Source organism: Azospirillum sp. TSH20 (assembly GCF_003115935.1).
Lineage (GTDB): Bacteria > Pseudomonadota > Alphaproteobacteria > Azospirillales > Azospirillaceae > Azospirillum.
Genome location: NZ_LGQU01000001.1, coordinates 1 through 56,857, shown reverse-complemented (window position 1 = coordinate 56,857; position 56,857 = coordinate 1). Strand labels below are relative to the sequence as shown.

General features: G+C 66.9%; 48 protein-coding genes and 5 pseudogenes (1 of these 53 cut by a window edge). 24 read left to right on the top strand and 29 right to left on the bottom strand.

What is annotated here, in order from left to right; translation table 11 throughout:
• The 7 genes from TSH20_RS00275 to TSH20_RS00245 all read right to left on the bottom strand — a co-directional run.
• Positions 1-96: the start of a hypothetical protein gene (locus TSH20_RS00275; protein ID WP_109072831.1), read on the bottom strand. 465 nt of this gene lie to the left of the window's left edge; only the first 96 of its 561 coding nucleotides appear in the window; it begins with the start codon at positions 94-96; the stop codon falls past the left edge of the window.
• Positions 97-133: 37 nt separating this feature from the next.
• A complete protein-coding gene (locus TSH20_RS00270) occupies positions 134-940 on the bottom strand; it encodes a sugar phosphate isomerase/epimerase (protein ID WP_158281924.1) in 807 nt (268 codons plus the stop codon).
• Positions 937-1,755 carry an SDR family oxidoreductase gene (locus TSH20_RS00265; RefSeq protein WP_109072937.1) on the bottom strand — a complete coding sequence of 273 codons (819 nt, stop codon included), beginning with the start codon at positions 1,753-1,755 and terminating at the stop codon, positions 937-939. Before TSH20_RS00265 ends, TSH20_RS00270 begins: the two co-directional genes overlap by 4 nt.
• A gap of 14 nt (positions 1,756-1,769) precedes the next feature.
• Entirely contained in the window at positions 1,770-2,750 is a 981-nt protein-coding gene (locus TSH20_RS00260) for an ABC transporter substrate-binding protein (RefSeq protein WP_109072829.1), read from the bottom strand.
• Positions 2,747-3,769 carry an amidohydrolase family protein gene (locus TSH20_RS00255; protein ID WP_109072828.1) on the bottom strand — a complete coding sequence of 341 codons (1,023 nt, stop codon included), beginning with the start codon at positions 3,767-3,769 and terminating at the stop codon, positions 2,747-2,749. The genes TSH20_RS00260 and TSH20_RS00255 overlap by 4 nt, the downstream gene beginning before the upstream one ends.
• Positions 3,770-3,849: 80 nt before the next feature.
• On the bottom strand, positions 3,850-5,367 hold the full coding sequence (locus TSH20_RS35505; protein ID WP_247871331.1) for an ABC transporter permease subunit: 1,518 nt from the start codon (positions 5,365-5,367) through the stop codon (positions 3,850-3,852).
• Complete coding sequence (locus TSH20_RS00245) at positions 5,364-6,137, bottom strand: ABC transporter ATP-binding protein (RefSeq protein WP_169054887.1); 774 nt, start codon at positions 6,135-6,137, stop codon at positions 5,364-5,366. Before TSH20_RS00245 ends, TSH20_RS35505 begins: the two co-directional genes overlap by 4 nt.
• 377 nt (positions 6,138-6,514) lie before the next feature.
• Between TSH20_RS00245 and TSH20_RS00240 the strand changes: the two genes are divergently transcribed.
• Entirely contained in the window at positions 6,515-7,447 is a 933-nt protein-coding gene (locus TSH20_RS00240) for a LysR family transcriptional regulator (RefSeq protein ID WP_109072826.1), read from the top strand.
• A 171-nt stretch (positions 7,448-7,618) separates the two neighbouring features.
• Here the strand turns inward: TSH20_RS00240 and TSH20_RS00235 are convergent.
• Positions 7,619-8,332: pseudogene (locus TSH20_RS00235) on the bottom strand (IS6 family transposase).
• A gap of 797 nt (positions 8,333-9,129) precedes the next feature.
• Here TSH20_RS00235 and TSH20_RS00225 point away from each other — a divergent pair.
• Positions 9,130-10,443, top strand: coding sequence for an MFS transporter (locus TSH20_RS00225; protein ID WP_247874411.1), 1,314 nt, complete (start codon positions 9,130-9,132; stop codon positions 10,441-10,443).
• A gap of 55 nt (positions 10,444-10,498) precedes the next feature.
• Here TSH20_RS00225 and hydA read toward each other — a convergent pair whose 3' ends face one another.
• From hydA to TSH20_RS00195, 6 genes are all read right to left on the bottom strand, one after another.
• Entirely contained in the window at positions 10,499-11,935 is a 1,437-nt protein-coding gene (gene hydA, locus TSH20_RS00220) for a dihydropyrimidinase (RefSeq protein WP_109072824.1), read from the bottom strand.
• A 56-nt stretch (positions 11,936-11,991) separates the two neighbouring features.
• On the bottom strand, positions 11,992-13,245 hold the full coding sequence (locus tag TSH20_RS00215) for a cysteine desulfurase-like protein (protein WP_199231972.1): 1,254 nt from the start codon (positions 13,243-13,245) through the stop codon (positions 11,992-11,994).
• A 17-nt stretch (positions 13,246-13,262) separates the two neighbouring features.
• Positions 13,263-13,790, bottom strand: a complete 528-nt coding sequence (locus TSH20_RS00210; RefSeq protein ID WP_109072823.1) for an ureidoglycolate lyase — start codon at positions 13,788-13,790, stop codon at positions 13,263-13,265.
• A complete protein-coding gene (locus tag TSH20_RS00205) occupies positions 13,787-14,485 on the bottom strand; it encodes an amino acid ABC transporter ATP-binding protein (protein WP_199231979.1) in 699 nt (232 codons plus the stop codon). The genes TSH20_RS00210 and TSH20_RS00205 overlap by 4 nt, the downstream gene beginning before the upstream one ends.
• Before the next feature lie 97 nt (positions 14,486-14,582).
• On the bottom strand, positions 14,583-15,254 hold the full coding sequence (locus TSH20_RS00200) for an amino acid ABC transporter permease (RefSeq protein WP_109072822.1): 672 nt from the start codon (positions 15,252-15,254) through the stop codon (positions 14,583-14,585).
• A 129-nt stretch (positions 15,255-15,383) separates the two neighbouring features.
• Positions 15,384-16,184, bottom strand: coding sequence for an ABC transporter substrate-binding protein (locus TSH20_RS00195; RefSeq protein ID WP_109072821.1), 801 nt, complete (start codon positions 16,182-16,184; stop codon positions 15,384-15,386).
• 190 nt (positions 16,185-16,374) lie between these two features.
• Here TSH20_RS00195 and TSH20_RS00190 point away from each other — a divergent pair, with 190 nt between their 5' ends.
• The 6 genes and pseudogenes from TSH20_RS00190 to TSH20_RS00160 form a co-directional block, all read left to right on the top strand.
• On the top strand, positions 16,375-17,118 hold the full coding sequence (locus TSH20_RS00190; RefSeq protein ID WP_109072820.1) for an FCD domain-containing protein: 744 nt from the start codon (positions 16,375-16,377) through the stop codon (positions 17,116-17,118).
• Between the two features lie 250 nt (positions 17,119-17,368).
• A pseudogene (locus TSH20_RS00185) lies at positions 17,369-17,842 on the top strand (transposase); the annotation flags it as partial.
• A gap of 115 nt (positions 17,843-17,957) precedes the next feature.
• Complete coding sequence (gene istA, locus TSH20_RS00180; RefSeq protein ID WP_109072819.1) at positions 17,958-19,460, top strand: IS21 family transposase; 1,503 nt, start codon at positions 17,958-17,960, stop codon at positions 19,458-19,460.
• An 11-nt stretch (positions 19,461-19,471) separates the two neighbouring features.
• Positions 19,472-20,263, top strand: a complete 792-nt coding sequence (gene istB / locus TSH20_RS00175; protein WP_109072818.1) for an IS21-like element helper ATPase IstB — start codon at positions 19,472-19,474, stop codon at positions 20,261-20,263.
• A 218-nt stretch (positions 20,264-20,481) separates the two neighbouring features.
• Positions 20,482-20,967: pseudogene (locus TSH20_RS00170) on the top strand (transposase); the annotation flags it as partial.
• Between the two features lie 729 nt (positions 20,968-21,696).
• A pseudogene (locus TSH20_RS00160) lies at positions 21,697-22,315 on the top strand (IS5 family transposase); the annotation flags it as partial.
• Between the two features lie 324 nt (positions 22,316-22,639).
• Here the strand turns inward: TSH20_RS00160 and TSH20_RS00155 are convergent.
• The 4 genes from TSH20_RS00155 to TSH20_RS00140 form a co-directional block, all read right to left on the bottom strand.
• Positions 22,640-23,092: a PIN domain-containing protein gene (locus TSH20_RS00155; protein ID WP_109072815.1), complete on the bottom strand. Its 453-nt coding sequence runs from the start codon at positions 23,090-23,092 to the stop codon at positions 22,640-22,642.
• 5 nt (positions 23,093-23,097) lie between these two features.
• Positions 23,098-23,343, bottom strand: a complete 246-nt coding sequence (locus tag TSH20_RS00150) for a type II toxin-antitoxin system prevent-host-death family antitoxin (protein WP_109072814.1) — start codon at positions 23,341-23,343, stop codon at positions 23,098-23,100.
• Between the two features lie 446 nt (positions 23,344-23,789).
• The gene (locus TSH20_RS00145; protein WP_109072813.1) at positions 23,790-24,206 is read right to left on the bottom strand and encodes a type II toxin-antitoxin system VapC family toxin; all 417 of its coding nucleotides are present in this window, start codon (positions 24,204-24,206) and stop codon (positions 23,790-23,792) included.
• Positions 24,206-24,454 (bottom strand): type II toxin-antitoxin system Phd/YefM family antitoxin, encoded by a 249-nt coding sequence (locus TSH20_RS00140; RefSeq protein ID WP_247871330.1) that lies wholly within the window; start codon positions 24,452-24,454, stop codon positions 24,206-24,208. Before TSH20_RS00140 ends, TSH20_RS00145 begins: the two co-directional genes overlap by 1 nt.
• A 172-nt stretch (positions 24,455-24,626) precedes the next feature.
• Here TSH20_RS00140 and TSH20_RS00135 point away from each other — a divergent pair, with 172 nt between their 5' ends.
• Both TSH20_RS00135 and TSH20_RS00130 read left to right on the top strand, forming a co-directional pair.
• Complete coding sequence (locus tag TSH20_RS00135) at positions 24,627-25,184, top strand: dihydrofolate reductase family protein (protein ID WP_109072811.1); 558 nt, start codon at positions 24,627-24,629, stop codon at positions 25,182-25,184.
• Positions 25,185-25,306: 122 nt separating this feature from the next.
• Positions 25,307-26,261: pseudogene (locus tag TSH20_RS00130) on the top strand (IS5 family transposase).
• 122 nt (positions 26,262-26,383) lie between these two features.
• Here TSH20_RS00130 and TSH20_RS00125 read toward each other — a convergent pair.
• Positions 26,384-27,622 (bottom strand): MFS transporter, encoded by a 1,239-nt coding sequence (locus TSH20_RS00125; RefSeq protein ID WP_109072810.1) that lies wholly within the window; start codon positions 27,620-27,622, stop codon positions 26,384-26,386.
• 3 nt (positions 27,623-27,625) lie between these two features.
• The gene (gene wrbA / locus TSH20_RS00120; protein WP_109072809.1) at positions 27,626-28,261 is read right to left on the bottom strand and encodes an NAD(P)H:quinone oxidoreductase; all 636 of its coding nucleotides are present in this window, start codon (positions 28,259-28,261) and stop codon (positions 27,626-27,628) included.
• A gap of 111 nt (positions 28,262-28,372) precedes the next feature.
• Here wrbA and TSH20_RS00115 point away from each other — a divergent pair, with 111 nt between their 5' ends.
• Positions 28,373-29,293 (top strand): LysR family transcriptional regulator, encoded by a 921-nt coding sequence (locus TSH20_RS00115; RefSeq protein ID WP_109072808.1) that lies wholly within the window; start codon positions 28,373-28,375, stop codon positions 29,291-29,293.
• Positions 29,294-29,406: 113 nt separating this feature from the next.
• On the top strand, positions 29,407-30,120 hold the full coding sequence (locus TSH20_RS00110) for an IS6 family transposase (protein WP_109072807.1): 714 nt from the start codon (positions 29,407-29,409) through the stop codon (positions 30,118-30,120).
• Between the two features lie 174 nt (positions 30,121-30,294).
• Here TSH20_RS00110 and TSH20_RS35435 read toward each other — a convergent pair whose 3' ends face one another.
• Entirely contained in the window at positions 30,295-32,334 is a 2,040-nt protein-coding gene (locus TSH20_RS35435) for an FAD-dependent oxidoreductase (RefSeq protein WP_109072806.1), read from the bottom strand.
• Positions 32,335-32,452: 118 nt separating this feature from the next.
• On the opposite strand from TSH20_RS35435, the gene TSH20_RS00100 reads away from it, so the two are divergent.
• Complete coding sequence (locus tag TSH20_RS00100) at positions 32,453-33,373, top strand: LysR substrate-binding domain-containing protein (protein WP_109072805.1); 921 nt, start codon at positions 32,453-32,455, stop codon at positions 33,371-33,373.
• A 182-nt stretch (positions 33,374-33,555) separates the two neighbouring features.
• On the opposite strand, the gene TSH20_RS00095 is transcribed toward TSH20_RS00100, so the two are convergent.
• The 4 genes from TSH20_RS00095 to TSH20_RS00080 are packed head-to-tail and all read right to left on the bottom strand — an operon-like array spanning position 33,556 to position 39,273.
• Positions 33,556-34,917 (bottom strand): FAD/NAD(P)-binding oxidoreductase, encoded by a 1,362-nt coding sequence (locus TSH20_RS00095; RefSeq protein ID WP_109072804.1) that lies wholly within the window; start codon positions 34,915-34,917, stop codon positions 33,556-33,558.
• Positions 34,914-35,222, bottom strand: coding sequence for a (2Fe-2S)-binding protein (locus TSH20_RS00090; RefSeq protein WP_109072803.1), 309 nt, complete (start codon positions 35,220-35,222; stop codon positions 34,914-34,916). Before TSH20_RS00090 ends, TSH20_RS00095 begins: the two co-directional genes overlap by 4 nt.
• Positions 35,219-37,207, bottom strand: coding sequence for a hydantoinase B/oxoprolinase family protein (locus TSH20_RS00085; protein WP_109072802.1), 1,989 nt, complete (start codon positions 37,205-37,207; stop codon positions 35,219-35,221). The genes TSH20_RS00090 and TSH20_RS00085 overlap by 4 nt, the downstream gene beginning before the upstream one ends.
• 5 nt (positions 37,208-37,212) lie before the next feature.
• The gene (locus TSH20_RS00080) at positions 37,213-39,273 is read right to left on the bottom strand and encodes a hydantoinase/oxoprolinase family protein (protein ID WP_247871329.1); all 2,061 of its coding nucleotides are present in this window, start codon (positions 39,271-39,273) and stop codon (positions 37,213-37,215) included.
• Positions 39,274-39,513: 240 nt separating this feature from the next.
• Between TSH20_RS00080 and TSH20_RS00075 the strand changes: the two genes are divergently transcribed.
• Positions 39,514-40,659, top strand: a complete 1,146-nt coding sequence (locus TSH20_RS00075) for an FAD-binding oxidoreductase (RefSeq protein WP_109072800.1) — start codon at positions 39,514-39,516, stop codon at positions 40,657-40,659.
• 22 nt (positions 40,660-40,681) lie between these two features.
• Here the strand turns inward: TSH20_RS00075 and TSH20_RS00070 are convergent, their stop codons facing one another.
• Together TSH20_RS00070 and TSH20_RS00065 are read right to left on the bottom strand one after the other, a co-directional pair.
• Positions 40,682-41,563, bottom strand: a complete 882-nt coding sequence (locus TSH20_RS00070) for a DMT family transporter (RefSeq protein ID WP_247871328.1) — start codon at positions 41,561-41,563, stop codon at positions 40,682-40,684.
• Between the two features lie 143 nt (positions 41,564-41,706).
• Positions 41,707-42,630, bottom strand: a complete 924-nt coding sequence (locus TSH20_RS00065; protein WP_199231970.1) for a GNAT family N-acetyltransferase — start codon at positions 42,628-42,630, stop codon at positions 41,707-41,709.
• 305 nt (positions 42,631-42,935) lie between these two features.
• Here TSH20_RS00065 and argE point away from each other — a divergent pair, with 305 nt between their 5' ends.
• The 6 genes from argE to TSH20_RS00035 are packed head-to-tail and all read left to right on the top strand — an operon-like array spanning position 42,936 to position 49,495.
• Complete coding sequence (argE, locus tag TSH20_RS00060) at positions 42,936-44,060, top strand: acetylornithine deacetylase (protein ID WP_109072798.1); 1,125 nt, start codon at positions 42,936-42,938, stop codon at positions 44,058-44,060.
• 40 nt (positions 44,061-44,100) lie between these two features.
• Complete coding sequence (locus tag TSH20_RS00055; protein WP_109072797.1) at positions 44,101-45,024, top strand: glyoxylate/hydroxypyruvate reductase A; 924 nt, start codon at positions 44,101-44,103, stop codon at positions 45,022-45,024.
• A gap of 56 nt (positions 45,025-45,080) precedes the next feature.
• Positions 45,081-45,434 carry a cupin domain-containing protein gene (locus TSH20_RS00050; RefSeq protein WP_109072796.1) on the top strand — a complete coding sequence of 118 codons (354 nt, stop codon included), beginning with the start codon at positions 45,081-45,083 and terminating at the stop codon, positions 45,432-45,434.
• 9 nt (positions 45,435-45,443) lie between these two features.
• Positions 45,444-46,919: an aldehyde dehydrogenase family protein gene (locus tag TSH20_RS00045; protein WP_109072795.1), complete on the top strand. Its 1,476-nt coding sequence runs from the start codon at positions 45,444-45,446 to the stop codon at positions 46,917-46,919.
• A gap of 28 nt (positions 46,920-46,947) precedes the next feature.
• On the top strand, positions 46,948-47,991 hold the full coding sequence (locus TSH20_RS00040) for a tartrate dehydrogenase (protein ID WP_109072794.1): 1,044 nt from the start codon (positions 46,948-46,950) through the stop codon (positions 47,989-47,991).
• A 43-nt stretch (positions 47,992-48,034) separates the two neighbouring features.
• Complete coding sequence (locus TSH20_RS00035) at positions 48,035-49,495, top strand: NAD-dependent succinate-semialdehyde dehydrogenase (RefSeq protein ID WP_109072793.1); 1,461 nt, start codon at positions 48,035-48,037, stop codon at positions 49,493-49,495.
• Positions 49,496-49,562: 67 nt separating this feature from the next.
• Here the strand turns inward: TSH20_RS00035 and TSH20_RS00030 are convergent, their stop codons facing one another.
• Both TSH20_RS00030 and TSH20_RS00025 read right to left on the bottom strand, forming a co-directional pair.
• Positions 49,563-50,846 carry an FAD-binding oxidoreductase gene (locus tag TSH20_RS00030; RefSeq protein WP_109072792.1) on the bottom strand — a complete coding sequence of 428 codons (1,284 nt, stop codon included), beginning with the start codon at positions 50,844-50,846 and terminating at the stop codon, positions 49,563-49,565.
• 45 nt (positions 50,847-50,891) lie between these two features.
• Entirely contained in the window at positions 50,892-51,560 is a 669-nt protein-coding gene (locus tag TSH20_RS00025; RefSeq protein WP_109072791.1) for a haloacid dehalogenase type II, read from the bottom strand.
• A 338-nt stretch (positions 51,561-51,898) separates the two neighbouring features.
• Here TSH20_RS00025 and TSH20_RS00020 point away from each other — a divergent pair, with 338 nt between their 5' ends.
• The 4 genes from TSH20_RS00020 (at position 51,899) to TSH20_RS00005 (ending at position 56,826) form a co-directional block, all read left to right on the top strand.
• Positions 51,899-52,780 carry a GNAT family N-acetyltransferase gene (locus tag TSH20_RS00020; protein ID WP_109072790.1) on the top strand — a complete coding sequence of 294 codons (882 nt, stop codon included), beginning with the start codon at positions 51,899-51,901 and terminating at the stop codon, positions 52,778-52,780.
• A gap of 13 nt (positions 52,781-52,793) precedes the next feature.
• Entirely contained in the window at positions 52,794-54,170 is a 1,377-nt protein-coding gene (locus TSH20_RS00015; protein WP_109072789.1) for an aspartate aminotransferase family protein, read from the top strand.
• 251 nt (positions 54,171-54,421) lie between these two features.
• Positions 54,422-55,153, top strand: a complete 732-nt coding sequence (locus TSH20_RS00010; RefSeq protein ID WP_109072788.1) for an HAD-IA family hydrolase — start codon at positions 54,422-54,424, stop codon at positions 55,151-55,153.
• A gap of 65 nt (positions 55,154-55,218) precedes the next feature.
• Complete coding sequence (locus tag TSH20_RS00005; protein ID WP_109072787.1) at positions 55,219-56,826, top strand: ABC transporter substrate-binding protein; 1,608 nt, start codon at positions 55,219-55,221, stop codon at positions 56,824-56,826.
• Positions 56,827-56,857 lie beyond the last annotated feature (31 nt).

The window sequence follows — 56,857 nt, the reverse complement described above, 5'->3', positions numbered from 1 at the left end:
CAGGTGGGCGGTGTCGTGTCCGTGCGTTTCGATCGACCGGATCACCGCCTGGGCGCAGGCGCGGATGGCAGTGCCGGTCTCGGGGCTGGCGGCCATGGTGGTTCCTCCTGAAAGGCCTCTTGAGAGGCGGTGCTCAGAGCGCCGCCAGCAGGCGGCGGGTCGCGGCAACGGCGCGCGCCACGCGGGCCGGCGCGTCCATCGTCCGCGCCAGGGTGGCGGTCGGAATTTCGAGGGCAAGCGGCAGCCCGGGCGGAAGCGCGCGCAGCAGCCCGGTCAGGTCGATGCCGCCGTCGCCGGGGAAGAGCCGCTCCTTCACCGCCGTGTGCAGCAGGGAGTCGCGGTCGGTCCCATGGTCGCGCGGGGCGTCGCAGAGATGCATGTAGGCGAACAGGCCGGGCGGGATCGCCGCCACTTCGGCCGGCGTGCCGCCGGAGCGATCGTAATGCAGCGCGTCGAGCGCGATGCCGATATTCGGGCGCCCCACCCGGCCGATCAGCCGGGCGGCGGCGGCGGCGCTCGGCACGCTCATCCAGGACACGAACTCGAACTGCACGGTCAAGCCGAAGCCGGCGGCATCGTCACACAGCCGTCCGAGCCTTGCCGCCAGCCGCCCCCCGTCGGGGTCGTCGCCGGTCGCCAGCACATGGCGGGCACCCAGCTCGGCCGCGGCCTCCAGGAAGGGGCGGAAGGCGTCGAGGTCGGTGTGGGGCAGGACGCGGGCGGTGTTGGCGTCGAGTGCCGTGACGCCGCGGTCGGCCATGCACCGCTTCATCTCGCGCCGCAGGGCGGGGTCGGCCAGCAGCGGCATCGGATCGCCGTCGGGCTGGCCGCCCAGCAGGCGCAGGCCGACATGGGCGCAGCCCTGGTCCGCCGCCACCGTCACCATGTCGGGCGGCGACAGTTCCGGCACCGTGTAGTAGGAGAGCGACAGCGGATTCATGCCGCGCCTCCCGCCGCCTCGAGGGGAGACGGAGCCGGACGGACGCCGCCATATTGTGCCCAGGTGCCGGCGACGTGCCATCCGGCATCCACCACCAGATTGACGCCGGTGATCGCCGACGCCCGGTCGGAAGCAAGGAACTCGATGCTCTCCGCCACCTCGCGCGGCTGCACGATCCGGCCGAGCGCCGTGAATTCGGCCGGATCGGCGGCATAGCGGCCCGACCGGATCCGTTCAACCACCCGCGGCACCAGCGTCGAGCCGGGCGAGACGCAGTTGACCCGGACCCCGGCGCGCCCCCACTCACCGGCGAGGTTGAGCGTCAGGCTGACCACCCCCGCCTTGCTCGACGCATAGGCATGGACCGGCACCGAACCGATGGCGGCAATCGACGCGATGTTGACGATGCTGCCCCGCGCCTGCCGCGCCATACGAGTGCCGAAGGCGCGGTTGGCGTAATAGGTGCCGGTCAGGTTGACGTGGACCGTGCGCTCCCACACCTCCAGCGGCAGCTCGGCCGGCGGCAGCACCGGCTGAAAGACGGCGGCGGCGACCACCAGCGCACCGACCGGACCATGCGCCACCTCGATGGCGGCGGCCGCCCGCTCCACCGCATCGGCGTCGGCGATGTCAAGCGCCAGCGAGACACCGCCGAGTTCACCGGCCACCCGCTCCGCCGCCGCCGGGTCGAGGTCGGCGACGGCCAGCCGCCAGCCGCGCGACGCCATCAGCCGGGCGGTCTCTTCGCCGATGCCGTTGCCGCCGCCGATGACGACGGCCAGCGCGCCACCCGTGGTCGATATCTGCGGTTTCATGGCGGAATACCCCGTCATTTGCGCAGATCGGCAGCGAGGAAGGAGTCGTCCAGCACCTTCGACCAATCCACCGGGCCGGACCACTCGCCCATGCGCTCCATGCCCTTGACCCAGATGTTCAGGGCATCCATGTCAAAGTCGCCCTGGCTCCAGTACTTGATCGCCGCCATGCGCTTCATTGAGGTGGTTGCGACCTCAATCGGCAGCGTGTCGCCATAGCGCTTGGCGACCATCTTCGCCGCCTCTTCCGGGTTCTCGTAGATGAAGTTCACCGCCGAGCGCCAGGCGGCGAGCAGCCCGCGCAACTGGTCCGGGCTCTTGCGCATGAAGTCGCCGGTGGCGACGCCCACGGTCGGCGTCATCGACGGCAGGTTCTCCAGCGAGAAGGCGACCTTGTAGCGGTCCTTCCGGGCGCTGTAGAGCGGCTCCAGGATCAGCGCCGCATCCACCCCGCCCTGCTCCAGCGCCGACAGGCCCGAGCCGACCGATCCCAGCGCCACCATGTCGGCCTTGCCGGGATAGCCGGCCGCCTCGAAGGCCATGACGACCATCAGCTCGCTCGACGATTTCGGCGCGGTGATGCCGACCTTGCGGCCGACCAGATCCTTGACCGAGGAAACGCCGCTGTCCAGCCGCGTCACCCACAGCAGGTCGTCCACTCGGCGGATCGCGGTGTGGACGATGCGGATGTCCATGCCCTGCCTGATGCCGGCCAGAGCGGTGGAGGTGCTGACGATGCCGTAGCCTAGCCCGCCGCCCACCATGTTGCGGATGCCGGTGCCGCCGCCAACCGAACTCATCACGTCGGTGACGTCGACGCCGTTCTTCTTGTATTCGCCCCGCTCCAGCGCCACGGCGATCGGGGCGGTGTTCAGCAGAGCGCCGTAATGGGACGCCATGATCTCCAGCGCATGGGCCTGCGGCGCCGAGGCCAGAAGGCCGCCGATCAGCGGCACCGCCGCCAGCGCGCGGGTCAGGAAATGGGTGATGGTCATGGCGTCCCTCCGTTATGGGTTTTGTCTTTTCTCAGCAGGCGGCGGGCGTTGCCGGCCAGCGCCGGCGACACGGCGCCGTGGTGTCCGTCCTCCGGCTGGTCCCAGCCGGCGAAATTGGTGCCGAAGACCAGCCGGTCCGGCCCAACCACCTGCGTCAGCAGCGCCAGCGCCCGGTCGTCGTTCAGGTGCGTGTCGAACCACAGGCGCGACAGCATCTCCTCGAAGGCCCCGTCCTTCTTCATCGACTGGCTGGCCCAGGGCCGCTTCATGCCGGCCTGCGCCAGCCGCCCGGCGGTGAAGGCGGCCGCACCACCGCCATGGCTGATCCAGACATCCAGCCGGGGATGGCGCTCCAGCACGCCGCCGAAGATCAGGGTGGCGACGGCGATGGTCTCCTGCGCGGCGAACCCGATGATGACGTCGAGGTCGAAGCGCTTCAGCGCCGGATCGCCGGGCGGACCGTCGATGCCGGCCGGGGCCGGATGCAGGAACAGCGGCACGTCCAGCCGGACGAACGCCTCGTAGAGCCTGTCGAACGCCGGGCTGTGCAGCGGCTCGCCCGCGAATTCGGTGCCGGTCGCCGCCCCCCACAGCCCCAGTTCGCCGACGGAGCGCTCCAGCTCCTCCGTCGCCGCACGCGGATCCTGCATCGGCAGGGCGGCCAGCCCGCCCAGCCTGTCGGGATAGCGCGCGACCAGTTCCGCCAGCGCGTCGTTGTGCCGGCGGCAGAAGGAGACGGCCGAGGGCACGTCGATGTGGTGGAAATAGTTCAGCGGACTGGCCGACAGCACCTGGAAGTCGATACCGGCCTCATCCATGCGGCGCAGCCGCAGCTCCGGATCGGTGAAGGGGCTGTTCAAATGGCGGACGCCGCTCAGCCGGTAGTTGCCGACGCGGTACCAGGGCTGGCCGTTCTCGTCGACGCCATGCTCCGGCCCGTGGATGCCGGCGGCGCCGTTGGTGGCCTCCAATCGGACATGGGCATGGACGTCGATCAGCTTCGCAGTTTCGATGGGCATGAGAAGGTCCTTTCCGCCGGGCGGGCCGGCGGCCGGGAAGGAGGTGACAGGCGAAGAGGACGCTCGAAGGCGGGTGCCGCTCAGGCGACCCGGTGCATCCGGTTGTCGAGCGCGAGCAGCGCGCTGTTGACCGCCAGGGCGAACAGGCCGATCAGCACGGTGACGCTCATCATCGTCGCGGTGTCGTTGACGCTGATGCCGTTCATGATCATGAAGCCCAGCCCGCGCTTGGAGGCGAACATCTCGCCGACCATCACGCCCAGCAGGGTGATGGAGAAGCTGATGCGCAGGCCAGTTACGATTTCCGGGACCGTCGCCGGCACCAGGATCGCGGTCAGCGTCTGCATCCACGTCAGCCGCATGGCCCGGGCCGATCGCCGCAGCACCGGGTTCATGGCGCGGATGGCCCCCATCGTAACCAGCATCATCGGGATGAAGCCGTGCAGGGTGCCGAAGGCGACCTTCGCCGGCATGCCCAGGCCGAACAGCAGCAGGATCACCGGATAGAGCGTGACCTTGGGAATCGCGTAGAGGGTGACGAACAACGGCTCCAGAACGTCCGACAGCGACCGGTTGGCACCGATCAGCACACCCGCCAGCCCGCCGCCGATGCAAGAGATGAGCAGCGACAGCCCCAGCGCCTTCGCCGTCTCCGCCACGTTTTCCCAGAAGGACGGGTTGCCGAACAGGACCATCAGCCGGTTCAGGGTAACGGCGGGCGATGCCAGGGCCTCATCCCCCGCGAGCCCGTGGAACAGCTGCCAGCCACCCAGGATCAGCAGGGCGATAACAGCGGCGGCCACCAGCTTCTCCCCGCCCCCGGCGGTGTCGCGGGCGGCGCCGACACGGCCGGCGCCGGAGCGGTGGCGCACCCGCTGTTCCGCCCAGTGCAGCAGCACCGTCAGGCTGGACACGAAGACCACCACGAACAGCAGCAGCGCGTACATCGTTCGGTCCTGGAGATTGTTGTACGCGAAGGCGATGGAGTAGCCGAGCCCGCTGCCGGCCAGGATGAACTCCGCCCCGATGACGCCGGTCACCGAATAGCTCAGCGCCAGCTTCACCCCGGTGAAGATGTGCGGCCCGGCGGCCGGAAGCTGGATCAGCAGCGCGTCCTGCACACGGTCGAGGCGGTAGGTGCGTCCGACCTTGCGCAGCACCGGCGGGATGCGGTCCAGCCCCGACAGCGTCGCCGTCACCATCGCCATCACGGCATAGAGGAAGCCCATGGCGATGATCGGCAGCGCGTTCATGCCGAGCAGAACGATGAACAGCGGATACAGCACGAAGAACGGCAGGGCGTAATAGCTGGCGATCAGCGGCTCGACCGCCCGGCGGACCCGCGGCAGGGCGTGGAGCGCGACGCCGCCGGCGAAGCCCGCGACCATCGCGGCGACGGCGGCGGCGAGGATGTTGCGCAGGGTGAAGCCGATCTGCGACCAGAACCCGTCGGTTCCCATCAGACGGACCAGTTCGGCAAGCATCTCCGACGGCGGGATCATGGTGCCGCGCCCGACATAGCCCAGGCGGCAGGATGCCTCCAGCGCCAGGACAGCCGCGGCGGTGATCAGCAGGCGCTGGATGCCGGCCCGCGTCATCCCACGACCCTCCGCTGGCTGGCCATCGCCTTCAGCGACTCTTCGCGCAGCGTGTTCCACAGGCGGGTGGTGACGTCACCGAAGGCGGGTTCGGCGGCGATGGCGCTGGTCCGGTCGCGCGGCCAGCCGGTCTCGACGATCTCGATGAAGCGGCCGGGACGCGACGACATAACACCGATGCGGTCGGACAGCATCGCCGCCTCGTCCAGCGCGTGGGTAATGAGCAGGACGGTCGCCCCGCTGGCCCGCCACAGCCGCAGCAGTTCGTCGCCCATCAGCAGGCGTGTCTGCTGGTCGAGCGCGCCGAACGGCTCGTCGAGCAGGACAAGGCGCGGACGCATCACCAGAGTGCGAGCGATGCAGACACGCTGGCGCATACCTCCGGACAATTGGTTGGGATAGGCGTCGGCGAAATCGTTCAGACCCATGAAATCAATGGCATGGCTTACGCGGTCCTCCGCCTCGGCGCCACGGAAGCCGGCGCGGCGCAGGCCGAAGCCGATGTTGTCGCGCACGGACAGCCAGGGGAACGACGCATCCTCCTGGAACACCACGCCGACCCCGTCGGGAACCGTGCCGCGCACGCGCTTGCCTTCGAAGGTGATCGTACCGTCCGTGGGGCTGCTCAGCCCGGCCAGCACGTCGAGCAGCGTGGATTTACCGCAGCCGGACGGCCCGACGATGGAGAAGAACTCTCCTCGGCGCAGTTCCAGATCGACCGGCCCCAACGCATGGATCGCCGATCCGAAGATGCGGGTGACACCGGTCATCACCGCATGGCTTCCTGCCGTCAGACCGTTGGGACCCGGGGCGCGGCCGAACGGTATGGGCTGCGCCGGATGGGACCCGCCTGCCGGATCCTCGGGGACCGGTGCTCTTTCTGACGATAGACCACGCATGGGCTGCATCTCCCTCCCGGTGTCGGGCGTTCCGCCTGAATTCTGTTTGTTTTGTAAGCATACAAAAGCAGCCCGCCGGCTCTGTCTAGGACAGCTTTGGACCACCCCCATACAAAAATTGTTTGTCCTCCCCCGCCGCCGATGCGAGGCTTCGGGACCATGCCCGGGGCGTACCGACCTGCCTGCCGTCGCTCCGATACAAGCGATGTGAACGGCCGCAACGGCCGCCAAAGCAATGGATCCCGCAGATGCGCAGCCGCCAGCTGGAAAGTTTCATCCTCGTCTGCGAATTGGGCAGCATCAGCAAGGCGGCGCTGGCGTTGAACATCGCGCAGCCGGCGCTGGGTGTGCAGATCAAGGCGCTGGAGAGAGAGTTCGGCGTGCCTCTGCTGGTCCGCACCGTCACCGGGACCCACCCCACCCCGGCCGGCCTCCTCTTCCTGGAAGAGGCGCGGCTGATGGTGCGCCGCCTGCAGGATTTAAAACGCTCGTTGCGCGAGGTTGCCGGACAGGTTCCGAGAACGCTGGCCGTGGGACTGACCCCCAGCCTGTCGGGGCTTCTGGCCGGCAGGTTGATGGAACGGCTGCACGGCGCCCTGCCGGGGGTCGAACTGAAACTGTTCGAGGAACTAAGCCACTCCCTTATCGGTCATGTCTCCTCGGGCAAGCTGGATCTCGCGCTGGCCTACACGGTGCCGCGCAGCCGCATGCTGCACCGGGAGCCGCGGCTGAACGAGGCGTTGTGCCTGATCACCCATCCGGGCTCGCAGTTCGACGGGATCGGTCCGCTGTCACTGGCTGCCATCGCCGACGCCGAACTGGCGATGCCGAACGAGGGCGATCTGGTCCGGCGTCTGGTCACCGGCGCGATGACCGCGCGCGGGCTGGTGCCGAACGTCGCCTTCTCGCTGGAATCGATGCAGGCGATCAAGGACATGGTCCGGCGTGGACTGGCCTGCGCGATCCTGCCGCACAGTGCCGTCGCGGAGGACGTCCAGACCGGCACCCTGGTGATCCGGCCGATCTGCGACCCGGCACTGATGCGCACGCTGTTCCTCATTCATCCCACCGGAAGCGAAATGAATGCCGCCACGTCACAGGCGCTGCGCATCATCGACGACCTGCTGGACGAGTTGAGGCACGAGGACTCGAACTTCACCGTCGCGACGGAGCAGGATTGACGGTTCCATCAGGTCTCGCGCCAAGGTGAGCGAGTGGGCGCAGAGAGCCCGTCCTCCGGCTCCGTGTTGGTCAGGCGACAGCGAGCAGGTCGGCAAGGCACCGTCAATTTGTCGGCGCCGGTGATGGTGGCGGGCGCGGTATGACCAGGAATGCCCGGTGGACAAAGGTGATTACGCGGCCAGGGGCACGCCGGCCACCTCGGCCGAGGCGGCGAAGGCTTGGGCTCGGGCGGTGCGGTACTCGGCAGCGGGGCGACGGTAGCGGCGGAGGTGGACGAGGTTGTTGATCGGGTCGTGAATGGAGAGGAATCGCTGCACCTGCCGGGGTGACTTGAAGCGCTTCATCTGCCGCTCGCGTCTGCGCGTCGGCTGATGGCTGGTCTCGGCCCGGTTGTTGAGGCCCTTATGCTGGCGGTGCTCGCTGCGCAGCTTCAGGGCCTTCTTGGAGGCTGCGTAGGACTTCAGCTTATCGGTGATCAGCACCCGCGGCGCCCGGCCCTGCCTCTTCAACAGCTTGCCCAGCAGACGCTTGCCCGCCTTCGTGTCGCGCCGGCTTTGCACGAGCACGTCGAGAACAAAGCCGTCCTGGTCGAGCGCCCGCCACAGGTCGTGCTTCTTGCCGGCGACGCTGATCACGACTTCATCCAAATGCCACGTGTCGCCGCGCGCAAGGCGCCGTTGCCGGATGCGGGTGGCGATCTCTCGGCCGAACTTCAGGCCCCATTAGCGCACGGTTTCATGGCTGATCGTGAGACCACGCAGCCCCACCATCTCCTCGACCATCCAAAGGCTCAGCGGAAAGCGGAAGTGCAGGTACACCGCGTAGCTGATCACCTCGGCAGGGAAGCGGTAGCCGGCGTACATCGCATCGGGGCGCGTCGTCATGCCGGCCCCATACCGTCACCCAGGCGCCCCTGCCAGCCCGAACTTGACGGTGCCGATTCCACCATTTCCCGCCCATGCCAAGGGCAACGAGGTCCGGTTTCCTCGTGGAGAGGCATCACCGTCCAAAAACGTTAGCCTTCTCGGACACAAGCCGTAGCTTTACAAACTATTAAAAGAAAAGGGAATTTACGGCATCAGGCCGAGCCTCTTCCGGACAGCGGCTTTGAAGCCTATTTCCACACGCATCTTGGACCGACCCGCACTCGGCTCTCGGCGACATCACCCCGGACCAGGCCGAGTTTCGAGCCGCTTGACCCGGTGTCCATTCTGCCGGGGAAGGTCACTTGGGGTTCACGCCGACGTTGGCGACGCTCGGGATCGGTCTCCGTCCCTACTGTCAGCTAGCGACCCCTGGGTCGTCAGCTCAGACTTGGCGCGAAACCTGACGGAACCCCGTGTTCCGCGGCAGCCGGCAGGTGTCGGCAATCTGCCGCTGGCTGGCACCGAACTCATCCCACAGACGAAGGAATTCTCCGATCCGTCGCATGTCCGACCTTGCTCGAAGCTTCCCTATCCTCCTTGACCTGTGCCGAGGAAGGATCATGGACATATCAAAGGCTGGTTCGGCCCCCGACACCACCCCTACGTGTGGGCGAATTCACGGAAACGGACGGGTGCTTTCCGCTGAAATATGCATCTGTGGGGGCGAATGCCGAATGACTGAGCTACTCGACCACGGCCATGGCCTAAGCCTGAGGTCAGAGATGACGGAACCGGCTTGACCGTACGAGCAACCAATGGTCGATTGCCTGGCCCTGCCACTCACACTGTCCAGGCCGTTCATGAACATCGACAGCGCCGCCGGCCGTTCCGCCGACCCTTCTAACAACTGCCCGGCGGCCATTCGGACTGAGAACCCTGAGGTGAAAGACGCGCGGGCGAAGAACTCAGCCCTGCATCACCCGCTGCTGGTCGCCGTCAGCTTGGTGCTGGTGGCGCTGAACCTGCGGCCGGCGCTGTCGAGCCTTGCGCCGGTCATGGGCGATGTGGTGCGCGACGCCGGCCTGACGTCTGGGCAGGCAGGCCTGCTGACCACCTCACCCGTGCTGTGCCTCGGCCTCTTTGGAGTGGTGGCTCCACATCTGGCCCAGCGCTTCGGTACGGAACGGATGATATTCATCATGCTGTTGATTCTGGGAGGTGGCGTCGCCCTCCGCGGGGTCGGCAACTTCGCCGCGCTTCTCGCGGGGGCAACGCTGGCAGGTGCTGGGATCGGCATCATCGGCGTGCTTTTGCCCGCTGTGGTGAAGCGTGATTTCCCTCAGAAAATCAGTTTGATGATGGGTGTTTACACCATGGCGCTCTGCGCCGGGGCAGCGACCGCCGCTGGGACGACGGTGCCGCTTGAGGGCGCCTTGGGGCAATGGACCGGCGCCCTCGCCTTTTGGGCGGTCCCGGCCGTGGTGGCGGCGTTGGCTTGGCTGCCGTTGGCACGTGGACGCCAGAGCGCGACCGGACCCGGCAGCCCGTCAGTGCGCGGCCTGTGGAGCAACGGGCTGGCTTGGCAGATCACCCTGTTCATGGGGCTGCAATCGGCATTGGCCTACATCGTGTTCGGCTGGATGGCGCCGATGCTGCGCGACCGCGGGTTTGATCCGACGACGGCCGGATTGATCGTTTCCGGCTCGATCATGGTTCAGGTGGCGGCAGCGCTGGTCGCGCCCATGCTGGCGACGCGCACCCCGAGCCAGAGCCTCGCCGCCGTCTCGATGCTCGGCTGCAGCCTGGTCGGCATGGTCGGCTGTCTCTACGCGCCACTCGGCACCATCGCGCTGTGGGCAGTGATTCTTGGGATAGGACAAGGCGGGGCCTTTGCCGTCGCGCTGACCCTGATCGTGCTGCGCTCGCCCGACAGCCGCACCGCTTCGCACCTGTCGGGCATGTCGCAAAGCGTTGGCTACACGCTGGCCTCAGCCGGTCCTTTCTTGGTTGGGCTGCTGCATGGCTGGAGCGGCGATTGGCACGCCTCCACCCTGCTCTTCGTCGCCATTGCCGTGCTGGCGGGCGTCTTCGGCTTTCTCGCCGGCCGCCCCCGCCAGCTCCGCGTCTGATCAAGCGCTCTGCGAACGGCAGAGCGCTTCCGGCATCGCCCCCGTCGCCATCCGCTCAGTCATAGTGCGTCGGGCGGCGGCCGCGCGGGGCCGCGAAGGGCGAGATCGACCGGTGCAGAAACCGGCCATCGCCTGCCCTGCCAGTCTGGACGCCCTTGTCGATGATGACAGTGCCGCGCAGCAGAACGGTTTCAGGCCAGCCCGTCACCTCCATCCCCTCATAGGGCGTGTAATCGGCTCCGTGGTGCATCAGTTCCTGGGTGATCGTCACCTTGCGGTCGGCATCCCACAGCACGAGGTCGGCATCCGCCCCAATCGAGATGCTGCCCTTCCGTGGAGCGAGGCCGTACATGCGGGCGTGGTTGGTGGATGTGAGGGCGACGAACTCCTGCAGTGAAATCCGCCCCTTCCCTACCCCTTCGGAGAACAGGATCGGCAGGCGGACCTCGACGCCGGGGATGCCGTTGGGAACCCATTTGAAGGCCGTCCGCTCGCCCTGCTTCTTCTTGCCGGCGGGGCTGTCGAAGCGGAAGGGGCAATGGTCGGAGGAGAAGACGGAGAACAGCCCGGATTGCAGGCCGGTCCAGCAGGCGTCCTGGCTTTCCTTGTCGCGCGGCGGCGGGCTGCAGACGTATTTGGCGCCCTCCATGTTCAGTCCCTTCAGGTCGTCGGCCGTCAGGGTCAGATACTGGGTGCAGGTTTCGGCATAGACCTTCAGTCCGCGGCTCTGCGCCCAGCGGATCTGTTCGATGGCATCGGCAGAGGAGACGTGGACGATCATGATCGGCACGTCGACGATCTCGGCGAAGGAGATGGCGCGGTGGGTCGCCTCCCGCTCCACCGGGATTGGGCGGGATTCGGCATGATAGTAGGGATCGGTGCGGCCGGCGCGCTCCAGCCGCTCGGTCAGGAACTTGATGGCGTCATAGCCTTCGGCATGGACCATCACCAGCGCCTTCTCGCGCCGGGCGACGTCGAACACCTCCAGAAGCTCGCGGTCGTTCAGCTTCAGGTCGTCATAGGTCATGAAGACCTTGAACGACGTGTAGCCGTCCTGGACCAGGGCGGGCAGTTCCTGCCCCAGGACCTGCTCGGTGGGGTCGGAGATGATGAGATGGAAGGAATAGTCGGTCAGGCACTGGCCTTCCGCCCGCGCGTGATAATTCTGCACCGCGGCGCGCAGCGACTGGCCTTTGGGCTGCAGCGCAAAGGGAATGACCGTCGTGTTGCCGCCGAAGGCCGCGGACAGCGTGCCGCTGCGGAAATCATCGGCCATGATCGTGCCGTCATCGCCGTCCTGCGCGATGTGGACGTGACTGTCGATGCCGCCCGGCATCACCAGCTTGCCGGAGGCGTCGAGGACCGCTCCGGACGTGTCGAGCCGTTCGGCCAGGGCGACGATGCGGCCGTCCTTGATGCCAATGTCGCAGCGGCTGACATCGGCGGCCGTGACCACCGTTCCGTTGCGCACCACCAGATCGAACTCAGCCATGTGCCTTATCCTGTTCCAGATGTGATCGGTCGGTCATCCTTTGGTCTTCCTGGCGCTCACCGCGCCTGCGGCATGGCCCGGCCGAGCGCCTCGATGAGACGGTCGACCTCGTCGAGCGTGTTGTAGTGGACCAGTGAAACGCGGATTACCCCGTTGACGGCGGCCAGCCCCAGCGTCTCGATCAGGCGCTTGGCATAGAAATCGCCGAAGCGGATGCCGATCATCGATGCATCGACCGCGCTCACCACCTCGTCCGACCGGTAACCGTCCACCACGAAGCTGATGGTCGGCACCCGCAGGGTCCGATCGGCTGCGGAGTGGCCGATGACTGTCACATCGTTGCGTCCGCACAAATAGGCGAGCAGCCGCTCGGCAAGCGCCTCCTCATGGGCGGCGATGGCGTCGAAGGCAGCCTCGATCTTGGCCCGGCGCGGTCCCGTGGCGCCGCAGCGCTCCCCCAGCTCCGCAAGGTAATCGACGATCCCGGTGCAGCCGACGGCGAGTTCGTAATTCACGTTGCCAGGCTGGAGCTTGTAGGGGATCACCGAGCGGTCGATGAAGTAGTGGTTCAGGCTGGGCAGTGCCGCCAGATGCTCGTGCTTGCCGTAAAGTACGGCAAAATGCGGACCATAAACCTTGTAGAAGCTGAAGACATAGTAATCGACATCCCAGCCGGCCACGTCCACCGCGCGGTGCGGGGCATAGGCGACGGCGTCGACCAGCAGCTTGGCGCCGTGCCGGTGCACCAGCCGGGCGATGTCGGCCACCGGATTGATGGTGCCGAGGATGTTCGAGGCATGAGTGACGCAGACAAGCCGCGTGCGTCCGTTCAGCAGAGGCTCCAGGTCGTTCAGCGACAGCTCCAGGCTGTCGGGGCGGACCGCCCAGGTCCGGATGACGGCGCCCTTCTCCTCCAACTTGCGCCAGGGGCCGATGTTGGCCTCGTGATCGCAGTTGGTGATGACGATTTCGTCGCCGGGCCGGATCTGTTCGGCCATCGCCGTCGACAGGGTGTAGAGCAAAGCCGTCGTGCTCGGCCCCATCACCACCTCGTCCGGCCGGGCGGCGCCGATCAGATCGGCGATGTCGGCATGGGCGTCGGCGACCCGTGCGCCGGACTGCCGCGATACGGCGTAGCTGGCCCCTAACTGGACATTACTGGTCAGCAGATAATCCCGGATGCGGTCGGCGACACGCGTTAGGGTCTGGGAACCCCCGGCATTGTCCATGAAGATCCAATCGCCGGCGAGCGCAGGGAACTGGGAGCGGACAAAGGACAGATCGAGCGGGGAGGACGTCACGTTCGACACGGGTTCAGTTCCTTCGGTCAGGTCGTCGCGGTCTGGTCGGCGACCAGCAGCGGCACGGACAGGGAGACGACGCGGCAGTCGGCGTCGGGATCGGGAGCGCGCCACATCATCATGGCGAAGTCGGCGGTCTCGTCGAGTGCCACAAGCGGACAGTGCCAGACCCCGCCGGCATAAGTGATCGCCTGATCGGGACCGGCAATGAAGGCGCGGGCTGTTTCGGGATCCGGTTCGCCATCGGCATCGGCCAGGGCGGCCACCACCAGGAAGCGTCCGCCGGTCATGGGGACGAATGTCTGGCTGCTGAGCGGGTGCTGCTCCATCGCCGTCACGGTGAAGGGCAGGCGCGACGGCGTGAGGCGATAGAGCGCCAGCACCGGCGGCAGCGGTTCGCCGGCGAAGCCCAGCCCATGCTCGGCGTCATAGCGGATGCCGCGCCCGTCATTGACCAGGGACGATCTGCCAAGGCCGGCGGCGAGCACGGTACCGAACGGCGCGAAAACCTCGCCGGTCAGCGGCACCGGCGGGATGCTCCGGAGGGCACTCAATGGTTCAGCACCGCTTGCAGGAAGGCGCGGGCACGCTCCTCCTTGGGCGCGGAGAAGAAGGCGTCCGGCTTGGCCTCTTCCACGATCTGGCCGCGCTCCATGAAGATCACGCGGTCGGCCACGCGGCGGGCGAACCCCATCTCGTGGGTGACGACCACCATGGTTACGCCGGTGCGGGCCAGCGACTGCATGACGTCGAGCACCTCGCCGACCATCTCCGGGTCAAGCGCCGAGGTCGGCTCGTCGAACAGCAGGATTTTGGGCTCCATCGCCAGCGCGCGGGCGATGGCGACGCGCTGCTGCTGGCCACCCGAAAGCTGGCCGGGAAATTTGCCGGCCTGTTCGGCGATGCCGACGCGGGTCAGCAACTCCATGGCCCTGTCCTCCGCGGCCTTCGGCGTCAGCTTGCGCACCCGGATCGGCGCCAACGCGACGTTGCGCAGCACGGTCATATGGGGAAACAGGTTGAAGCTCTGGAACACCATCCCGACCTCGCTGCGGACGGCCGCCAGATTGGGGCCGGGCCGGACGGCGACGTCGTCCACCAGAACGGTTCCGCCGTCGTAGGTCTCCAGAAGGTTGATGCAGCGGATCAGGGTCGATTTGCCCGAACCCGAGGGGCCGAGCAGAACGACGACCTCGCCTTCCGCGACATCGAGGTTGATGTCGGACAGGGCGCAGAAGCTGCCGTACATCTTGCGCAGGTCGCGGATGGAGATGATCGGCCGGGCGGCGGACGGTGCGGGCGCGGCCACGCCCCGTTCCCCCGTTTGCATATTCTTGGTCTGCATCTCAGCGGCGCTCCCGGGCAAAATGTCTTTCCAGCGAGCCCACGGCGCGCACCATCGGCAGGAGCAGGAGCACATACAGCGCGGCAGCGCCGATCAGCGGCGTCGGATTCGCCGCCAGTGCCTGGGCCTGGGTCGCTTGCTTCAACAGGTCCGGCATCGCGACGACGGAGGCGAGTGCCGTGTCCTTCATCACGTTGATGCAGTTGCTGGTCATCGGCGGGATGACGACGCGGACGGCCTGGGGCAGGATGATGTCCCCCATCATGCTCCAGTAGGACAGGCCCAGCGCCTGACTGGCCTCGAACTGGCCGCGGGGGATCGCCTGGATGCCGGCCCGCAGGATTTCCGCGCTGTAGGCGGCGCTGACCAGAGACAGGGCGGTGGTGGCGGACGCGAAGGGGGAAAGTCGGATTCCAACGAACGGCAGGGCGTAATAGACGATGACCAGAAGCACCAAGATGGGAATGGCGCGGAACAGGTCGATGTACAGCACCCACAGTCCGCTCAGGGTCGGCGGGCCGTAAAGGCGCAGAAGAGCGAGGATCAGGCCGCCGATGAGGCCGAGCGCGATGCTGAGAATCCCCAGCGTCAGCGTCGTCCCCAGCCCCATCAGCAGGAGCGGCAGCGCATCCCACAGCACCCTTCCGTTGAAGAAGGTGTCAATCAAGTCCATGAGAGAATGTCCAGGCATGGGCCGGGTCCAGGCCGTAAGGCGACGGCCCGGAGGCTACGGCCGGGCATGACACCGCTCGGGCGCCACGTCCCCGGCCATTAGGTGCAATTGCGGGGAGACGGTCCGCGTTCAGGACTTCTTCGGAATGTCGAGAACCTTGACGGTGCTGCCCTCGGCCTCGGGTTTGACGCCGAACCACTTCTCATGCAGGGCCGCCAAAGTTCCGTCCTTCTTCATCGCGGTGATCTGCTCGTTGACGGCGGGTAGCAGCGGGCTGTCCTTGGCGAACATCACGGAATAGCGCTCGCCGGTCGGGATGCGCTGGACGACTTTGAACTGCGGCTTGTCCTTGGTGTAGTAGAGCAGGGCCGGAATGTCGCTGATGTAGCCGTCCAGGCGCCCGGCCCCAAGATCGAGCATGGCCGGCTGCAGCCCCTCATAGCGGCGGACGTCGCCGAAGCTGTATTTCGCCTGGTTCTGGTTGGCCCACATGTCGCCGGTGGAGCCGGTGTCGACGCCGAGCGACTTGCCCTTCAGGTCCTCGACGCTCTTGAGCGGGGTGTTCGCCCGCACGGTCAGCGACTGGTCGCTGTCATAATAAGGCTGGGCGAAGGAGACCGAGTCCAGGCGCTTGTCGGTGATGGTGATCGACGAAATCGCCATGGCGATCCGACCCGACTGGACGGCGGAGAACAGACCGTTGAAGGGGATGTTGACGATCTCCACGGTTTTGCCCAGGCGCTTGGCCGCCTCGTTGACCACATCGATCTCGAAGCCGACGAACTTGCCGGATGCGTCTTGGAACTCCCACGGGACATTGCCGATGTTGGCGCCGACGGCGAGGTCGGCGGCGTGGGCCGGTGCGAAGTTGCCCCAGACGGTGGCCGTCGCCGCCGCGAGGAGAGCGAATTTGAGAATCTGTCTGCGCATGGCTGTACCTGCATCTCCCTGCATGGGTGGGTGAATGCCTGACGCGAATCCCTGAAAGCCGGTGGTATTTTTCTTTGGTCTGATAGGCCGGACCGGTCTGACCAGTTGGATTGCACGCCCTTTCTGAGCTATTGTCAAGGCGTCGCGTGGGGCACCCCGGCAAGAACAACGACAGACAGGGATCGGCAGGATGCGTGGACGGCTGTTGGTGCCACAGGCGGCGGTCGAGAAGATCCGCCAGATCATCGACGAACAGGGGCTGCGTCCGGGCGACCAGTTGCCGCCCCAGCGCGAGCTTGCCGAAAGGCTGAGCATCAGCCGCGCGTCTCTGCGCGAGGCACTCTCGGCACTGGAGACCCTTGGCTTGATCAGGATCGAGGTGGGGCGTGGCGTCTTCCTGACAGATGGAAAGCCACCGGACCCGGTCGCCGCTTGGCGGTTCGCCGACCTCTATTCGCCCCGCGAAGTCTACGAGGCGCGCTTGGCGTTGGAACCACAGGCCGCCCAACTGGCCGCTATCGCCCTGCCCGACACCGCACTCGAAACGCTTTCCAGCACGCTGGTCCGGATGCGCACCGCCTTCCAAGCACATGACTTCGCACAAGCCGGATTGGAGGACAGCAATTTCCACCGCCTGATCGTTGAAGGCTGCGGCAACCGCATGTTCATGGACCTGTTCCGAACGGTTGATGCCGTGGTTGCGGAGATCCAGAGGCTTCCTTTCGCGCAGGAGGACCGCGTTTGGGAAACCCTGGAAGAACACGAACGGATTCTCGAGGCTTTGCGATCGCGTGACTGCCCCCGCGCCGCTCAGGCAATGTCTGACCATATCACTGGCGCAGCGGAACGGCTCGGCATCCTATTGGGTACAGGAGCCGGCTCGAGATCGGATACTCGGCAGCCCCCCGCGGAGCGGTTCGGTTGCAACTTTTGACGGTGTTCGCGGAGGGCATTACCACGTAAACTGCGGAGTTGGCGAGCCCAAGCTGCCCCCATCCGCGCCGTCGCCTTCAACCTGGACTGTGGATCGACGTCCAATCACGGCCACACGGAATGATGGTTTACATCGTTGATTTCGATAGAAAAATCCCACTGCAGAGGACATTGGTGCGAAATTCGTTGGAAGCTGGCGATGTCGCGGTCTTGGCAGGTATCAGAGGCGCCCCGCTGAAGTTGAGACCCGCATGCCGTATAAGGCCAACGAGAGCCGCCGCCACAAGATCCCCCGCGCCCGCTACCGGGTGGAGACCTGGTCGGCCTACGATGCGGGGCTGCGTCGGCGTGGCGACCTGACCATCTGGGTGACGCCGGAGGCTATCGCTGGCTGGACGCCGGCGCGTTCTGGCCGGCGAGGCCGACCATCGCGCCACTCGGACCTCGCCATTGAGGCTGGGCTGATGCTGCGCTTGGCGTTCGGACGGCCGTGGCGGCAGACCGAAGGCCGGTTGGGTTCGTTGATGCGCCTGCTCGGCCTGGACTTGCCGGCTCCGGATCACACGACCTTCTCCCGCCGCAGCGCCGACCTTGAGGTCGCGTCGGCGCTGGTCAGGACGGACGGGCCAGTCACCGTGGTCATCGACTCCACGGGGCTGAAGATGTTCGGCAAGGGTGAGTGGCACCTGGAAAAGCACGGTGGTCAAGCGCGCCGGAGTTGGCGTGACTGTGCTATCGAAATCCGGCCCACCGTGCTGATGAAATTTGGCCCCCTGCCCCGATCGTGCACCGTTCCTTTCCAGCGACAGCTGGAGGGGCGACATGGACAGGAGACGGAAGGTGGAGCTCTTCGAACAGCTACGGCGTGAATACGAGTTTGGCGTCGGTACGGTCAAAGGCGTGGCCCGGAAATTCGGCGTCCACCGACGTATGGTGAGACAGGCTCTGGCGAGCGCGATCCCGCCGGAGCGCACCTATAAGGAACGCGTCAAGCCGGTGCTGGGGCCGGTCGCCACGTTCATCGACAGCATCCTGGAGGCTGATCGCCGCGCCCCGCGCAAGCAGCGTCACACGGCGCGTCGGATCTGGAAACGGATCCGCCAGGAGATGCCGGAGGTGGCCGCTGCGGAGAGCACGGTGCGCAACTACGTGCACGAACGCAAACGCGCGTTGGGTCTGATCAGTCGGGAGACCTTCGTGCCGCAGTCCTATGATTGGGGACAGGAGGGCCAGGTAGACTGGTATGAGGCCTACGCTGATCTCGACGGCGAGCGCCTCAAACTGCAGGTCTTCTGCATGCGGGCGATGGCCAGCGGTGGCGCCTTTCACCGCGCCTACCGACATGCCACCCAGCAGGCCTTCCTGGAGGCACACGAGCATGCCTTCCATTACTTCGGCGGGGTGTTCAGAGTGCTGCGCTACGACAATCTCGGCAGCGCGGTGCGCAAGGTGCTGCGCGGGCGGCTGCGTGAGGAGACGGAGAGGTTCATCGCCTTCCGCTCACATTGGCGCTTCGAAGCGCAGTTCTGCATGCCGCAAGCCGGGCACGAGAAAGGCGGGGTTGAGGGCGAGAACGGACAGTTTCGGCGCAATCATTGGGTTCCGGTGCCGTGCGCCGGCGATCTCGCCGTGCTCAACGAGGTGCTGCTGCTGGGCTGTCGAGAGGATGAGCGGCGCGTCATTGACGGCCGCCAGCACAGCGTCGGAGAGGCGATGGCTATCGAACGCGAGCGCTTGATCGACTTGCCCGAGAATGGCTTTGATCTCGCCGACATCAGCTTCCCACGGGTCGACAGCGCCGGCTGCGTGCTGGTCAAGACCAACGCTTATTCGGTCCCGGTACGCGTCGGCACGCGTGTGCACGCCAAGCTTTATCCGGCACATCTGGAGGTCTGGCACGAGGGGCGGATGGTTGCCCGCCATGAGCGTTGCTACAGACGGCGCCAGCAGATCCTCGATCTTGAACATTACCTGGAGGTGTTGGAGCACAAACCCGGGGCCTTGGCCGGTTCCAAGCCGCTGGAGCAATGGCGTCAGCGTGGCCGCTGGCCGGCTGCTTATGACGCCTACTGGCAGCGCCTGATCGAACGCCATGGCCGTCAGCACGGCACCCGCGCCATGGTAGCGGTGCTGGGGTTCGGTAAGATATTCGGTTATGAGCGCTTGCAGGAGGCGGTGGCCGCGGCTCTACAGATGGGCTGCTCGGATGCCGAGGCTGTCCGCTATCTGCTGACCGCCGACCAATTGCAGCGTCCACCCTTGGACAGCGTTGAGGTTGGGGCACTCGCCCGGTTCGACCGGCCGGCGCCCTCGCTGGACAGCTATGATCAGCTGCTAAGCTAAGAGGTCGCGCCATGAACCGGACCACAGCCACCTTGGCGGCCAGCACCACGCTGATCGAGCAGTCCATTCGCCAGTATTGCCGGCTTCTGAAGATGCCCACGCTGGCGGCACAGTTTGACCGTCTGGCGCAGACAGCGCTGCGCGAGGGGCACAGCCACGTCCAATACGTAGAGGCATTGCTGGCGGCGGAGGTCGAGGAGCGCGAGCGCAAGGCAGTGCTGCGCCGCATCCAGGAGGCCCGCCTGCCACGCGTGAAGACCCTGGAGGAGTTCGAGTTCAGCCAATCGCCACTGCAGGCCAGCCGTCTGGCCGATTTGGCGGGTGGCGGCTACATCGAGCGTGCTGAGCCGATCGTGCTGATCGGAGAAGCGGGTACCGGCAAGACGCATGTCGCAATCAGCCTGTGCGTGGCCGCCTGCCGACAACGGCGGCGGGTACGCTTCACGACGGCAGCGGCGCTGATCAATGAGCTGGTCGAAGCGCGGGCGGAGAACCAGTTGAGCCGCGCTCTAGGGCGCTGGGAGCGGGTGGAGGTGGTGTGCATCGACGAGTTGGGCTACGTGCCGCTCGCCGATGTCGGGGCTGAACTGATGTTTCAAGTTATCGCTGACCGAGCGGAGAAGGCGGCGCTGATCGTGACGACGAACCTGCCGTTTTCCGAATGGGGCCAAGTGTTCCCCAATCCTCGGCTGTGCAAGGCGGTGCTCGACCGTGTCACCGATCGCGCGCACATCCTCGAAAACGGCGATACGTCCTATCGCTTCCGCCGCACCCTGGCCAAACGCGGGCAGAAACATGAATGAAATCTTGCGATCGACGCTCGCCCCGGCGGGTCCACAGGCAAGGCGGGGGCCGCCACCCAGCGCAATGAAAACGCGGCGGCGGCCCCCGTTGCCTATGGACTGCCGGGACGAGCTGCTGCGCACAGCCAGGAAGTCGGTTATCGGCTATTCAGCTGCCAACCCATGGGAGGTGGGCCAGATTTCATCAGCAAAGTGGGCCATGGTTCGTTGACACAGCCAGTTGGCGAAAGCTGCACCTCGCGGTCAATCCAGACACGGGTGAGATCCTCGCCTCGGAGTTGACGTCCAACGAGGAGGGGGATGCCTCTCTGGTCGCTCCATTGCTCGACCAGATCAAGCGCCCGATCGGCGCGGTCCTGGCCGACGGCGCGTACGACGCCGTCGCGGCACTGGCACCGAAGGCGGAGGTGATCATCCCGCCGCGCGCGACCGCAGTGGTGAGCGGGAGCACCGAGACCTCCCCCACCCGGCGCGACCGCCACATCCAGATGATCAACGAGCATGGTCGGCTCGGCTGGCAGCGGACAGTCCAGTACGGCCGCCGTTCCTTGGGCGAGGTGGCCATGATGCGCTACGAGCAACTCATCGGGCGCAGCCTCCACGCCCGGAGTCGGCCTGCCCAGAAGGTCGAGGCGGCCGTCAGCTGCGAGGTGATCAACATCATGACCAGCTTGGGCATGCCCGTCTCGCGCAAAAGCGCCTGATCACCGCAGTCGGTCGGCGGACTCCACTTGCGCGCCGAATTGTGCGCCAAAGTCGCACCTCATCGCTTTCGTCCAAATCGCCCTTAACTCGATCCTCGCACGGCGCCTAAAGCGGCTCGTTCCCCAGGAGGTCCGCGCATAACTGCCGCAAACAGCTTCTCAGTTGCGGCAGACCTCTCAGGCCTTCAACTCAGCAAGGCGCTGCAAGACGGCTTCCTCCCGGACGCTCTCTGCTCGGGCATCAGTCCAGGCGTCCCCGCAGGCGCCGCACGTGGTAACAGGGACCTGCACATCGACGGTCGCCATCAGGACGTCCCCGGGCCCATAGGGGAAACGGACCGCCTGCGCTTCCACGCTGTGGATGAGGTGTGCGCTCCCGCACTTCGGGCAGAGCTTGTCGAGGGGTTCGCCGAAGTCCGTGTTCAACATCACTTTCTGTTTTCCTTTACGGGTATAGAGCGCAGGCCGTCTCAGCGACGGACCCACCGGCCCATTATCGTCCACCAGGCGCCCCACTCCAAGCTTGTGGAGGAGCTGTCGGCATTTTTTCAGGCGGCAATGCCCTCTTGTCGCCGTCTATACGTCGCAATGCCGCGATGCCCATGTCGGTAAAGCGGGCCGTCAGCCAATGGGATCCATCGTCGTCCGGGGTGAGCAGACCCCGGTCGATCATTTCCTGCAAGGTGGCTCCCGGCTTCGGCTTGCCCCCGTGTTGGGCCCGGTCGCCCAGCGGTGGCGACCGCCCTGGCGACGGTGGAGGGGCTGGTGAGCGTTCTGATCGATGCCACCGGGTTGAAGGTGTTCGGCACCGGGGAGTGGCACCTGGAAATGCACGGCGCATCGGACGTGGCGGAAACCGCATCCGGGTGTTGACCCAGATACCGGCGAGATCCTCGCGTCCACGCTGACCGCCACGGACGAGGGCGACGCCTCTTTGGTCGGCCCCTTGCTCGATCAGATCATGCGCCCGATCGCGACCGTTATCGCGGACGGCCTCTACGATGGGAACCCGACTTATCGGACCGTGGTCGCCCACAGCCCGGTCGCGGCGGTGATCATTCCACCGCGCTCGACGGCGGTGCCGAGCGACACGGCCGACACCACCTCCAGCCAACGCGATCGCCACATCCAGTTGATCAACGAGCGCGGTCGGCTGGGCTGGCAGCGGGCGGTCCGCTACGGACGCCGCTCCTTGGGCGAGGTCGCGATGCTGAGGTACAAGCAGTTGATCGGCCGCGGCCTGCACGCCCGGACTCTGCCGACGCAGAAGGTCGAGACCCGCGTCGGCTGCCAGGTCCTCAACATCATGACCGGCCTCAGGATGCCGGTTTCCCGCAAGGTCGTCTGAACGCCAACTGCCCAGGGCGGAGTCCGTCAACGTGCTGAGCTCTGCACCAATGTCGCGCTGAACCTGTTCCATGAGCATGAGCGGTTGGTGGCTGAGGAGATGGCCAAACTAGAGGCCGCACACCTGACCCGGAGCAAGACGCAAGACATCGCGAGGCCGCGGACCCGGGGCCAGGGTTCGCCTGCCCATTGCCCCATGGCCACCACCATCCGAGCTGGACGGCAGAACGTACTTGCGGGTGGCGCCTGTCTTGGCGAGGAAGAGACCTGGACCATGTGCAGGGCATCGGCAACTGGCGTTCACTTAACAAACGGCAGATCGCGTTCAGTTCACGCCCAGCGCCTGATCAAGAAGAGGCTGCGGGCCATCGGCAAACGGGTTGATGATGGTGACTCCACCCAGCGTACGACTGGCCTGACCATCTTCCGACAGGAGGAGCCGGCACCCGTGACGCTTTGCTGTCGCCCAGATCATCGCATCCCAAAACGACCAGCCATGGTGGGTGACTGCGTCCATGGCATCCGTGAGGCACGCGTCGTCCGCCGCCACCACCGGCAATATGTCGCGCCACTGCTGGACAATTTCTGTTGCTCGCCCCGGCGGGATGCCCTGCTTCGCGCCGGTGAGGGTGCGGAAGAGCTCTGCCAGAGACTGGAGCGTCAACACGCAGTCCCGGCCAGGGAGGCGGTGGATCAGGCTAACAGCCTGATGGTGCCGCTTCCCGGCGGATCGGTCGACCGCGTAGACCAAGATGTTCGTGTCGAGCGTGAAGCGCATGGCGGTTACCGGTCATAAAGGGCGTCACGGTCAAACCGCGCGTCCCCGAGGTCCACGCCATCTTCCAGCGTCTGGAACAGACGGTTCCAAGCCGAGCCGCCATCGGTTTTGGCGGCAGACCGATCATAAGGCGCCAACTGCGCCACCGGCTGTCCACGCTTGGTGATGATCACGGTGTGCCCGATGATGGCTTGCCCGAGGATCTCGGAGAAATGCCGATTGGCGTCGGCTGCGGATACGGTGCGACGCATCTCAGCTTCCTTGTAGTGATCTCACTACTATATGAACAGTGCTGGCCTGCGTCAATGAGTGAGTAGTGTTTTCACTACTTTAGAGCGACACATCCTGGCCGCTCAGGCGTGCGCGCCAGCGCTGGTGATCGTCGCGCTCTCCGCAAGCTGGACGATGTCAAACCTGCCCAATAAGTTCAGCTGCTTAAGCCGACCGGCGTTGTTGCGCAGAACGCCAGGGCTGACGGCCCCGCGCGTGGACAAGTCGCTGAGACAAGCCCCTCTCGTTTTACCAGCATGGCCGTTCGAGACGGAGTAGCGCGGCAGGTCCGATCCCTCGCGGCATGTCGCTTACCTGCCTGCGGTCCACCTCAGACAAGGAAGAAAGAGCGATCAGATTGCTGTCGGTGATGGCCGTGTCGGACAGTCTCTTGGCGACGGGCGGTTTCTGGAAAGGCTGGAGGGGGTCAGTTGCTGATCCAGGGGTTGAGCAGTGCAACGCCCATCGGCTCGAAATCACGCACGTTGCGGGTCACGACGGTCAAGCGATGAACGAGCGCGGTGGCCGCGATCAGGCTGTCGCCCTGTGGCCGAGGGTCCGGAACGTGGAGCGTCGCACAGCGCTGAGCCACCTCGGCATCGACCGGCAGGATGCGGCCCCGGAAGGCCGGTATCACCTGGGTATCGATCCAGGCGCGCAGCACCGCCCCTTGGGTGGCATCCCGGCGGCCGACCTGCCCTGCGCCCAGCTCGACCTCGAACAGGGTGATGGCGGAGATAAATAAGTCGGCCGGCGGCACGCCGCCCGCCCAGGCGAGCAGGCCGGGGTTGGCCCGCACCGGCCGCCGCAGTTCGGAAATGGCGTTGGTGTCGAGCAGGAACATCAGTCCAGCACCGCCGGCCGGGCTATGTCGTCGATCCGCGCCGGCTCGAAATCGAAGTCGGCACTGGCATCGTCCTGGCGCAGCAACTCGACGATGGAGCCGCCCTGTTCGCCCGACAGGCGTTGATAGGTGTCGTAGCGCAGCAGCACGAAAGCCGGCTCCCCGCGATCGGTGACGATCACCGGACCATCCTCGGCTGCTCGCTTCGCTTCGCTTGGGTTCTGATTGAACTCTCTGCTGGATATCATACGGCCCATGCTATCCACTCCAGACATTATGAGGATGCTACAATACTACATTTGAGCGAGAGCTACCAAACGAAATGTAGGGACAATCCTACAAAGTGGCGTATTGTGGACCGAACTTCATACGGGAGCGATCGCTCTAGATCTTTGTGCTCAAATTGCTCAGGCTCGCCACATGGGACTTTTGACCTTCGTCATAAACGTAACCTTGGACGGCTGCGTCGACCACCAAGAGGGAATCGCTGACGACGAGACCCACGCGTTTTTCACCGGCCTCATGGACGAGGGCGGGGCGATGCTGTGGGGCCGCCTCACCTACGAGATGATGGAGGGCTATTGGCCGGCGGTCGCCCGCGGGGAGGTGGAGGCGCCGCCGGCGATACGCGAGTGGGCGGTCAAGTTAGAAGCCAAGCCGAAGTACGTGGTGTCATCGACACGAAAGGACTTCCCTTGGACCAACAGCCACCACATCGCCGGCGACCTGCGGACAGGCGTGCAAAGGCTCAAGGACGCGACTCCGGCGGGCGTACTCGTTGGCAGCGGCAAACTCGCAACTGAGCTGGATCGGCTGGATCTGATCGACGAGTATAAGTTCCTCGTTCATCCCAGGATCGTTGGCCACGGGCCGACTCTGTACCAGGGCGGGCTGCCCAGTTCGCGACGACTCGAGTTGGTCTCGGTGAAGCCGCTCCATAAAGGCGCCGTCGCCATGCACTACCGGCGCGAACGCTGACTCAGAGACGCCTCAACGCGCCTAGATGCCGTAACGGGCGACGTTGGTGCGCAATTCGATTGACGGTTGGCGGGCGGAGTACCGGGCCGGTATAGAGGCGTCCCCCTGACGCCGAGAGCCACATGCCGTACAAGGCCAACAGGAACCGTCGCCACCGCATTCCGAAGGCCCGCTACCGCGTCGAGAATTGGGCGACGTACGACGCGGCACTGCGTTGGCGCGGGCACCTGACCATCTGGGTGACACCCGAGGCAATCGCCGCGTGGAGGCCGGCGTGGCCGGCCGGCGCGCTACTCGGACATCGCCAATGAGGTTGGGCTGATGCTGCGCCTCGCGTTTGGCTGGCCGTGGTGGCAAACCGAAGGCATCTTGGGCTCGCTTATGCGCCTGGTCGACCTCGACCCGCCGGTTCCCGATCACATGACTTTCTCCCGACGCCGCGCCAACCTCGCGGTGGCGACTGCTCTGGCGAAGGCGGAGGGGCTGGTGAGCGTTGTGATCGATGCCACCGGGTTGAAGGTGTTCGGCACCGGGGAGTGGCACCTGGAAAAGCACGGCTGCACGGCGCATCGGAACTGGAGAAAGCTCCACTTGGCGGTCGATCCCGATACCGGCGACATCCTCGCCTCGAAGCTGACGACCATGCAGGACGGCGATGCCTCGCTGGTCGGCCCGCTGCTCGACCAGATCGAGCGCCCGTTCGGCACGGTGCTGGCGGACGGCGCATATGACGGTGAGCCGGTCTACCGCGCTGTCGCCGCCCACATACCCGACGCCAAGGTGATCATTCCGCCGCGTTCCACCGCGATGCCGAGCGAGACCGCTGCCGGCACCCCCAGCCAACGCGATCCCCACATCCAGTTGATCAACGAGCGCGGTCGGCTGGGCTGGCAGCGGGCGGTCCACTACGGCCACCGCTCCTTGGGCGAGGTGGCCACGATGCGCTACAAGCAACTGATCGGGCACAGCCTCCTTGCTCGCACTCTGCCTGCCCGGAAGGTCGAGGCCACCGTCGGCTGCAAGGTCAAGAACATGACGACCAGCTTGGGCATGCCGACCACCCGCAAGGTCACCTGAGCACCCCTGGCCGCCGGTGAACTCCGCCCTCGCGCCAATTTGTGCACCAAAGTCCTGAGGGGGCGCATCTGGAAGCAAGCCGGCTACGCCAGCCGAAGGCAATGTGGAACCGTAAGCTCTGGCTACAGTTCATCTACCGCAGCCGGGTACCTCACCGAACTGGGCCGTGTCCTAGCTTTGCATTGCTGCAGATGCAGCGAGATTGCGAGTAGGCTGGCGGCAGTGGCGAGGCTTACGACCAGGAGGGACACTGTCGGCCAGCCATGGGCCACCGCCAGTGCACCCGCTGCAGCCGGGCCGAAGACGAGCCCGGCGTTGTTCCCTTGCATCAGGAAACCGATGGTCGCCCCGATCAGCTCGGGGCAGGGCGCCATCCGTGGCGCGGAGTGGATCAGCGCGACCGGGATCAGCCCGGCAAGAGCGGAGAAGACGATGCTGGCGGTGTAGACAAGAGCGCCGGACAACGCGCCACTCAAAACGCCAATGCTGCATACGGCCATTGCTCCAAAGCCGACCAGTAGGATCGTGCGGTGAGCCACACCCCTCGACAACAGGGCGCCGCAGGCAAGATTGCCGAGCGCATTGACCGATACCGCAATCCCGGTGAGCTGACCGCCCATCCTGGTGTCCACGGACAACCGTTCGGACAGGATTGCCGGTAGAAACGCGAACACCGCGAAGTAGGCCGCCGCGAAGAAGGCGAAAAGCCCGGCAAGGAGCCATGGCCCGCTAGCGGACAGTGCCAACCGAACAACACGGGCGATGCTCCGCACGGGAACCATGCGGGCTGGAATGCCACGCGTGGCCGGCACCAGCAGAGCAGCATAGCCAATCAGCAGGGCTGCGTTCACCAGCCAGAAGCCGCGCCACCCCAAGGCGTCCAGCAGTGGCGTTGCAATCAATACCGCGGACATGCCAATCGGCATGAAGGTGCCCCACATGGCCATAGCCCGACTGTGGTCGCTGGATCGCGCGACCGCGACAATCAGGGTCGGTCCCGCTACACTCACCGCCAGGAATCCGCCCCCCTCGACTGCGCGCATGGCCAGGAGTAGCGGCGCATCATTCGCCAAGGCGCCGATGGCGCTGCCTCCGCCCTGCAGGAGGAGCCCACCGAGCGCCATGAACCGGGCGCCGACGTGATCCACCGCCACGCCGATGGTGATGCCCGTGAGCGCGCCGACAATGGCGAACGCGGAGAGCAGCCAGGATGCGGTGCCGAGGTCGAGTGCGAGGTCGGCCTGGATGGCGGCGAGCGCGGCGGGCGCCTTGCCGACTTGGCAGGCCGAAACTACGCCCGCCCCCACGATCAGCAGGATACTCGGCCAGCGAGCGTCATTCCGCGTGTGGAGTGCGTCCATCGCTTACCTCCCGGACGGTGTGCGCAGTCGCTCGCGGCCATGAGCCAGCGCGATGGCGAGTGCGGCCACGTGGCGCCCCTGAAAGCGGGCGCCGTCAAGTTCGTTGGCGCTTGGCCGGCGATCGCCGCCGTGGCCATCGTCGGCGAGCGTCGAGGCGCCATAGGGCGACCCGCCGGTCACCTCGTCCATGCGCATTTGGCCCTTGAAGGTGTATGGCAGCCCAACAACCAGCATGCCCAGATGCAGCAGCACGATATGCATCGACAGGATCGTAGATTCCTGTCCGCCGTGCTGGCTGCCGGTCGAGGTGAACACGCTGCCGATTTTCCCGACGAGCTTGTCCTGGAACCATAGGCCGCCGGTCTGGTCCAGGAAGTTCTTCATCTGCGACGCCATGTTTCCGAAGCGCGTCGGCGTGCCGAAGATGATCGCGTCGTAGTCCGGTAGTTCGTTCACCGTGGCGACCGGCGTTGGGTCGGGCGCGTATCCCGCTGCCTGGGCGACCGCCTCCGGTACCAGTTCCGGAACCCGCTTCACCACGACCTCGGCGCCGGCTTCCCGGGCGCCCTCGGCGATCGCAGCGGCCATGGCCCCAATGTGGCCGTAAGAGGAATAGTACAGAACGAGGATCCTGCTCATGAACCTTCCTCACCCAATGGTTTCATTCAGTGGTGGGAAGCCATAGATGCCATCTCGACATGATGCGCGGAACTGTGAAAAGATTGCTGAGTTTAATCGATCTGATCGATCATGCTGGACGCACTCACGCTCGACCAAATGCGCACCTTCGTCATGGTGGTGGAAGCCGGGAGCTTCCGTGCCGCGGCTGTCCGCCTGTCGCGCGTTCAATCAGCGGTGAGCCACGCGGTGGCCAATCTGGAGGCTGAGCTCGGGCTTACCCTTTTCGACCGATCGGGCCACCGACCTGTGCTCACGCCGGGCGGGCGGGCATTGCTTGCCGACGCGCGTGCCATCCTGTTGAAGGTTGATTCCCTGCGGGCACGGGCGCGCGGCATGTGCGAAGGCGTTGAACTTTCGCTGTCCATCGCGGTGGATTGCTTGTTTCCACTAGCCGCGGTCGGCACCGCCTTGAAAGAGCTGCATGACGCCTACCCTGCGGTCGGCGTCGAAGTGATGGTCGGGCCGCTCGGCGTACCGTTCGCCGCGCTGTGCGAAGGGAAGGCCACGGTCGGGATCGTCGTTGGCCGCGATCTGCGTGATCCGCGAATCGAACTGGAGGCGCTGTCGTCGCTGTCGTTCGTCGCTGTGGTCGCAGCGGCACACCCTCTGGCGGCGCGGAGCCGCGCTGGGGAGGAGGTTACAGCGACGGAGCTGACTGACCACCTGCAGATCGTGCAGGCGGATCCTACCCCCCTGTCGGAGGGGCGCGACTTCGGCGTGCTGTCGCCCGGTACCTGGCGGGTCAGCGGTCAGGACACCAAACAGGCGCTGATCCTGGCGGGCGCCGGTTGGGGGCGGTTACCGCGGTGGGCGGTGGAACGCGATCTTGCCGAAGGGCGCCTGGTGCGAGTGCGGGCTTCGGCGCTTGGGCGCGACGGCGAGGCCGTTGTAGACGCATTCTTGGCACATCGGAACGACACCCCGCTTGGCCCTGCTGCCTGCGCCTTTCGTACCGCGCTGCGCCGAGCAACTCCCCCCTCGCGCGCATAGGCGCGGGTCTGAAGCCGACCGATCCACAGCGCTGAAAGTGGATAATCTCACGGGGCATCGTCACATAAACTGCGGGGCTGGCGAGCCGGAGGTGCGCCGGGCATGGTAGCGGGATAAGACGCGAGCCCGATCCCCACAACTGCCACCGCTTCCCAGCCGAGGGGATCGCGCACGCCGTTTGGCTGTACCACACGTTCCCGCTCAGCTTCCGCGATGTCGAATTGCTCCTGTCCGAGCGCGGTGTCGAGGTCTCATTCGAAACGGTTCGGCGCTGGTGTCGCAAGTTCGCCCAGACCTTTGCCAACCGGTTGCGCCGTCGGCGCCCACGGCCCGGCGATCATTGGCACTTGAACGAAGTGTTCATCAGAATCAATGGAGTGCAGCACTATCTCTGGCGCGCCGTCGATCAGCACGGCGTGGTGCTCGATATCCTGGTGCAGAGCCGGCGCAACACCAAGGCCGCCGAGCGTTTCTTCAAGAAGCTGCTGAAGGGCTTGCGCTACGTGCCGCGTGTCGTCGTCACCGATAAGTTGAAGTCCTATGCCGCCGCCAAGGCCAAGATCATCCCCGGAGTCGAGCACCGGCAAAGTCGGTATCTCAATAACCGCGCCGAGAATTCACACCAACCGACCCGCCAACGCGAGCGGCGGATGAAGCGCTTCACGTCACCGCGCCAAGCCCAGCAATTCCACTCCGTCCATGGCCCCATATACCAGCACGCCCACCCACGTCGACATCGCGTGAGCGCCGCTGAGTATCGCACCTATCGGGCTGACGCCTTCGCCGTCTGGCAGCAGGAGACGTGCGTCCATAAGGTTGCGTCGTAGCTGCCGTTGGCAGTTGCAGGCCTCTTCCCTTGCCTCGCTCACGTTGATGTGACGATGCCCTCGGCATGCCGGTGTCCCGCCGCGCCACCTGAACACCGCGGGATAATGCGGAGCCCGCCAGAATGCTGATTTCTGCACCAACGTTCATTCCTGCCGCTCCCTGTTCCGTTGTGGTTAAAGCCGGCTGCACAAGCGGTAGGCATCCAGGATCGAGGCATGCAGGTCGCGGCTGGCCACCGCATCGCCGATGCGATGCAGGGCGAAGCGGCCTGGCTGCAAATCCTGAGGGTCGCCCGCCAGCAGGCGGTCGATGTCGGTGACCCCGTCATTCAGGGATGCGGTGCGCAGTTCGTGGAACACCCCGTCCATCGGCAGCGTGCCGTGTTCGACGATTATCTGAGCGGTGACGATGACGCGCTCCTGATCCGTCATTTCGTTGCACAGGACGGCGGCAAGGTGATTTCCCTCGCGGCGCACCCGGATCAGGCGGTGATCTACCAAGGGCGTGACGCCCTGCTGATAGAGCCTTTTGCGGAAGCTGGATGTGTCCTGATACGGCATCTCGACCGCCGTGGCCGCGTCGGGCGTGACGAAGGTCACCGTCTTTCCCGCCGCCGCCAGCTTCAGCGCGCATGAGGGTGCCGCCTGCCGGCCGGTGCCGTCATAAATCAGCACGTCTTCCTGCGCCGGGACATGGCCGGACAGCATGTCCCAGACACTGGTGCAATGTTCGCCACCATCCAGCCAGTCCAGGTCGGGGATGCCGCCGGTGGCGACGATGACGATATCCGGCTTCTCGGCGGTGATCTCGGCGGCTTCGGCAAATACATTCAGGCGAATGTTCACGGCCAGCCGCTCAAGCTCGTTCCGGCGCCATTCGGTGATGCCGAGAAGGTCCTGCCGCCCTTCGGCGCTGGCAGCGATAAGGATCTGCCCGCCCAGCCTGCTTCCCGCCTCGAACAGGGTGACACGATGGCCGCGTTCGGCCAGCACGCGGGCGGCCTCCATCCCCGCTGGTCCGCCGCCGACCACCACCGCGCGGCGCGGCGTATCGGCGGGCGTGATCTCGTGGCTCAGCGTAGTCTCGCGGGTTGATGCGGGGTTGTGGACGCAATGCGCCTTGCGATACAGGCAATAGGACGCACCGACACAGGGCCGGATGCGATCTTCTTCGCCGCGCTGGATCTTCGCGACCAGATGTGGGTCCGCGATATGCGCCCGCGTCATGCCGACCAGATCGGCGATGCCTTCGCGCAGGGCATGCCGCGCCGTCGCGACGTCCCGGATGCCGGCGGCATGCATGACCGGCAGCGCGACCTCGGCCCGGAAGCGCCGCACCTCGCTGAGGAACGGAGCGCTGCGCTGGAACATGCCGGGCATGTTGTGTTCGGTCAGCAGCAGATCGCTGTCCATTCGGCCATAAATGCAGTTGAAGAAATCGATATGGCCCTCGCGTTGCAGCATGTGGGCGATTTCGATGCTTTCGTCCATATGCAGCCCGTCCTCCCCCCCTTCGTCGATGACGTAGCGGATGCCGATGACGAAATCCGGGCCGACGGCCTCGCGCATCGCCTCATGCACCATCAGCACGAAGCGGGCGCGGTTTTCGGTCGAACCGCCGAAAGCGTCTGTGCGCAGATTGGTGCGTGGCGATAGGAACTGGCCCATCAGATGCCCGCCGGTCAGGGTTTCCACCCCGTCCAATCCGGCCTGCTTGCAGCGCCTTGCGGCGGCGGCGTAATCGGCGACGACGCGGTCGATATCGGCGCGGTCCATTTCCTTGGGAAAGCTGCGGGTTCGCGTTTCGCGTATGCGCGACGGCGCGATCGCCGGCAACCAGCCGCTGCCCAGCGCGGTCGCCCGCCGCCCGAGATGCGACACCTGACACATGATCGCGGCGCCATGGTCGTGGATGCGCTGCGCCATCGCGCCGAGGTGCGGCAGGATCGCGTCGCTGGACAGATTGAGCTGCCCTCCCCCCCAACTCGAATCGCGCGAGGTCATGGCGGAGCCGCCGATCATCGTCATGGCGATGCCGCCCTTGGCTTTTTCCTCATGGTAGCGTTGGTAACGCTCGGTCGGCATACCGCCCTCATCCAGCATCGAGGCATGGCTGGTGCTGACGATGCGGTTGCGCAGCAGCAGCCCGCCCAGCCGGAACGGCGACAGCAGGGGATCGGAGGTCCAAGTGTTGGACCTGTCGGCGAACTGCATGGAAGATCTCCTTGACGTGCCTTAGGGGCATGCCGGGGCGGGAACAACGCCCAAGGATGAGGCAGCGGTGCGCAGGCAGGAAGCTTGATAAAACTTGCAGGGGGTATACGCTGAGGGTATGGCCCTGCGCAGCATCGCTCCCCTTGCCCGGACCCTGTTCATCTTCGAGGCCGCCGCCCGGACCGGCAGCTTTTCCGCCGCGGCACGGGAATTCAACGTGACCCAGCCGTCGGTCAGCCGCAGCATCGCTCAGCTGGAGGACCGCCTGGGCTTGCGGCTGTTCCAGCGCACCCCCACCGGCATCATGCTGACCCCGGACGGCGACGAGATTTTCCGCACCCTGCGCGACAGCCTGGAGGCGATCGATCGCACGGTCGACGCCGTGCGCCAGCGCGTGGCGAAAACGCGGATCACCCTCTCCTTTTCCAGTTCCTTCGCGACGCAATGGCTGGTGCCACGGCTGCGCTCCTTCAAGGCGGCGTTCCCGTCCGTCGAACTGCGGCTGGATCTGGTGCAGGGAATGCTCGGCCAGCCCCCCGCCAACGTGGATATCGCCACCCGTGTCGTCGAGGCCGATGACCCGCGTTATCACATCTGGCCCTTCGCCCCGGAAATCATCATGCCGGTCTGCAGCCCCGGCTATCTGGCCGAACGCGGCCCCTTGGATGCCGATCCGCAGCGCCATGTGTTCTTGAACCTGAACGACGAACACAAGGCGCATTGGAACCGGCTTCTCAGCTCACCCGAGCGTCTGGAAGCCGTCGGGACCTGGGACGTGTTCTCGGATTACTCGGTCGCGCTGCAGGCGGCGCAGAACGGCGAAGGGATCGCGCTCGGCTGGGTCAGCGTCGTATCCCGCACACTTGGAGAGGGGCTTCTGGTTCGCGCCTGCGCAAGCGAGATACGCACCGGGCGCTGGCATTCGCTCATCGCGCCGAAATCCCGGCCCCTGCATCCCATGGTGCCGGCGATCTGCGAATGGCTCATCGCCGTGATGCTCGACGATCTCAGGCGGATCAATGTGGCGCTTGTTCAATGATCGCTAGGAGCGCGGCGGCCCCCTCGGGGAACGGCTCCCATGCTCCCGGACCTGATCATGGCCGGCATTGTCTGGTACGGTCGGGGCGACGATGCAGGACTGCGGGCAGGATGGGCGCACCCCCCTGCCCGAGCGGGATCGACCAAGCGCGGTTCCCGGGGAGGGAGGAGCTTCGCCGTCGTTCATTCCTGCTCCAGCCACTCACCTATCACCGTGGGGCGGATCGGCGCTTGCGCACGCAGGCGCCCGGCCTCTCCGGCATGCGCAAGCCCGCTGGCGGACGCGATCAGGTCGGACGCCGCGATCTGGCAATAGCGGCCCTGGCAGCGCCCCATCCCGGCACGGCCCAGCGATTTCACCCGGTTCGCCTCCGCCCCGCCATAGACGGCGGTTTCCCGCACCGAACCGGCGGTGACCCCCTCGCAGCGGCACAGGACGGCATCGTCGGGCAGGGCGCGCAGCTGATCGGCCGGCCACGGGAAGGCCCGCGCGATGCCGCGGGCGAAGCGGTCCAACCGGTCGAGCCGCTTCAGGTCGGCGGTGCCGTCGGGTCCCGGCAGGCCCAGGTCGGACAGGCAGGCGGACGCGGCGAGCCGCCCGGCGACCTCCGCCCCGTCGGCCCCCAGCAGGCGCAGGCCGTCGCCGGCCAGATAGACGCCGCTCCGGGCACGCCCCATGCGGTCGGCGCAGGGCAACCATTGCGCCCAGGTCTCGTCATAGGCGAAGCGGCAGCCGGCGAGATCGGCAAGCTGGGTTTCCGCCTTCAGATGCCAGCCGAGCCCGACTGCGTCGCAGGCCATGCTCCGCACCCGTCCGGCGGCGTCCTTCCAATGGACCGCCGTCACGCCGTTGTCCGTCGCCTCGATCCTCTCCAAAGCCACGCCGGCATGGTAGAGCCGCCCCAGCCGCGCCCTCATCGCCAGCCCTTGCAGGGCGAAGGACGGACGGACGGCAAGGTCTGGAAAGGCGGCCATCTGGCCGCGCAGACCGGCAGTGTCGAGAACCGCCGCAACCCCTGCTCCCGCCTTCAGGAGCTGCGTCGCCAGCAGGGTCAGCAGCGGCCCCGACCCGGCCAGCACAATCCGCCGCCCCATCGCGATACCCTGGGCCTTGAGCGCGATCTGCATCGCGCCGAGGCTGTAGACGCCGGGCGCCTGCCATCCCGGCACCGGGGCGAGACGGTCGGTCGCGCCGGTCGCCAGGATCAACCGGTCATAGCCGATCCGGCGGCTTCCGCCGTCCCCCACCGCGTGCAGCACCCCGCCGGCCAGAGCGACGACCGAATGGCGCGGCAGATGGACGATGCGCCCCGCCGCCGCCAGCCCGTCGAAGGTGGTGTGCAGCGCCACCGCCTTGGCGGCCTGCGATCCGTAGAGCGTCTCCGGCGGACGGGTGAAGCCGTCGGGCGGGCGACGGTAGATCTGCCCGCCGGCTCGCGCGCCCTCGTCGATCACCGTCGGGCGCAGCCCGGCAGCCGCCAGCGTCTCGGCGGCACGGATTCCCGCGGGTCCGGCCCCGACGATCACGATCCGCGGTCCAGTCATGGCCAATCCTCCCGCGTCCGGGTCAGCAGCCGCATGCCGTCGGCGACCGGAGTTGAACAGGCACGGATGCGCGGCCCCTGTTCCTGCCAGATCCAGCAATCCTGGCAGGCCCCCATCAGGCAGAAGCCGGCACGCTGTTCCGGGCCGAACTCCGCCTGCCGCAGCGCCGGGGCATTGGTGAGGACCGCCGTCAGAACCGTATCACCCGCAAGGGCCACGCGCTCCACGCCATCCAGGAGGAAGCGGACCGGCGCCCGTCCCGTTTCGGCCAGCCTGACCAGCCGGCCGCCAGTCATCCCGCTCATTCCGCCGCCTCCCGGGCCGGAGCCTTGGACCGCGGCATTTCGGGGAAGCGGGCATGGACCTCCTCCAGCGCGGCTTCCACCCCTTCGGCCCCGCCGCGGCCTCCCATGCGACTGAAGATCTCGGTCTTGGCGAAGAAGCGCCAATGGATCGGCAAGCCGGCGAGGGTCCGCGTAAGCAAATCATAGGCGGCCGCCGTCCATTGCCGCTCGTAGCCCTCGCGCTCGGGACCGTAATGGAAATGCCCGGTGGGGGCCGGCCGGGCCGCACGCAGCCGGTCGGTGGCGTCGATGTCCAGGACCCCGTCGTGGATGACGACCCCATACTCCCGCTCCGCGGCCTCCAGCGAGACGTAGCCGCGCACCACGTCCTGCGCCACCCGCCATGCCTCGCGCGTGAACGGGTCGCCCCGCCCGCCGCCGCCTGCCGAGCGGATGTCGAGCACGTCGCCCGGCTGGAGCACGGCGGTGTCGATGTTGCCCAGCCGCTTTTCCCCCGGCGTGCCCGGATTGACCACCATATCCGACAGCCCGGCCGCCCGGCCGCCCAGCACGCCCCAGGGGCGGAAGAAGCCGCGGTCCCGGTTGCGCGCGGTGATCCGGGTGTCGGGGGCGAAGACGCGGAAGGCCATATGGGTGGCCAATCCGCCGCGCCAGCGCCCGGGCCCGCCGCTGTCGGTCGCCAAGCCATAGCGGACGAACTCAACCGGGGTCTCCATCTCGGTGATCTCGATCGGCGTGTTCTTCAGATAGGCGGCGTCGGCGCCCGACCCGTTGGTGCCGTCACGGTGCGGCATGCCGCCGCCGCCGCCGACCACCGGATTGACAGCGGCGATGATGCGGTTGCCCGTCCGCTCGTCGGTGGTCATCACATTGACGATGCAGTTGTTTCCGGCGGGGGCCGCCGGAAGCCGCTCCGGCACCGCCTGGGAGAAGGCGCCGAAGATCACAGAGCGCAGCCGCGCGCAGGTCAGCGACCGCATCCCCACCGCCGCCGGGAAGGTCGGGTTCAGGACCGTTCCCTCCGGCGCAATACAGGTGAAGGGGCGGGTCAGGCCGGTGTTCAGCAGGATTTTCGGATTGAGGGTGTAGAGGACGTAATAGACGCCGACCAGCAGGATGGTGTGCCGAGGATCGCCGCCCGACGGCACGTTGAGCGAGGAGGCGAGCTGCGGGTCCGACCCGGTGAAGTCCAGGATCGCCGCGTCGCCCCTGATCCTCAGGGTCAGCTTCAGGCGGCAGGGGTTCGCGGCGACGGAATCCTCATCGGCGTAGTCGGCGAACACCCACTCCCCGTCGGGCATGGCGCGCAGGATGTCGCGGGCCTGCGCCTCGGCATGGTCGAGCAGCGCGTCGACACCGTCGAGGAAGGCGGTCTTGCCGAACTTCTCCACCATGGCGAGGATCTTGCGCTCGCCCGTGTTGAGCGCGCCGACCAGGGCCTTGATGTCGCCGATGTTCAGGTCGGGCTTGCGGACATTGGTTGTCATGATCCGCAGGATCTGCTCGTCGAACACCCCTTCGCGGACCAGCTTCATCGGCGGGAAGCGGATGCCCTCCTGATGGATTTCGGTCAGCGCCCGCGACAGCGAGGCCGGTACCGCGCCGCCCATGTCGGTGTTGTGGATGTGTCCGCCGGTCCAGGCGATGATCTCGCCGTCGTAGAAGACCGGCTTCCACAGGTGAGTGTCCGGGGCGTGGGTCGCGACGAAGCCGGAATAGGGATCGTTGGTGAAGGCGACGTCGCCCGGCCGGTAATCCTCGATCATGTCGATGGCACGGCCATAGGTCAGACCCGGATACCAGGTCGCCCCCAACTCCATCGGCACGCCGAAGGTCTCACCCCGGCGGTTCAGCAACATGACGGTGAAATCCTCCGTCTCCTTGACGAAGGCGGAATGGGCGGTGCGCTGCAGCGTGTGGGCCATGTTCTCGGCCGCCGAGCGTGCGTGGTTCGCCAGAACCTGAAGCTTCATACGGTCAAACACAGCGATCACTCCGCAAAGGTCAGGTGGAGGTTGAGGTGCGCGTCGACACGGGCTTCGGTCCCGGCCGGGATGGCGAAGGTGGTGTCCTCCTGGGCGACGATGGCCGGCCCCTGGAAGCGCGATCCGGCCTGCAGGTCCGCGCGGCGATACAGCCCGACCGGGGTCACGGCACCGCCGGTGAAGACCGGAACCGTCCGCTCCGCCGACGCGGCGCGCGGCTCGTCCTGCGCGGTGGGGAAGTGCAGCGCCGGCCCGTTGCCGATGGCCGACAGACGGAGGTTGACGATCTCGATCCGCCCATCGGGGTCGTCGAAGTCGTAAAGACGCGCGTGCGCCGCATGGAAGGCGGCGGCGATGGCGCCGGGGTCGTCTCCATCCAGCCAGGAGGGGTCCAGCGGCGTCTCGATCTCATAGCTCTGGCCGGCATAGCGCATGTCGGCGACGATCATCAGCTCGACCGCGCCAGAATGGCCCTGGGCGGCAAGCCAGTCGCGCCCTTCCGCGCCCATCGCGGCGAAGGCTTCGCGCAGCGTCGGCATCAGCCCGGCATTCAATTCTGCGAACAGGGTGCGGACGAAATCGCCGCGCAGGTCGGCGACCAGCCCACCCAGCGCCGACACCACGCCCGGCCAGCGCGGAGCGACGACGCGCGGCATCCCCAACTCGCGCGCCAGGAAAACCCCCAGCATCGGCCCGCCGCCGCCGAACGGCATCAGCGCGAAGTCCCGCACGTCGACACCGGCACGCGCCGCCATCTTCTCGACCTCCGCGAACATTTCCGACACGGCAACGTCGAGGATGGCCTGCGCGGTGGCCTCCACCGAACGGCACAGCTCGTCGGCCAACCGCCGGACGGCGACGCGGGCAAGATCGACGTCCATCCGCAGCTGCCCGTAGGCCATCTGGCTGTGGCCGAGCCAGCCGCACACCACCATCGCGTCGGTCACCGTCGCCCATTCCCCGCCGCGGCCATAGCAGGCCGGACCGGGCGTCGATCCGGCGGACTCCGGCCCGACGCGCAACACCCCCTGTCCGTCGACGCTGGCGATCGACCCGCCGCCGATGCCGATGGAGCTGACCGACACCGACGGGATGTGCAGCGGAAACTCGCCGATCATCTCGCCGGTGCCGAACTGGGCCTGACCGTCGATGATGAGGGCGAAATCGGCCGAGGTGCCGCCGATATCGAGCGTCAGGATCCGCTGCTCCCCCGCCTGCCGGGCCAGCCACGCCGCGCCGTTGACACCGGATGCGGCACCGGACAGCAGCATGTGCACGCAAGCCCGCTTGCCCTCCGCCGCGTTCATCACGCCGCCGTTGGACTTGGTCAGCAGCGGACGGGCGGGCACCCCACGTCCGGCCAGCCGCTCCTCCAGCGCCGACAGGTAACCGGAGATGCGGGGATGGACATAGGCGTTCAGGATCGCGGTCGTCGTCCGCTCATACTCGCGGATCACCGGCCAGACCTCAGCGGAGGTGAAGACGAACAGGTCGGGGGCGAGCCGGGCGATCTCCTCCTTCACCGCGGTCTCATGGCCGCCATCACGCCAGGAATGGAGGAAGGCGACGACGACGCCCACCGCTCCCTTGGCCTTGAGGGCCGCAACGGCCTCGGCAACGGCGGCCATGTCGGGGGCCTGCCGCTCCGTCCCGTCGGACCGCAGGCGGGCGGGAATGCCGAAGACCATGTCGCGGGCCACGAGTTGGTCGGGGCGCGAGCAGAACAGTGAATAGGTGTCGGGCATGCGCAGCCGGGCGAGTTCGATGACATCCTCGAACCCCGCATTGGTCAGCAGCGCCAGCGGCGCGCCCTTGCGCTGGATCACCGTGTTCATCCCCACCGTCGTTCCGTGCACGAAACGGGTGACGGCGCCCGGGTCCATCCCCTCGCGCTCGGCCAGCAGGGTCAGGCCGGTCATCAGCTCCGCACCGGGATCGTCCGGCGTCGTCAGCACCTTCAGCGACGCGACCCGGCCCGACCGGGTGTCCAGCGCGCAGAAATCGATGAAGGTCCCGCCGATATCGACGCCGACCTTCCAATCGGCCTCACCCATACCCCCGTCCATCTTCGCTCCCTTCAACAAATCAGCCTGTGCTGGGCAAAAAGCTGACATGGTGGGGCGAGGGCGGTCTAAGACCCAATGAAAGCAAACGCATAAGGCGGACTTATGCACCGGGCCTCCAACGGCTCGATCCATAGCCCGGCCTTATGGGATCATGCCCAACCCGTCTTTGACCCGCCCGCCCGTCCTGGGCAGCCTGACCGATGGGGCGGAGCCGCGTCCGCCCACATGTGGGAGAGGTCGATGAGGGTTATCGTGCTGGGCGGCGGGTTGATGGGATCGGCCGCCGCCTTTTTCCTGGCCCGGCGCGGCCTGCGCGTCACGCTGCTGGAACGCAACCGCGTCGGCTCCGGCGCCACCGTCGCGTCCTTCGGCAACATCCGCCGCAGCGGGCGCTATCTGCCGCAACTGCCGCTCGCCCATCGGTCGCGGGTGCTGTGGGGCGAGGCGGAGCAACTGCTGGGCCGCGACGTGGAGTTTCGCGCCACCGGCCACCTGCGGCTGGTGTTCGACGAGGACGGGCTGGCCGACATGCGCCGCTACATCGCCGACGCCCGGCCATGGGGTCTGGAGTTGGATGAACTGACGCCGCCGGAGATCCGCCGCCGCTTTCCGGGGCTGGGGCCGGGCGCCATCGCCGCTTCTTTTTCGCCGCAGGACGGCAGCGGCAATCCGCGCCTGATCGCCCCTGCCTTCGCCGACGCCGCCCGCCGATTGGGGGCCGAGATCGTCGAAGACTGCGGCCCGGTCGAGGTATCGGCGGCCGGTTCGGGCTTCCAGGCGGTAACGCAGCGGGGCCGTTTTACTGCCGACTGCCTGCTGAACGCCGCCGGCGCCTGGGGCGCGCGCATTGCCGCCGGCTTCGGCGAAGAAGTGCCGATGTCGGCCTATGGGCCGCAGATGGGCGTCACCGAACCCTTGCCGCACCGGATCCTGCCGGTGGTGGGCATGTGGTCGCGGGCGGGCGGGGACGGCTATCTCCGTCAGGTCGAACGCGGCAACATCGTCTTCGGTGGCGCGGCGGAGCGTGTGCCGGTGCCGCTCGACCCCGGCCACGCCAAGGCGGACCCGGCGCGGCTGCCCGGACAATTGCGCGGCTTGGTCCGGCTGCTGCCGGCCATCGCCGATGTCACGGTGATCCGCACCTGGTCGGGCTGCGAAGGCTATGTTGCCGACAAGCTGCCGGTCATGGGGCCGTCGGCGACGACGCCGGGATTGTTCCACGCCTTCGGCTTCAGCGGCCACGGCTTCCAGCTCGGCCCCGGCGTCGGCGACGTGATGGCGGAGATCATCGCCACCGGGCGCACCGACACTCCGCTGCATGATTTCCGCATCGACCGTTTCCAGACCGCCAGCATGCCGGTCGGCCTGGAAACGGGACAGCCCTGACCGAGCCGATCCGGCCCGCGCTTCAGCGCGCGGGCCGCAGGGCTTCGGACCGGGTGGTGAACCGGCCGGCCACGGGGATCACCAGCGCCGAGGCAGCAATGACGAAGGCGCCCGCCAGACTGACCGAAGACGGCAGTAGGCCGAAGATGGCCGCGTCAAGGATCAGGGCCCACAGCATGGCGGTGTAGTCGAACGGCGCCTGGGTCGACACCGGCGCGCGGGCCATCGCTTCCGTCATGGTGATGTGCGCCAAGCCGCCGGTGACGCCTGCGCCGACCAGATAAGTCAGCGAATGGGCCGTTGGGGTGCTCCAGCCGAATGGCAAGCTCGCCAGACCGCCGAGCGCGCAGAGGAGGGCGAAGTAGAAGGCGATGGTCCCAGGCGCTTCGGTCGCGGTCAGCGTCTTGATCTCGACCCGCCCGGCGGCGGTCGCGACGGCCATGGCCAGCCCGGCCGCCACCCCGATGATGGTGTTGCGATCCAGCGTCGGCCCTTCGAAGGCGGGGGCGAGCATCAGGACCACCCCGGCAAAGCCGGTCAGCGCCGCACCGATGGCGACGGCGCCCGGCCGCTCCCGCAGGAACAGCATGGCGGCCGGCACCGCGAACAACGGCGCCAGGAATCCCAGTGCCGTCGCCAGCGCCAGCGGCAGATAGGCCAGCGAAATGAAGGAGAGCACCATCGCCGCGCCGCCATAGAGGTTGCGCTTCAGATGCCCCACCGGCTGCCGTGTCTTCAGGGCCGAAGGGAATTGCCGGCGCCACATCAGATAGGCGATGATCGGCGGCAGGGCGAAGGCGCTGCGGTAGAAGACGATCTGTCCGATAGGCGCCTCGACGGTGGCCAGCCGGACGAACAGCGACATCACCACGAACAGCCCGGCCGACACCAGCCGAAGCAGCACGCCGCTGCGGATTCCGGAGGGGGTTGGTTCGGGCGGCGATTCTGGCAGAGGTTCGGGCGGAGACATGGACTGGGGGCCGGCGGAGGGTTCCGGCGTCTGTCCAGGCATGATCGGCGCATCCTTTTTGAAAAGCCGGTGGTGGCTCAGCCCAGGGCCTGGGTGGCGAGTGCGAAGGTGACGGGACGGTCCGGCCCGCGCGTCGCCGGATCGGTCAGCGGCGCGCCCAGCGACATGGTCAGCACCGTATCGTGAATCTTCATACCCGACCGGGCGACGAACAGCGGGAAGATGCCTTCGTCCAGATGGGTGTCCAGACGCAGGAAACGGCCGTGATGCTCGTCCACGTGGGGGTGGACCACGGCGACCGCATCCTCGTCCAGCCCGGCGACCACCGGACCGACGACATGGCCGCGGCCGAAGGGTCGGCAGAGGGCGAAGGCCGCCAGCCTGCCGTCGCGCTCCAGCCCATAGCCGACCGACTGCTCGAACAGCCGCGCAATCAGCCCGGCGCGCGAGGTTCCGAAGGCGTGTTCGTCCAGCGCCGTGATCGCCGCCAGATCCGCCGCCTCCAGGCGCCGCACCGGTCCCTCCGTGGGTGGCTGGTCACCGCGCCGCGCCTCGCCCTGGCACTGGAACACGGTCCGGTGGCCGATGAAGCCGAGCGAGCGGTACAGCGCCAGCGCGGCACGGGTGGCGTTGAGCCGGTAGGTCCGCCCGGCCGAGGCCGACAACACCCGCTTCATCAGCCATTCGCCGACTCCCAGCGATTGCAGCCGGGGCGAGGTCATGACCATGCCGATGGTCGCGAAGTCGTCGCCATGGGGAAACCACATCGCCGATGCCAGGACGCGGTCGATCTCGTCGAGGGCGACGACACCGTGACCGACCTTGCGCGCGAACTGCCAATCCTCCGCGCGGTGCGGCCAGCCCACCGAAATCGACAGCGCCTGCAAGCGCTCAAGGTCGATGTCGGCGACGTCGGCCATGCGCACGTCGAAGGCGTCGACCGTCAGGGAGGGCGGTAACGCACCGTCCCCCGGTCCATCCGCAAGCCCGCGTTCGCTCAAAGCTGCCCCCTCCCCGGAGTTTCCATAGCGTGAGGCGGTGCGCCTTTTGGTCAACCAACATGCCTGAGCCACCCACCGTCGCCTGAGACTACCGGGGGACCCACCGCACAATTCACCGCAAAGCACCGGCTCGGCACAACAATCCTCCAAATCACTTATGCATTCAGCATGGAATGGAGCGCCCGCCCGCTAAGATCATCACTGTCGCAGCCGCCAAGGCCGCCACCCTTCTCCGCACACTGCGGCGAACCCGAAAACGACTCCCCGCGCCCGTGGCGCGCAGCATGGGACAAGGTGAGGCCGCCATGACCGTGATCGACATCCTCAAGGACCTGATCGCCTTTCCGTCCGTCGTCGGAACCCCGAACGGCGCCATCGTCGACGGGATTCGCGGCGTTCTGGAAGGTGCCGGGGTGCGCGTCCGGGTTCTGCCGGGGCCGGAGGGCGACCGGTACAACCTGTTCGCCACCATCGGTCCGGCGATGGTTCCGGGCTATGTCCTGTCCGGCCACATGGACGTGGTTCCCGCCACCGAACCCGAATGGACCAGCGATCCGTTCCGGATGCGCGCCGACGGCGACCGGCTTTACGGGCGCGGCACGTCCGACATGAAGGGCTTCATCGCGGCGGCGCTGGCGGCTTTGCCGGCCCTGACCGCCGCCCCGCTGGCCCGGCCGATCCATCTGGCCTTCACCTATGACGAGGAGGCCGGCTGCCAGGGCGCGCCGCATCTTCTGCCGCATCTGCCCGCCCTGTGCGCACCGCCGCTGGGCGTCATCGTCGGGGAGCCGAGCGGCCTGCGCGCCGTCCGCGCCCACAAGGGCAAGGCCGCTGCCCGGCTGACCGTGCGCGGACGCTCCGGCCATTCCTCCCGCCCCGACCAGGGGCTGAACGCCATCCACGCCATGGCCGACGCGCTGACCGCCGCCGTCGCCCAGGCCGACCGGCTGACCCGGGGTCCGCTGGATTCGGTGTTCGAGCCGCCTTACTCCTCACTGCAGGTCGGCACCATCCAAGGGGGGCTTGCGGTGAACATCATCCCCGATGCCTGCACCGCCGAGTTCGAAGCCCGCGCCATCGCCGGCATCGACCCCGTCACCCTGTTGGAGCCGGTGCGCGAAGCGGCAGAGCGGCTGGAGGAGCGCGGCTTCGCCGTCGACTGGACGCAGACCGGCGCCTATCCCGCCCTGTTCCTGGCAGCCCGCTCGCCCCTGGCCCGCCTGCTGGAGGAACTGACCGGACAGGAGCCGCAGGCCGCCGTCAGCTATGGCACGGAGGCCGGGCTGTACCAGACCGCCGGGATCGACGCGATCATCTGCGGCCCCGGCGACATCGCGCGGGCGCACCGTCCCAACGAACACATCCTCGTGGAGGAACTGAACGCCTGCCAGTCGATGATCGAGGCGCTGGGCCAGCGCTGCCGTCTTTGACAGCAATTCAAAATTGCCGCGCATCGCCAAAGGAACGCTGATGACCTTCCTGTTCAATTCGGATGCCGCGCGCGGCGCCGTCTTCGCCAAGGCCTTTGCCCGCGAGCTGCCGGACCTGCCCTTTTCGATGGATCCGACCGGCGTCGATCCCGATGCCGTGCGCTACCTGCTGACCTGGACCATCCCGGACAACCTCGCCCGCTACCGCAATCTGGAAATCGTCTTCTCAATCGGGGCCGGGGTGGACCAGTTCACCATGGCCGCGCTGCCCGCCCATGTGAAGGTCGTGCGCATGGTGGAGGACGGCATCGTCCGGATGATGCAGGAATACGCCACGCTGGCCGTGCTGACCCTGCATCGCCAGATTCCGGCCTACCGCGCCCAGCAGGCGGAGCACGTCTGGCGTCCCCTGCCCCAGCCACAGGCGGCGCAACGTAGGGTCGGCGTTCTGGGGCTGGGCGTGCTGGGGCAGGCGGTGCTGGAGCGGTTGAAACCCTTCGGTTTCCCACTGGCGGGCTGGAGCCGCTCGCCGCGCGACATCGACGGCGTGACCTGCCATCACGGCACGGACGGCCTCGACGCGATGCTGGCCGAGACCGACATCCTGATCGTCCTGCTGCCGCTGACCTCCGACACCTGCGGGTTCCTCAATGCGGAGTTGCTGGGCAAGCTGCCCAGAGGTGCCGCGCTGGTCCACACCGGGCGAGGACTGCAGTTGGACCATGCGGCGCTGCTGGACGCGCTCGACAGCGGTCACTTGTCCGGCGCGGTGGTCGACGTGACCGATCCGGAGCCGCTGCCGGCCGACCATCCCTTCTGGACCCACCCGAACATCGTGCTGACCCCGCACATCGCCAGCGTCACCCAGCCGGACGGCGCCGCGCGCGCGGTCATCGGCAACCTTCGCCGGCATTTCGCCGGGCAGGACCCGATCGGGCTGGTCGACCGCAAGCGCGGCTATTGACGCCGGCGCCCCTTTCTCTCCCTGCGGCAAAGCCGCTCGCCAACAAGGATTCCTTCATGTCGCTCCTGAAGACCATCGATACCGCCCCGACCTTCGCCCCGCGTGAATCGACCCCGATGCCGGACCGGCTGATCGCCGGGTCGCCCGCCTTCAAGACCTGGGCGCAGGACGCCGCCAAGGACGACACCGTCAAGACCGGCGTCTGGGAAGCCACGCCGGGCGAAACCCGGTCGATCAAGGGCGAGACCTTCGAGTTCTGCCACATCCTGTCCGGCGTCGTGGAGATCACCCCGGACGCCGGGGAGCCGGTGGTTTACCGGGCGGGCGACAGCTTCGTGATGAAGCCGGGCTTCACCGGCGTGTGGAAGACCATCGAGACGGTCCGTAAGATCTACGTCACCATCACCTGAGGGCGTGTCATGAGCCTGTCCTTCGACCCGGACCGCCTGCCGCTGCCCATCGGCCACTTCATCGGTGACCGCCTGATTCCGGCGGCCATCGCAATGGAGGGCGGGCTGCCCATGCACCGCCCGTCGGATGGACGGGCCTATGCCGACTGTCCGGTGGCCTCATCCGACCTCGTCGACGAGGCGGTCGCCACGGCGCAGGCCGCCCTGAAATCCAGCAACTGGGGCGGCGTGCGCCCGCGGGAACGCACCGCTGTGCTGCAGCGCTGGGCCGCCCTGATCGAGGAGGAGGCGGAGACCTTGGCGAAGGTGGAGGCGCTGTCCTCCACCCGTCCGGTCGGCCAGTTGGTCACCGGCGACGTGGCGGTGACGGCCGAACAGATCCGCTTCTTCGCCGAATTCGCCGACAAGGAGGGCGGCGACCTCGCCCCCACCGACGACGGCAGCTTCGGCATGGTGATGACGGAGTCCTACGGCGTCGTCGGCGCCATTACGCCGTGGAACTTCCCCCTGTCGATGGCGGGCTGGAAGCTTGGCCCGGCGCTGGCCGCCGGCAACGCGGTGGTGCTGAAGCCGTCGGAGATGACGCCCTTCTCCACCGTCCTGCTGGCGCAGCTGGCGGTGAAGGCGGGCGTACCCGCCGGGCTGATCAACATCGTCCAGGGCGACGGCCCGACGACCGGCGCCGCCATCACCCGCCATCCCGGCATCGCCAAGGTCAGCTTCACTGGATCGACGGCGGCGGGATCGGCGATCATGGCCGACATCGCCCGCAGCGGCGTCAAGCCGATGACGTTGGAGCTGGGCGGCAAGAGCCCCCAGATCGTCTTCGCCGACGCCGACCTGGAGAAGGCCGCAGCATCCATCGCCACCAGCGTGCTGTCCAACGCTGGACAGGCCTGCGTCGCCGGATCGCGCCTGCTGGTCGAAAAATCGGTGGCCGAACCGCTGATCGAGCGGATCCTGGGCCACATGCGCGCCGTCCGCCCCGGTCCGACCTGGGACGAGAAAGCCCGTTATTCCCCCATCATCTCCGAACGGCAGCGCGCCCGCATCCATTCCATCGTCACCGCCTCGCTGACCGGATCGGTGGAGTGCCTGACCGGTGGCGGCCCGATGGACGGCGACGGCTATTTCTACGCGCCGACCTTGCTGGCCGGTGTCGACCAGACCTCCCCCGCCGTCACGGAGGAGATCTTCGGCCCAGTGCTGACCGTGCAGAGCTTCGACAGCGAGGAGGAGGCGATGGCGATGGCCGACCATCCCACCTACGGGCTGGCCGCCGGCCTCTACACCCGCGACCTGTCGCGCGCCATCCGCTTGACCCGGCGGCTGCAGGCCGGGACGGTGTGGGTCAACCGCTATGGCCGCTCGCGCGACCACATCCTGCCGACCGGCGGCTACAAGCGCTCCGGCATCGGCAAGGATCTGGGGCGTGAAGCCTATCTCGCCAACCGCCGCAGCAAAAGCGTGCTGATCGGCCTGTAATCCAATCAAAGCAGGTGAGGGACGTTCGATGAAAACCCACAACATTGCGATCATCAAGGGCGACGGCATCGGGCATCCCGTGGTCGATGCCGCCTGGGAGGTCCTGCGGGCCGCGGCGAAGCAGTCCGGCTTTGCGCTGAACGGCACCGAATTGCCGTGGTCCTGCGCCCATTACAAGGAAACCGGCGTCATGATGCCGGCCGACGGCATCGACATGCTGCGCAAGTATGACGCCATCCTGCTGGGCGCCGTCGGCTGGCCGGCGGAGGTGCCGGACGCGGTGTCGCTGCACGGGCTGCTGCTGCCCATCCGCAAGGCGTTCGACCAGTATGCCAACGTCCGCCCGCACCGGCTGTTGCCGGGGGTGGAGGGGCCGCTGCGCCGCGGCGGCTTCGACATCCTGTGCATCCGCGAGAACACCGAGGGCGAATATGCCGGCGCCGGCGGACGCATCCATCAGGGAACGCCGCATGAGGTGGCGGTGGAGACCGGCGTCTTCACCCGCATGGGGGTGGAGCGCATCCTGCGCTTCGCCTTCGCCCAGGCCCGCGCCCGGCGTGGCAAGCTGGCCTCCGTCACCAAATCGAACGCGCAGAAATATTCGATGGTGTTCTGGGACGAGATCACCCGCCAGCTGGCCGCCGAACACCCGGACGTCGAGGTCACCAGCTATCACGTCGACGCCATGGCTGCACGCATGGTGACGGCGCCGGAAAGCCTGGACGTCGTCGTCGCCTCCAACCTGTTCGGCGACATCCTCACCGACCTTGGGGCCGCGATCCAGGGCGGGCTGGGCTTCGCCGCCTCGGCCAACCTGAACCCCGACCGCAAGGCACCGTCGATGTTCGAGCCGGTGCACGGCTCCGCCCCCGACATCGCCCATCTCGGCATCGCCAATCCGATCGCCGCCATCTGGTCCGGCGCGATGATGCTGGAGCATCTGGGGGAGAAGGCCGCCGCCGACCGCGTGATGGCGGCGCTGGGCGACACCACCGGACGCGGCATCGGCACGGTTCCCGGCAAGGACAGGACGGACGCGATCACCGCCGCCGTGCTGTCGGCGCTGTCGTGATACCGGCCCTTTCAAGAATACCCGCAGCGGAAAACACACGATCATGACCCATCACCTGACGGACCCCTCCCTGTTCCGCGAACAGGGGCTGATCGGCGGGCGCTGGTGCGACGGGGCGGCCGGCCGGACCATCGATGTCCAGAATCCGGCGACCGGCCGTGCCCTCGGCAGCGTTCCCGACATGGACGGAACCGACGCCCGCGACGCCATCGCTGCCGCAGCCGAAGCCTACCCGGCCTGGAAGCGGCGCACCCATGCCGACCGCGCCGCGTTTCTGGAGCGCTGGCATGCCCTGATGATCGAGAATCTGGAGGATCTGGCCCGCCTCCTGACGCTCGAGCAGGGCAAGCCGCTGGACGAGGCGCGCGGCGAGATCCGCTATGGCGCGTCCTTCGTCAAATGGTTCGCCGAAGAGGCGCGGCGCATCGGCGGCACCACCATCCCCTCCCCCACCCCGGACCGCCGCATCGTCGTGCTGAAGGAGCCGGTTGGCGTCTGCGGCATCATCACGCCGTGGAACTTCCCCAACGCCATGATCACCCGCAAGGTGGCTCCGGCGCTGGCCGCCGGCTGCACCGTGGTCATCAAGCCGTCGGACTTCACCCCCTACTCGGCGCTGGCGCTCGGCGTGTTGGCGGAGCGGGCGGGCATTCCGGCCGGCGTCATCAACATCCTGACCGGCCGGCCGGAGGCCATAGGCGAGGAACTCCTTGCGAACGAGACCGTCCGCAAGATCTCCTTCACCGGATCCACCCGCGTCGGCTCCCTGCTGATGCGCGGGGCCGCCAACGGCATCAAGCGGTTGAGCCTGGAACTGGGGGGAAATGCGCCCTTCATCGTGTTCGACGACGCGGATCTCGACCAAGCGGTGGAAGGCGTCCTGCTGTCCAAATTCCGCAACGGCGGGCAGACCTGCGTCTGCGCCAACCGCATCCTGGTGCAGGCGAGCGTCTACGAGGCGTTCCGCGACCGTCTGGTCGCCCGCGTCAACGCCATGCGGGTGGGATCGGGGCTGGAACCGGGGGTCGCCATCGGCCCGATGATCAACGCCGCCGCCGTCGCCAAGATCGAGCGCCACGTCGCCGACGCGGTTGCCAAGGGGGCACGCGTCGCGTCCTCCGCCGTTGTCGCTGCGGATGGTCCGCAGTTCGTCGCACCGGTGGTGCTGACCGATGCCACCACCGACATGCTGCTCGCCCACGAGGAGACCTTCGGCCCGGTGGCTCCGCTTTTCCGCTTCGAGACGGAGGAGGAGGCCATCGCGCTCGCCAACGCCACGCCCTTCGGACTCGCCGCCTATTTCTACACGCAGAACCTCGCGCGGTCCTGGCGGGTGGGCGAAGCGCTGGAGGCCGGCATGGTCGGGCTGAACACCGGCCTGATTTCCACCGAGGTCGCCCCCTTCGGCGGCGTCAAGCAGTCCGGCTTGGGCCGCGAAGGAGCGCAGGTGGGGATCGAGGAATATCTGGAGCTGAAGACCTTCCACATCGGCGGGCTGGGCTGACGCCGAAGCGCAACAAAAGGCCCGGCAGGAGCGAAGCACTTCCGCCGGGCCTTTTGTTTTCCGACGATTACTGAATGCGGTCGAGCGCCTTGTAGTACAGGCCGACCAGAGGCAGGAACCAGGGCTTGCCGAAATGGCCGGGCACTGCGGGCCAGGACAACCCCTTCAACGGGTTTTTGTCCTCCCGCCCCAGGATCGCGTCGGCCATGGTCATGCCGAGATGGGTGGACAGCTGCGCCCCGTGGCCGGAATAGCCCATGGCGTACCACAGCCCGTCGTGATAGCCGGCGCGCGGGTAGCGATCGCTGGTCATGTCCACCAGCCCACCCCAGCAGTAATCGATGTCGACGCCGGCGATCTGCGGGAAGATCTTCTTAAGGCTCGCCCGCAGGATCGCGCCGCTCTTGGCGTCGGACTGCTGGTCCGAGCTTGCCGAGAAGCGCGCCCGGCCGCCGAAGATCAGTCGCCGGTCGGGCGACAGGCGGAAGTAGTTGCCGATGTTCATCGACGTGACGTAGGTGCGGTTGCCGGGCACCACCGACGCCACCTCGTCGTCGCTCAGCGGCCGGGTGGCGATGATGAAGCTGCCGACCGAGATGATGCGGCGGCGGAAATGGCTGAAATTCGGCGTGGTGTAGGCGCCGGTCGCGACAAGCACCTCCTTGGCGGTCACCGTTCCGCGCGGGGTGGACAGCGTGTGGCGGTCGCCCGAGCGGGTGATGGCGCCGACCGGAGCGTTCTCCACCAGCACCGCGCCATGCCGCTTGGCGGCATCCGCCAGCCCGACGACGAAGCGGCCCATGTGCATCATGGCGCTCTTGCGCGACAGCATCGCGCCATGGAAGGGCGAGCCGACTTCCCCCTTCAACTCCTCGGCGCTCAGCAGCGCCGTGTCGGGATCGACCTCACGGTGCACGACCTCGAAGTTGCGGGCGATGGCGTCGAAATGCGCCGGCTTGGAGGCCAGCTTCAACTTGCCGGCATGGCGGAAATCGCACTCGATCCCCTCCTCGGCGATCAGCGCTTCCAGCGTGTCAATGGACTGGTCGAAGGCGCGGTAGAGCGCGATCGCGCGCTCCGTCCCCAAGGCGGTCTTGGCGGCGATGAAGCTGTGCGCCAGACCGTTGTTGAGGTGCCCGCCGTTGCGCCCCGAAGCCCCGCCGCCGATGCGGCCGGCCTCCAGCACGATCACCCGCGCGCCGGCCTTGGCCAGTTGGCGGGCGGCACCCAGGCCGGTGAAGCCCCCTCCGACGATGGCGACGTCATATTGGCCCTCAACGGCCTCTGCGGCCCCCTCGGCCCCGCCCGCGAAGGCGGGAGCGGTGTCGTGCCAGTAGGAGACGAATTTCATGACCTGGGTCCTTCCCATTGCAGCCTGAACCGTGAAATGCGTCCCTTACAGCCCGACCACGCCGGGCAGGCCGGAGATGTCGCGGATCTCGGTATAGCCGTAATAGGGGTTGGCCGGTTCGTGGCCGCGGTTGACCCACACCTTGTTGCGGATCCCCAGATCATGCGCCGACATCAGGTCGTAGCGGAAGGAGGAGGAGCAGTGCAGGATGTCCTCCGGCCCGCAGCCGAGCATGTCGAACATGTATTCGAACGCCTTGAATCGCGGCTTGTAGGCCTGCGCCTGTTCGGCGGTGTAAACGGCGTGGAAGGGCGCACCCAGCTTCGCCACGTTCGACGGGATCTGGTCGTTCATGGCGTTGGACAGGATGACCAGCGGAATTTCCTTGGCGACCTTCGCCAGCCCGGCGGGAACGTCCGGGTGCGGCCCCCAGGTCGGAACCCGCTCATAGACCATGCGCGCATCCTCGTCGCGGAAGACGACATTGTTGCGCTTGCAGGTGCGCTCAAGCGAATTGTGCACGACTTCGGCGTAGGGCTTCCAATCGCCCATGATCTCGTCGAGCCGGTAGGCGGCGAAGTTCTTGATGAACTCCGTCATCCGCGCCTCGTCCAGGATCGACCCGTACAGATCGCGCGCAGCTTCGGCCATCTGAAAGTTGATCAGCGTGCCGTGGCAATCGAAGGTGACGTATTTCGGCCGAAACTGGCTCATGGCTGCTTCCTCGGGATGGGGCGGTGGGGGAATGGATTGGGGCGCGATCTCGCCCTGCCCCATGATCCTAGCCTCGTCGCAATGCCGGGCCTGACCGAATTGCCCGGCGCGAAAGCACAAAGTTCCGTTTCCGTCTGGACGCTCAGCATTTGGTTGGGAGCGGAGCGGCACTCGCGCCCCCAAAGCCGGGTCGGAACCGGGTCCAGGCGCTCCGCTACGGCATAAGATGCGGCCGGCCGCCGAAGCAAAGGTGGAAGATGTCGCGGCGGGCGTCGCCTTCAGACGAACGTCCGGGAGCGGTGCGCCCACTCTTGAGGCAGAGGGTGAAAGGACTGCCCATGAGCAAGAATACGGTTTCCAAAAGAACGGTTCACTGTCTGGCTTTCGAACCCAAGCATCTGAAGGATGCGCTGGCATTGTCGCGGCAGGCGCAATGGCCGCACCGCCTGGAAGACTGGTCCCTGACCCTCGCGCTCAGCCAGGGGCTTGTCGCTGTGGATGCGGAGGCGCCGGACGGTGCGCAGGTGGTCGGCACGGTGCTGATGACCCCCTATGGCGAGGATGCCGCCACCATCAACATGGTCATCGTCGATGAAGGCTGGCGCGGGCAGGGCCTTGGCCGCCGCCTGATGGACGAGGCCATGGCTCTCGCGGGAGACCGCCCCCTGCGCCTCGTCGCCACGACCGATGGGCTGCCGCTCTACGAAAAACTGGGTTTCCGCGAGGTTGGCACGGTCCTTCAGCACCAGGGAGAAGGCGGTCCGGTTGCGCTGTTTGCGACGGAAGACGTCACCCCAGCGGGCGCCGACGACCGCGCCGCCATCGCCGCCCTCGACCGGCAGGCCTTCGGCGCCGACCGCAGCCAGCTGCTGGAGCGGTTCGCCGAGCGTGGTTCCTTCACGCTGCTGCGTCGCAACGGCGCTCCTGTCGGCTTCGCCGCCCTGCGCGACTTCGGCCGCGGCCAAGTCATCGGCCCAGTGGTGGCACCCGATGTGGACGGCGCCAAGGCCCTGATCGGTCCGGTCATCGCCGCAAATCCCGGCAAATTCCTGCGGGTGGACACCACCACCGACACCGGCCTCGGCCCTTGGCTGGCCGACTGTGGTCTTCGCCATGTCGGCGGCGGTATCGCCATGCGCCGCGCCGCCCCAACGACATCGGCGGCCGCAGCGGCCCCCCCCATCTCGACCTTCGCGCTCGCCAGCCAGGCACTCGGCTGATCCGGAGAGGACCATGCTCAGCAATTCCCTGATCGAACTCGACCGTGCCCATCTGGTGCATCCCGTCGCATCCTACCGCGGCCATGAGAAGGCCGGCGTCCGGGTGATCGCCTCCGGCTCCGGGGCCACCCTCACCGACACGTCCGGCCACCGGCTGGTGGATGGCTTCGCCGGCCTGTGGTGCGTCAATGCCGGCTATGGACAGAAGAGCCTCGTCGAGGCCGCCACCCGCCAGATGCAGGAACTGCCCTACGCCACCGGTTATTTCGGGCTCGGCAGCGAACCGGCGATCCGGCTGGCGGCGGCGCTGGCCGAACGCGCGCCCGGCGACCTGAACCATGTCTTCTTCACGCTCGGCGGGTCGGACGCGGTGGACAGCACCATCCGCTTCATCCGCTACTACTGGCAGGCCAAGGGCCAGCCGCAGCGCGACCAGTTCATCTCGATCGAGCAGGGCTATCATGGTTCCTCCACCGTCGGCGCCGGGCTGACCGCCTTGCCCGCCTTCCATGCCGGCTTCGGCGTGCCGTTCGACTGGCAGCACAAGATTCCGTCGCACTACGCCTACCGCAACCCGGTCGGCGACGATGCCGACGCGATCATCGCCGCCTCGCTCAAGGCACTCGACGCCAAGATAGCCGAGATCGGCGGGCCGGAGCGGGTCGCGGCCTTCTATGCCGAACCGATCCAGGGGTCCGGCGGCGTCCTGGTTCCGCCCGACGGCTGGATGAAGGCGATGAGCGACCGTTGCCGCAGCCTCGGCATCCTGTTCGTCGCCGACGAGGTGATCACCGGCTTCGGCCGCACCGGCCCGCTGTTCGCCTGCACCGACGACGGCGTGGTCCCCGACCTGATGACCACCGCCAAGGGCCTGACCTCCGGCTATGTGCCGATGGGGGCCGTCTTCCTGTCCGACGCGGTTTATGCCACCATCGCCGATGCCGCCGGCACCGCCGCGGTCGGTCATGGCTACACCTACTCCGCCCATCCCGTGAGTGCCGCGGTGGGGCTGGAGGCATTGCGGCTGTACGAGGACGGCCTGCTGGCCAACGGCGTGAAGGCCGGCGCCCGGCTGATGGCCGGACTGCATGCCCTGCGCGACCACCCGCTGGTCGGCGATGTGCGCGGGCGCGGCATGCTGGCCGCCATCGAACTGGTGGTGGACAAGGACCGCAAGACCCCGCTGCCGGCCGCCGCCGAGCCGTCCCGGCGGATTTTCGACCGCGCCTGGAGCAACGGGCTGGTCATCCGTGCCTTCGGGAACGGTGTGCTGGGCTATGCCCCGCCGCTCTGCTGCACCGACGACGACATCGATGCGATCCTCGAGCGCACAGCCCAAACGCTCGACCAGACACTTGAGGATCCCGACATCCGCCGGGCGATGCGATAGGCGAAAAAGGGGGCGTCCGCGCAAGAATCCGTGAACACCCCCGTATCCAGCATTTTCTGCTGTCCGACACCGATATTCAGAGACAGGCGTCAAGCCCTTAGACCACACTGGATGGGACAGAAGACCGGAACTCTGGACACTCTCCAGAGGGGCCACCTCCAGAGACACCCCGGCGGACGATGCCGCCGAACCTGAAACGCTCCGCCGAACCGACACGGTTCCCACGCGGTCCTTGATGAGGAGTTGGTGCGTTGCCCAAGAGTCTGCTGAATTTCAAATATCTGACCTTCGACGTCGTCGGCACGCTGATCGACTTCGAAGGCGGCATCAAGGACTGCCTCGCCGAAATCGCGGCGGAGGCGGGAACCACGGTGGACGGCGAAGCGGCGCTGACCCTCTACCGCGAAGCGCGCTACACCGACGCCACCGACCTTTTCCCCGACGATCTGGTGCGGGTCTATTCGGTCATCGCGCCGAAGCTGGGACTTCCCGCCGGCACGCAGTACGGTGAACGCCTGCGCGACTCCGCAGCGTCCTGGGCCGGCTTCCCCGACAGCAGGGACGCCATGGCCCGTCTGGCCAAGCGCTACAAGCTGATCGCGATGACAAATGCGCGGCGCTGGGCCTTCACCCATTTCTCCCGCGAGTTGGGCGACCCATTCCATGCCGGCTTCACCGCCGACGACACCGGCGTCGAGAAGCCCGACCCCGCCTTCTTCCAGCAGGTGTTCGACTTCGTCGAGCGCGACGGCGGCAGCAAGGACGACATCCTGCACGTCGCCCAGAGCCAGTATCACGACATCGGCGTTTCGCGTCGCCTCGGCATGAAAAATTGCTGGATCCAGCGGCGGCATGCGCAGAAGGGCTATGGCGGCACCATCGAGCCCGCCGAATTCACCGAACCGGATTTCCATTTCCGCTCGATGGCGGAACTGGCGGATGCGGTCGATGCCGCCGCTACGCCGAAGACCGTCTCCGCGTAACCGGGCCAAACCGGAGCGCGCCAAAAAATAAGAAACAGACAACACACGAACAGAGTGAGGCTAGCATGACAAAGACGCCTGATAGCTGGTCCCGGATCGACGACAGCATGGTCGAAAGCGCCATCCGGCGTGGGGCCAACCGCCGCGATCTGCTCAAGATGCTGATGGCGGGCGGGGTGTCGCTCGCCGCCGCCAACCTCCTTGTGGGCCGCGCCGACGCCGCGGTTGCCGAAGAGCCGGTGAAGGGTGGCACGCTCAAGGCCGCCGGCTGGTCGTCATCCACCGCCGACACGCTGGACCCGGCGAAGGCGTCGCTGTCGACCGACTATGTCCGCTGCTGTGCCTTCTACAACCGCCTGACCTTCCTCGACAAGGCCGGCATCCCGCAGATGGAACTGGCCCAGTCGGTCGATACTGAAGACGCCAAGACCTGGACGATCAAGCTCCGCAAGGGCGTGACCTTCCACGACGGCAAGTCGCTGACCGCCGACGATGTGGTGTTCTCGCTGAAGCGCCATCTCGATCCGGCCGTCGGGTCCAAGGTCGCGAAGATCGCCTCCCAGATGACGGACATCAAGGCGGTGGACAAGAGCACCGTCGCCATCACGCTGGCGACCGCGAACGCCGACCTGCCGACCATCCTGGCCACGCATCACTTCATGATCGTGGCCGACGGCACCACCGACTTCTCCAAGGGCAACGGCACCGGCGCCTTCATCTGCAAGAGCTTCGAGCCGGGCGTGCGGTCCATCGGCGTGCGCAACCCGAATTACTGGAAGGGCGGCCCGAACGTCGATTCCTTCGAGTTTTTCGCGATCAGCGACGACAACGCCCGCGTCAACGCGCTGCTGTCCGGCGACATCCACCTCGCCGCGGCGATCAACCCGCGCTCCACCCGGCTGGTCGACGGGCAGCAGGGCTTCTCCCTGTCCAAGACGACGTCGGGCAACTACACCGACCTGAACATCCGGCTGGACATGGAGCCGGGCAGCCGCAAGGACTTCGTCGACGGGATGAAATATCTCGTCAACCGCGAGCAGATCGTCAAATCCGCCCTGCGCGGCTTCGGCGAGGTCGGCAACGATCAGCCGGTGTCCCCGTCCAGCCCCTTCCACAACGCCGCGCTGAAGCCCAAGGCCTTCGATCCGGAACGGGCCAAGTCCCTGTTCAAGAAGGCGGGCGTGCTGGGGCAGTCCATCCCGGTGATCACGTCGGATGCCGCCTCGTCCGCTGTCGATATGGCGATGGTGATCCAGGCCTCCGGCGCCGACATCGGCATGAAGCTCGACGTCCAGCGCGTGCCGTCCGACGGTTATTGGAGCAATTACTGGCTGAAGGCCCCGATCCATTTCGGCAACATCAACCCGCGCCCGACGCCGGATATCCTCTTCTCGCTGCTCTACGCCTCCGAAGCGCCGTGGAACGAGAGCCAGTACAAGTCCGAGAAGTTCGACAAGATGATGCTCGAAGCGCGCGGCACGCTCGCCTGGGCCAAGCGCAAGGAGCTGTACGACCAGATGCAGGTGATGATCTCCGAAGAGGCCGGCACCATCATCCCCGCCTACATCTCCAACGTGGACGCCATCTCCAACAAGCTGAAGGGGCTGGCTCCCAACCCGCTGGGCGGCATGATGGGCTACGCGTTTGCCGAGTATGTTTGGCTGGCCGCCTGATACAGTGGATCGGCGGGCGGGGGCGGGGGGC

What these genes read in the sequence shown, in the direction of transcription:
- TSH20_RS00270 (WP_158281924.1), bottom strand. Translation starts at nt 940, where the DNA reads ATGAATCCGCTGTCGCTCTCCTACTACACGGTGCCGGAACTGTCGCCG.
- TSH20_RS00265 (WP_109072937.1), bottom strand. Translation starts at nt 1,755, where the DNA reads ATGAAACCGCAGATATCGACCACGGGTGGCGCGCTGGCCGTCGTCATC.
- TSH20_RS00260 (WP_109072829.1), bottom strand. Translation starts at nt 2,750, where the DNA reads ATGACCATCACCCATTTCCTGACCCGCGCGCTGGCGGCGGTGCCGCTG.
- TSH20_RS00255 (WP_109072828.1), bottom strand. Translation starts at nt 3,769, where the DNA reads ATGCCCATCGAAACTGCGAAGCTGATCGACGTCCATGCCCATGTCCGA.
- TSH20_RS35505 (WP_247871331.1), bottom strand. Translation starts at nt 5,367, where the DNA reads ATGACGCGGGCCGGCATCCAGCGCCTGCTGATCACCGCCGCGGCTGTC.
- TSH20_RS00245 (WP_169054887.1), bottom strand. Translation starts at nt 6,137, where the DNA reads ATGACCGGTGTCACCCGCATCTTCGGATCGGCGATCCATGCGTTGGGG.
- TSH20_RS00240 (WP_109072826.1), top strand. Translation starts at nt 6,515, where the DNA reads ATGCGCAGCCGCCAGCTGGAAAGTTTCATCCTCGTCTGCGAATTGGGC.
- TSH20_RS00225 (WP_247874411.1), top strand. Translation starts at nt 9,130, where the DNA reads ATGGTCGATTGCCTGGCCCTGCCACTCACACTGTCCAGGCCGTTCATG.
- hydA (WP_109072824.1), bottom strand. Translation starts at nt 11,935, where the DNA reads ATGGCTGAGTTCGATCTGGTGGTGCGCAACGGAACGGTGGTCACGGCC.
- TSH20_RS00205 (WP_199231979.1), bottom strand. Translation starts at nt 14,485, where the DNA reads ATGTACGGCAGCTTCTGCGCCCTGTCCGACATCAACCTCGATGTCGCG.
- TSH20_RS00200 (WP_109072822.1), bottom strand. Translation starts at nt 15,254, where the DNA reads ATGGACTTGATTGACACCTTCTTCAACGGAAGGGTGCTGTGGGATGCG.
- TSH20_RS00195 (WP_109072821.1), bottom strand. Translation starts at nt 16,184, where the DNA reads ATGCGCAGACAGATTCTCAAATTCGCTCTCCTCGCGGCGGCGACGGCC.
- TSH20_RS00190 (WP_109072820.1), top strand. Translation starts at nt 16,375, where the DNA reads ATGCGTGGACGGCTGTTGGTGCCACAGGCGGCGGTCGAGAAGATCCGC.
- istB (WP_109072818.1), top strand. Translation starts at nt 19,472, where the DNA reads ATGAACCGGACCACAGCCACCTTGGCGGCCAGCACCACGCTGATCGAG.
- TSH20_RS00155 (WP_109072815.1), bottom strand. Translation starts at nt 23,092, where the DNA reads ATGCGCTTCACGCTCGACACGAACATCTTGGTCTACGCGGTCGACCGA.
- TSH20_RS00150 (WP_109072814.1), bottom strand. Translation starts at nt 23,343, where the DNA reads ATGCGTCGCACCGTATCCGCAGCCGACGCCAATCGGCATTTCTCCGAG.
- TSH20_RS00145 (WP_109072813.1), bottom strand. Translation starts at nt 24,206, where the DNA reads ATGTTCCTGCTCGACACCAACGCCATTTCCGAACTGCGGCGGCCGGTG.
- TSH20_RS00140 (WP_247871330.1), bottom strand. Translation starts at nt 24,454, where the DNA reads ATGATATCCAGCAGAGAGTTCAATCAGAACCCAAGCGAAGCGAAGCGA.
- TSH20_RS00135 (WP_109072811.1), top strand. Translation starts at nt 24,627, where the DNA reads ATGGGACTTTTGACCTTCGTCATAAACGTAACCTTGGACGGCTGCGTC.
- TSH20_RS00125 (WP_109072810.1), bottom strand. Translation starts at nt 27,622, where the DNA reads ATGGACGCACTCCACACGCGGAATGACGCTCGCTGGCCGAGTATCCTG.
- wrbA (WP_109072809.1), bottom strand. Translation starts at nt 28,261, where the DNA reads ATGAGCAGGATCCTCGTTCTGTACTATTCCTCTTACGGCCACATTGGG.
- TSH20_RS00115 (WP_109072808.1), top strand. Translation starts at nt 28,373, where the DNA reads ATGCTGGACGCACTCACGCTCGACCAAATGCGCACCTTCGTCATGGTG.
- TSH20_RS35435 (WP_109072806.1), bottom strand. Translation starts at nt 32,334, where the DNA reads ATGCAGTTCGCCGACAGGTCCAACACTTGGACCTCCGATCCCCTGCTG.
- TSH20_RS00100 (WP_109072805.1), top strand. Translation starts at nt 32,453, where the DNA reads ATGGCCCTGCGCAGCATCGCTCCCCTTGCCCGGACCCTGTTCATCTTC.
- TSH20_RS00095 (WP_109072804.1), bottom strand. Translation starts at nt 34,917, where the DNA reads ATGACTGGACCGCGGATCGTGATCGTCGGGGCCGGACCCGCGGGAATC.
- TSH20_RS00090 (WP_109072803.1), bottom strand. Translation starts at nt 35,222, where the DNA reads ATGAGCGGGATGACTGGCGGCCGGCTGGTCAGGCTGGCCGAAACGGGA.
- TSH20_RS00080 (WP_247871329.1), bottom strand. Translation starts at nt 39,273, where the DNA reads ATGGACGGGGGTATGGGTGAGGCCGATTGGAAGGTCGGCGTCGATATC.
- TSH20_RS00075 (WP_109072800.1), top strand. Translation starts at nt 39,514, where the DNA reads ATGAGGGTTATCGTGCTGGGCGGCGGGTTGATGGGATCGGCCGCCGCC.
- argE (WP_109072798.1), top strand. Translation starts at nt 42,936, where the DNA reads ATGACCGTGATCGACATCCTCAAGGACCTGATCGCCTTTCCGTCCGTC.
- TSH20_RS00055 (WP_109072797.1), top strand. Translation starts at nt 44,101, where the DNA reads ATGACCTTCCTGTTCAATTCGGATGCCGCGCGCGGCGCCGTCTTCGCC.
- TSH20_RS00050 (WP_109072796.1), top strand. Translation starts at nt 45,081, where the DNA reads ATGTCGCTCCTGAAGACCATCGATACCGCCCCGACCTTCGCCCCGCGT.
- TSH20_RS00045 (WP_109072795.1), top strand. Translation starts at nt 45,444, where the DNA reads ATGAGCCTGTCCTTCGACCCGGACCGCCTGCCGCTGCCCATCGGCCAC.
- TSH20_RS00040 (WP_109072794.1), top strand. Translation starts at nt 46,948, where the DNA reads ATGAAAACCCACAACATTGCGATCATCAAGGGCGACGGCATCGGGCAT.
- TSH20_RS00035 (WP_109072793.1), top strand. Translation starts at nt 48,035, where the DNA reads ATGACCCATCACCTGACGGACCCCTCCCTGTTCCGCGAACAGGGGCTG.
- TSH20_RS00030 (WP_109072792.1), bottom strand. Translation starts at nt 50,846, where the DNA reads ATGAAATTCGTCTCCTACTGGCACGACACCGCTCCCGCCTTCGCGGGC.
- TSH20_RS00025 (WP_109072791.1), bottom strand. Translation starts at nt 51,560, where the DNA reads ATGAGCCAGTTTCGGCCGAAATACGTCACCTTCGATTGCCACGGCACG.
- TSH20_RS00020 (WP_109072790.1), top strand. Translation starts at nt 51,899, where the DNA reads ATGAGCAAGAATACGGTTTCCAAAAGAACGGTTCACTGTCTGGCTTTC.
- TSH20_RS00015 (WP_109072789.1), top strand. Translation starts at nt 52,794, where the DNA reads ATGCTCAGCAATTCCCTGATCGAACTCGACCGTGCCCATCTGGTGCAT.
- TSH20_RS00005 (WP_109072787.1), top strand. Translation starts at nt 55,219, where the DNA reads ATGACAAAGACGCCTGATAGCTGGTCCCGGATCGACGACAGCATGGTC.